Consider the following 57,671-nt stretch of genomic DNA (forward strand, 5'->3'; position numbering starts at 1 on the left):
TCGTCGTCGCCGTGGCCGGTGAGGAGGTCGTCGGCGGCCGCGGCGGTCGAGGGGGCGGCGAAGGCGTCCAGGCCGTCGGCGGGGAATCCGGTGGTGCGCAGGAGCGCGTCGGTCCACACCGACCAGCCGGTCTGGCCCAGGTTCATCTTCGTCACCGTGCACCGCCCGCGGGCCGGGGGTCGGTGATCTGCAGGCGGAGTTCGCTGAAGTAGCGGTTGCCGGCGTGGTCGGTGATCCAGGCCTGGTCGGGGGTGGGCAGGGCCTCGCTGATCGTGACGGACGTGTCGGGTCCGGCGGCACGCAGCATGGTGCACAGGGCATCGGTGTAGTGGGGGCTGGTGAGGTCGTAGTAGCAGGGTTTCACTTCGGTGCCGATCTTGAGGAAGATCTGGTCGGGAAGGTTGAGGTGGCCTTGCCAGGCGCGGGTGGCGAGGTAGCGTTCGCGCTCGGTGATGATGTCGGCGAGCCCGGTTCCGGCGACGGTGGTGCGCCAGGTCTCGCGGGCGATGACCAGCCGGTCGATGGTGATGCGGGGAGCGTGCGGGACGGGCATCGTGATTTTGAAAGCGTCGACGGCGAGCCCGTTGAGCATCCCGGCGAACATCTCGATCAGTGGCCAGCGGTGCCCGTCGGGTGCGGTGGCGACCAGTGTCCCGTCCTCGTCGGAGACGGTGACCGCGGTGGCCGGGAGCAGCTGGTCGGGGTCGGCGCCCGGCGCCGGCGCGAATCCCAGCAGTCTGTCGGTGACGCCGAGCAGGGACTCCGTGCCCCGTCCTCCCTGCCGGGGCCAGGTGGCGGGGTAGAGCAGCCGGACCCGGTGCTCGCCGGCGTCGGCGGACAGCTCGTCCCGCAGCCGGTCGACTTCGGGATGCCAGACGGTGAGGATGTTGCTGGCCAGTGTCGGCCAGGCGGCGTGCAGTTCGCCGAGGACCACCTGGTAGTCGCCGCGGTTGATCGCGTCGAGGTCGGTGGCGCAGATCTGCAGGTCGGGGCTGTGCAGCCGGGCGGTGGACCAGCCGGGCCGTTCGGCGGGGAAGAGCCGGGCGACCGGTTCGATCAGGTCGGCGGCGGACAGCTGGAGCCTGGTGTCTCCTTCCCGCAGGCCGAACAGGCTGGTCCAGCGCCGGGTGAACTCCTCGGCGACGTCGTCGGCGGGGCGCCGTCCGGTGCCCCAGAACAGGCCCTGGGCCAGGGACATCAGGTCGGCCAGCCGGACCGGGCCGTCGGTCTCCTCGCGTAGTTCGTCATGCAGTTCGCGCAGAGCCGTCCGGTAGGCCTCGGCGAGTTCCGCCGTCAGCCAGCGGGCGGTGGTGAGAGTGATGGCGAGGGGCGGGGCGAGATCGCTCAGGAGGGGGGCGCCGATGACCGCGTCGAGGTCGCGGGTGGTGTCCTCGTGACAGAGGGTGCGGCCGGCGTACATCTGTCCGTCGCGGCGGCGGGGTGGTGCTCCGGTGGTCGTGGTGAACTCCTGGTCGAGCGCGGCCAGGGCGGTTTTGAGCGCGGCCGGGTCGCCGGCGGCGGCGGCGACGGCGTCGCGGGCCGCGCACAGCCGGTCCAGTCCGGTCAGGGCATGCTGGTGGAGGTCGGGGTCGCCGATCGCGGTGATGCGGTCGCGGAGTGTTTCCTCAGTGGTGAGCGCGACGGGCAGGGCGGCGTCCCAGGTGAGGAGTTCACGTTCCACGAGTCGTTCCAGGAGCAGGTAGCCGTCTTCGGGGCGGGGCAGTCCGGCGACGATCTCGATGGCGGGGGTGCGGCCGTCACAGCGGGTCAGCAGCGCGGCTTCGGCCGGGGACAGCGGCAGCGGTGGTTGCAGGGGGCGCAGCAGGTGGCGTCCGTGCACGGTGAGGTGGGGTAGCAGCGCGGGCGGCCACCAGCGGCGGATCCGTGGGTCGGTGGCGAGGTGGTCGGCGTAGGCGTTGATCGCCCAGCCTTCGAAGAACACCCGGCGTTCGCGCAGCAGGTCTGGTCCGACGCGGATGTCGATGGTGCGGGGAGCGTGGGGGTCGAGGGTGATCCAGCAGACCGGTCCGAAGAAGCCGATGGTCTCGTTTTTGGCGCAGTAGCGCTGCCAGTAACGGACCACCGTCCGTTCCCGGGCGCGACGGCGCGCGTTGCGGTTGGCGCCGGGGCCCCCGGCGACCAGGCTGTCCAGGGCGACGAGTACGCCGGGGTTCTGCCAGGTGACGGCCTCGCGGAAGAGGGGATCGGCGGCGATGTCGCAGATCTTCCGGGCTCCGGCGGCGATCGCGTCGGCCAGTGCCTTGTCGAAGGTCTCGTCGTCGCCGTGGCCGGCGAGGAGGTCGTCGGCGGCCGCGGCGGCCGAGGGGGCGGCGAAGGCGTCCAGGCCGTCGGCGGGGAATCCGGTGGTCCGCAGGAGCGCGTCGGTCCACACCGACCAGCCGGTGTCGCCCAGGTTCATCTTCGTCACCGTGCACCGCCCACGGTCTGAAGGTCCGCTGCCAGGAGGGCGGTCAGCTCCGCCAGACGGTCCTGGAGGAAGAAGTGGCCGCCGTCCACGCGGTGCAGGACGAACCCGGCGGTGGTGTGCTGCTCCCAACCGGCCATCTGCTCCATTGAGACGGCCAGGTCGCGCGTGCCGGCGAAGGCTGTGATCGGTACCGGCAGCGGCGGTTCGGGCTGGTACACGTAATCGTCCAGCCAGGTGAAGTCCGCCCGCAGCGTCGGCAGCAGCAGCTCCAGCAGCTCCGGTTCGTCGGCGACCGCCTCGGGCACGCCGCCTCCGGCCACGATCCGGGCCACCAGCTCGTCGTCGGAGACGTGGGAGAGCCCGTCGAATGTGCTTGAACCTCCCAGGTGCGGCGCACGGGCGGCACCCACGTACAGCCGGGCCGGCGGGGGCGCACCGGTACGGCGCAGCAGCCGTGCCACCTCGAACGCGAGCCGCGCGCCCAGCGAGTGCCCGTACAGCGCGTAGGGGCGGCCGTCCTCGGCCGCGGCGTCGGCGACCGCGGTGGCCAGCTCGACCAGGTCGACCTCGGCCGGCTCGGCGATCCGGTTCTCCCGGCCCGGCAGCTGGACGCCCAGGACCTCCACGCCGGGAGCGAGAGCGGCCGGCCACGGATGGAACACACCCGCGCCCGCACCGGCGTACGGCAGGCAGAACAGTCGGGACGCCGCCCGAGGCAGGGGCCGCGGGCAACGGAACCAACGGGCCGTCAGGGTGGTCATCGGGTGCCTCCTGGCGGGTCGATCCAGTAGCGCTGTCGTTGGAAGGGATAGGTCGGCAGGGGTACCCGCCGACCCGGGACGGCGGAGCCGGAGGGCAGCTTCTCCGGCGCGCCGGTCTGGGACAACAGCCGGTCGGGGTCGAGCGCCGCGACGGCCTCGGCGAGGCTGCCGCACTCCACGACGGCTCGGTGGGCAAAGGAACGGCGTCCGGCCGTCAGGGTGTGCGCCACGTCGGCCGGTGACAGGTGCGGGTGGGCGGCGAGGTGGTCGCGCAGCCGTACGATCGCGGCGCGGAGAGCCTCGGGGGAGCGGGCGGAGACGGGGAGCAGGTACCGGCCTCCGGGGACAGGCGCCGTGGCCGGCGGCTCCGGCGCCTCGGCCACCAGCACGTGCGCGCCGGTGCCGCCGATGCCGATCGCGCTGACCCCGGCCACCCGCCGGCGGCCCTCGGGCCAGGGCGCCGTCTTGACGGGCAGATAGAACGGTCCACGCTCAAGGCCGAGCTGCGGGTTGGCGGAGTCGAGGTGCAGGTTGCCGGGGATCTGGCCGTGCCGTACGGACAGGACCGCCTTGATGAACCCCGCGATCCCGGAGGCGGCGTCCGTGTGGCCGATGTTGGTCTTGACCGCGCCCAGCGCGCAGTAGCCGGTGCCCCGCGCGCCGGCCGCCAGGAAGGCCCGGGTCAGCGCCTCCACCTCGATGGCGTCTCCCAGCGGCGTGCCGCTGCCGTGCGCCTCCACCAGGCCGACCTCGTCGGGGGAGATCCCCGCGTCGCCGAGGGACTCGGTCACCGCGGCCACCTGCCCGGCCAGGCCCGGTACGGCGAATCCGGCCCGGGCGGCACCGTCGTTGCCGATCGCCCAGCCGGGGATCACGGCGTACACGTGGTCGCCGTCGGCCAGGGCGTCGGCGAGCCGCTTCAGCGCCACCACGCCGCTCCCGCTGGAGAACCCCGAGCCGTTGGCCGCGGCGTCGAACGCGCGGCACCTGCCGTCGGGGGAGACCATCCCGCCGGGGGTGTGCCGGTACCGCGGCCACGTGACGTTGACACCGCCCGCCAGCGCGAGGTCGCAGCGGTGGTCGAGGAGGCTCTGGGCGGCCAGGCACACCGCGACCAGGGAGCTGGAACAGGCGGTCTGCACCGCGATCGCCGGGCCGGTCAGGCCGAGCCGGTAGGCGACCTGCCCCGGCAGGTGGTCGGAGCGCTGGTGGGGAAGGAGCCGGCCCTCCCAGTCGTCGGGGTCGTCCGGCGTTCCGGCCGCGGGGTTGCCGAACAGGTGGAAAAGGAAGTACCGGTTGGCCGAGGTGGAGGCGAACACACCGATCTGGCCGTCGAACCGGTCCGGGTCACATCCGGCGTCCTCCAGAGCCTCCCAGGCCGTCTCCAGGAACAGCCGGTGCTGTGGATCGGTGCGGGCGGCCTCGTCGGCGCCGAATCCGAAGAACTCCGCGTCGAAGTCCGTGACCCCGTTCAGCTTCCCACCGGCCTTCACGTGCGCGGGGTCGGCCAGCAACCTCGCGCCGATGCCCAGCTCGCGCAGTTCCGCGTCCGGGTAGTCCCAGATGGCGTCCACCCCGTCGGACAGCACGGACCAGAACGCGGCGGGGTCGGGCGCACCGGGGAACCGGCAGGCCAGGCCGACCACCGCGATGTGGTCGTCGTGGTCGTCGGGGTCGATGAGGTCGTGGTCGTCGGCGTCGGTGACCGCCGGGCCGACCGGCCGGAGGGGCGACGGGGTGGCCGTCGCGGACAGGGCCCGGGCCTGCGCGCGCACCGTGGTGTGCTCGAACAGCATCATCATCGGTACCGGCGTCCCGAACGTGTCGGACAGTCGCTGCTGGAGCCGTCCCAGGAGCAGAGAGTGGCCGCCGGCGTCGAAGAACGGCTCGGTCACGCCGATCCGGGCCAGGCCGAGTAAGTCGCACCAGGCGTCGTGCACCGTGGCCTCGGCGGGCGTGGCCGGCCGTTCACCGGCGCGGACGGGTCCCGGCGCGGGCAGGGCGTGGATGTCCACCTTGCCGGTCGGGGTGAGCGGCAGTGCGTCGAGCACCACGATCGCCGAGGGCACCAGGTAGTCCGGGAGGACCTCGGCCGCGGTCCGCCGCAGCGCGGCCGGATCCGGTACGGCGGCGCCGGAAGGCTGGACGTGGGCGACGAGCCTGTCGCCGGCGAGCGTGACCACGGCCCTGGCCACTCCCGGCTGTCCCGCCAGGTGGGCCTCCACCTCGGCCGGTTCGACCCGGAAACCGCGCACCTTGATCTGCCGGTCCAGCCTGCCCAGGCAGACCAGCGTGCCGTCGGGGAGTTCGCGTCCGAGATCTCCGGTGCGGTACAGCCGGCCGCCGTGGTCGGTGGTGAACCGTTCGGCGGTGCGCTCCGGATCCCGCCAGTACCCCAGCGCCAGGTACGGGCTGCGGATGGCGATCTCACCTTCGCCGGCGTCGGCGTCCAGCAGCACCACCTCGTAGCCCGGCAGTGCGCTCCCGATCGGCATCAGGGGACCGGCGTCCGGCCCGGCGTCGGGCCCCGCGTCCGGCTTGGGCTCCGGCGAGTCGAAGGAGATCTGGTAGTGGGCCACGAAGGTGGCCTCGGTGGCCCCGTAGCCGTTCACGAACCGGCAGGCGTCGGAGAAACGCCCCCGGCCCGCGGCCACGTCGGACCTGGTGACCCGCTCGCCGCCGAGCAGCACGGTGCGTACCGAGGGCAGCCGGCCGCCGGGCCCCAGTGCGTCGAGCACGTACCGGTAGAGCGTCGGGGTGGAGTGGTAGACGGTCACACCCGGGTCGGCCAGGCGGCGCACCAGCTCGTCCGGCCCGAGAGTGCGGACGTCGATCGGGACGACGGCCGCGCCGGTCAGCAGCGCGGGGTAGATGTCCGGGATGGCGGCGTCGAAGCTGACCGAGGCGAGCAGGCTGAGCCGGTCCGCGGAGGTGATCGACAGGCTTTCGATCTGGTTGCCGACGCAGTGCGCCAGGTTGCGGTGGCTCTGGGCCACCCCCTTGGGTGTGCCGGTGGATCCGGAGGTGTATCGCAGGTAGGCCAGGCTGTCGGGCTCGATCGTCCCGGCGGTCGTCGGCGTCGCCGGGGTCGCGTCTTCGACGAAGACCACCTCGCGGGACCGTTCCCCGAGGAGGGCCCGGGCGAGTGCCTCGTGCTTCCGTGAGGTGACCAGCACGGTCACATCGGCATCGTCAAGCATGTACGCCAGCCGCGGCGCCGGATACGACGGGTCCAGCGGGACGTAGACGCAGCCGGAGAGCAGGGTCCCCATGATCGCGGCGATGACCCCCGCGTCATGGCCGGCCAGCAGACCGACGCGTGCCCCCGGCCGGCATCCCGCCGCGGCGACGAGGTTCCTGATGCCACCGGCGGCGGCGGCCAGCTCGGCGTAGGTGACCGAGGAATCGGCCGAATGGATTGCGACGCGTCCGGGATTGCTTTTTACGACATTGAGGAATCGGCCGACTACCGTATGTTGCATTATCCGAATTCCTGCACGTTTCTCACTATCTGGATCCGCCGTTATCCGTGTTACGTCGGTATGCGTGATTTGCGGCTCGCTGACACATGGAACGGTAAAGGGCGGACATTGCTGATCATTGGCCGTACGATTGCTACGTCCGCAAACGTGGCTATTTATGGCTTAGATGTCGTTTCTCGCGCCGGATCAGCGAGGGACCCGGGCGGGGGACGAAAATGACCGTCGACAAGGCTGTTGCCGCGTACGATTTCCAGGTGCTCGGGCCGCTCCGGGTCTGCCAGGACGGGATCACTGTGGCGTTACCGGCACGCCATCCCCGCATGCTCCTCGCCGTACTGCTCCTGCACGACGGCGAGGTCGTCGCCGAGGGGCGGCTGCTGGAGCAGGTGTGGGGCCACAACGTCGGCAGCATGATCGCTCTGCGTACCGCCGTGTCGCGGTTGCGCTCCTGGCTGCGCGGCACGATCGGCGCGGCCGCCTCCCTTGAGCACGTCGACGGCGGCTACCGGCTGCGGCTACCGGACGGGTCCGTCGACGCCGCCCGGTTCCGCGCCGCCCTGGCCGCCGACTCCGACACCGCCGGCGTCGCCCCCCACAAGCGTCTGGCCGCCCTGATGAACGCGCTCGAACAGTGGCGTGGCCCTGTGCTGGAGGGTGCCCCCGACGGTGTGCGGGACGACTCCGCGGTACGGGCTCTGGACGACGATCACGCCATGTGCGTGCGGAGGCTGGCCACGCTCTCCATCTCGGTCCAGGCCCCCGAGCCGCTGTTGCCGAGAACCCGTGCCCTGGCCCGGGCCCGCCCGTTCGACGAGCCGTTGCACACGCGCCTGATCGAGCTGTACGCCGCCTGCGGCCGGCCCGCCGAGGCGCTCATGGAGTACGAGCGGCTGAGATCCCGGCTCGCCGACGAGCTGGGCGTCGCGCCCAGCGTGGAGGCGCAACGCGCCTACCTCACCGTGCTCGGCCAGGACCCTCCGATGCTCGGCGGGTTCGAGCGGACCTACGGCACGGGATGGGGGCGTCCGGTCGTGCCCCACCAGGTTCCCGCCGCCATCGCCGACTTCACGGGGCGGGACAAGGTGACCGCCGTACTCCTCGACCACCTGGGCGAGGGGTTGAACGATCCGACGCGGCCGGCCGCGATGATCGCGGGTGTCACCGGTCCCGCCGGGGTGGGCAAGTCCACCCTGGCCGTGCACGTGGCCCACCTGCTGATGTCGACGTACACCGACGGCCAGCTCTACGCCGACCTGGGCGGCACCGGGGCCGCCCCTGAATCCCCGGCCCACGTGCTCGGGCGGTTCCTGCGGGCGCTCGGAGTCGGACAGATCGCGGTCCCGGAGGACCTGGCCGAGCGCGCGGCCCTGTACCGCAGCCTCATGAACAGCCGTCGCATCCTGGTCGTGCTGGACGACGCCGTGGGGGAGGCACAGGTAAGGCCGCTGCTCCCCGGCTCCCCGGCGTGCTCGGTCCTCATCACCAGCCGGTCCCGGCTGGTGGGCTTCAGCGGTGCGAGGATCGTGGATCTCGACCGGTTCGACGTCGATCACGCCATCCACCTGCTGGCGACCATCATCGGCCCCGAACGGGTGGCCGCCGAACCCGAGGCCGCGGCCGAGCTGGTCCAGCTGTGCGGCAGGCTCCCGCTGGCGGTGCGCATCTGCGGCGCCCGGCTCGCCGCCCGCCCGCACTGGCCGCTCGCCGGCCTGACCACCGCGTTGCGTGACGAACATCGCCGCCTGGACGAGCTGAGCGTCGCGGACCTGGCTGTGCGGGACGGGCTGCGGCAGAGCTACTCACGGATAGGGGACGATGTCCGGCGGACTCTGGCCCAGCTGGCCCGGCTGGGGCCGGTCGAGTTCGAGCTCGGTACCGTCGCCGCCGTCTGCGGCCTGAACCACACCGCCGCCGAAGCCCATCTGGACGCCCTGGTCGAGGCCCGGTCCGTCTCGGTGGTCGACACCGGCCAGGCCGGGCGGTTCCACTACCGCCTCGACGACCTGGTCCGGCTGTTCGTCCTCGACCCGGGCGTGGCGCGGCCGTCAGGCTGACAGCGGCTCCCGGGCTCTCCGCCGTCCACGCTCGGCGGGGACCGGCCGGCCTACTTTTTGCAGATGTTCTGGGTCGCGGTCCTGGCCGTCGGGGTCGCCACCGGGACCGGCGTCGGGGAGGGGGACGGCTTGGCGGCCTCCTTGACGGTGACCTTCTTGGCGCCGGGGTACTGCCGGCCGACGACCACCTCGATCCGGTTGCCGAGGTTCTCCACCAGACGGACGTCGACCCCGGGCAGCGCGGCGGCCAGGGTCCGGGCCGAGTCCTCGCGGCCGGGGCCGTACTGGATGACCGTCCTGTCGTGGTTCCTCTCCAGGGTGTCGCCGGCGGCTTCGGGCACCAGGAACCCGGCCTTCAGCAGGTCGGCCCTGGTCCGCGCGCCGAGGCCGGTGATCGAGGTGCCGTTGAGCACCTTGACCGAGATCCGCGAGGGCGGCACGGTCAGCGCGGGGGCCGAGGGGGACGGTGTCACGGAAGGCGTCGGCGTCGGGGTGGGAGTGGGCTTGGCGGGCTTGACGAGCGGCTCGTCGGCGGCGATCCGGCGGAACAGCTCGCCGGCCGCCTGCTTGTCCCAGAGCACGGCGGACTCGCCGGTCGGCGTCCGGTAGTCGACGTTGGAGAGCGGGACCGTGGCGAAGGCCACGTCGTCGGTGGAGACGTCCCTGAGCTGGCCGGCCAGGCCGAGCAGGTCCTTGCGGAGCGCCTCGTCCACCCGGAGCGTGCCGAGGGCGGTGTTGACGAACGAGGTGAGCTTGACCGGGTTGGTCAGCGTGCCGCCGCTCAGCGCCTGGTGCAGCAGGGCTGAGATGACCTGCTGCTGGCGGTCGATGCGGTCGAGGTCGGAACGGGGGGTGGCCCGGGTGCGGGCGTAGGAGAGAGCCTTGACCCCGTCGAGGGAGTAGGTGCCGGGCTGGAGCTTGAGCCCCGTCTTCGAGTCGTCGATCGCGACCGGGGTGCACACCGAGACGCCTCCCAGCGCGTCGACCACCTCGATGAAGCCGAGCACGTTGACCTCGACATAGTGGTGGATGGGCAGCCCGGTGACGTTCTGCACCGTCCGTACGGCGAGCTTCGGGCCGCCGAACTGGTAGGCAGAGTTGATCTTGTGCTGGCCCTTGCCGGGGATCGTCGTCCAGGTGTCGCGGGGGAGGCTGACCACGGTGACCCTGGTGTGGTCCTCCGACAGGTGAAGCACCATCATGGTGTCGGTCCGCTCGCCGCTCTCCCGGCCCAGCTTGAGCTGGTTCTGCTGCCGGCGGGTGAGGTCGTCACGCCGGTCCAGGCCGACCACCAGGATGTTCATCGCACCGGTGGACTGCGATCCAGGCACGCCCGCGTCGACCGACTCGATCTTGCTGGCCGCGTAGTTCGGCAGTGCCCACGTCACGCCGGAACCGCCCAGCACCACGGTGGAGAGCGCGGCGGTGACCAGCAGGTTGCGACGCCGGGAGCGGGCTCCCCTGGCGGACCTGCGGTCACGCCTGGGATCCAACCGGACCTTGCCGTAGGCGTCACCGCCCACCTGCACCCCCGAGTCGGTCTCTTCCGGGTCGCGCATGCATGGCCCCCTAGGCTCTGCCGGGTCGATGAGGTACCCGTCCGTACAGTAGCGTGAGCGACGCCATGAAGCAGTTCCCCGACTCGCATGCGCCGGCGTCGTCTCCCGAGACACGTGTCTGGCCCCCCATCTCCATCGTCATCCCGGTGCTGAACGAGGAGCGCCATCTACGGGAGGCGGTGCGCCAGGTCCTGTCGCAGCAGTACGAGGGACCGATCGAGGTCGTGCTCGCGATCGGCCCCTCCCAGGACCGCACCCAGGAGGTCGCGGACGCGATCGCGGCCGAGGACCCACGGGTGACCGTGGTCCCGAACCCGACCGGACGCACTCCCAACGCCCTCAACGCCGCCATCGGCGCGTCCCGCAACGAGATCATCGCCCGCGTGGACGGCCATGCCATGCTCCCGGAGGACTACCTCCGGGTCGCCGTGGAGACGCTTGAGGAGACCGGTGCCGACAACGTCGGCGGCATCATGGCCGCCGAGGGGGTGACGCCGTTCGAGAAGGCCGTGGCCTGTGCCATGACCTCCAAGATCGGTGTCGGCGGCGCCCGCTTCCACACCGGCGGCACCGCGGGCCCGGCCGACACGGTCTACCTCGGCGTCTTCCGCCGCGCGGCACTGGAGCGGGTCGGCGGCTACGACGAGCACTTCCAGCGGGCGCAGGACTGGGAGATGAACCACCGCATCCGCGAGACGGGCGGTCTGGTCTGGTTCCAGCCCCGGATGCGGGTCTCCTACCGGCCGAGGCCCACCGTCAAGGCCCTCGCCAAGCAGTACTTCCACTACGGCCGCTGGCGCAGGGTGGTCGCCCGCACCCACGAGGGCACGATCAACCTGCGTTACCTGGCGCCCCCGGCGGCCGTGCTGGCCATCATCGCCGGCCTGGTCGTCTCCCCGTTCTTCTGGCCGGGCCTGCTCATCCCCGGCGCCTACCTGGCGGCGATCCTGGCCGGTTCGGCGGTCACCGGCGGCGGCCTGCCCGCGGCCTCCCTCGTCCGGCTGCCGCTGGTCTACGTCACCATGCACATGTCATGGGGGTGGGGCTTCCTCACGAGCCCGAAACGGCTCGCCAAGCCCGCCAGGAAGTGAGGCCGGCCGCGCGCGGGGGAGCGGCGTCACCTCAGCCGCCCCCGCGCGCGGCGCGCTCGTAGGCGCCGTTCACGGCGTCGTTGAGGCGGGCCATCGCGTCCGGGTCGGAGCCGAGCAGGTAGGTCCTGAGCTTGCGCCTGGCGGCCGCCAGCGGGTCCTCCCCGCCGCGTTCCAGGGCCGCCAGGACGGCGGGCAGCTCTTCCAGGTCCTCGGTGAGCAGGTAACCGGCCTCCGCGCTGGGATACCGTTCGCGGAAAGCCCGTTCCGGGAGCCCCGCCACGTTGGTCACCACGTACGGCTTGCCGCTGGCGATGAAGTCCGCCACCAGGCTGGAGATGTCGGTGATCAGCAGGTCGGCCTGGTTGAAGCAGTCGTAGAGGGACCGTTCGGGTCCGGTGACGGCCTCGTGCCTGATCGGCTCGGCCTGGGCCGTACCGGCGGGGTGGCGGGCGATGGACCGGGACAGCTCCGCCCTCTCCAGCATCGTGAGGATCTCCCGGTGGGCGTCGCGCGCGGCCGGGTTGCGGTAACCGGTCAGCGGGTGCGGCCGGTAGATCACCCGGAGCGCGGGGGAGCGGGCCAGCAGGGTGCGGACGATCGCCGTCCCCATCGTGATGATCGAGGTGTGGAACAGGTCGTCGGTCCACCCCTCCCAGGTGGGGGCGTAGAGAACGGTGCGGTACGGCAGGCCGGGGCCGGTGGTGTGAACCCCCGTGAGCTGAGGCCGTCCCACCTCGTGGATGTCCTCGTCGCGCACGCCCACCCGGGCGCGGAGGTAGCGGTCGCGACCGGCCTGCCCGGCCACCCAGACCTCGTCGTAGACCTTGGTGAACGGATTGAACGACGCCTCCTTGTCGCTGTCCCCGTGGCCCACGAAGACGCTGCGCAGCCCCCGGATGCGCAGCATGTGGATGTTCTTGCCGACATTGGACGGATAGAGGCACACCCGGGCGGAGCCCAGCGCTCCGAAGCTCATCAGGTCGGCCGCCGACGGGATGCAGACCACCGGGAGTGAGGTCTCCCCCAGCAGCCGGAGCATGCTCGTCTCCCGCAGGACCACCACGACCCGCCGGTCGATCCGCTCCAGCGGGCGCAGCCACATGGTGGCCTGGTAGGCCGAGTCGTCCGGTCCGGAGAAATAGAGGATCACCTCCGGCCGGTAGCCGTTGAGGCGTCTGCCGACCGTCTTCAACATGACGCGCCGGTTCCTGAGCGGCCCGATCCTGCGCAGGTGGGGCAGCATTCCGATCACGCCCCCGGTCCCGAGGCCGAGCGCGATCACCGCTCCGGCCGCGCCCTGGTAGCCGGTGCCGAGCAGCGCGTCCAGTGTCGCGCCGCCGACCGGCAGCATGTCGAGGTAGAGCATCCGCATGCTGCCGTAGCCGACCAGGATGTCCGGTGGAGGCGCCGGGGGTTCCACCGCGCCGTCGATGTTGCGGGTCAGCACTGGAATCCGGTTGAGGACGCGGGTGTGGGCGATCGCCAGCCCGGTCTGCAGGGCCCGCACGCCGTGGAACGTGAACAGCCCCAGGACCAGGGCCGTGAACCAGGGCGAGTCGGTGCCCGCCGTACGCGCGACCAGGAGGACTGCGGCCATCTCGCGGACCATGAACCGTAGTGTGACGCCCAGGTGCACGCTGCTCAGCAGGTCGATCAGCTTCCGGGCCCGCCGCCTGGCGACGATCTCCGCCCCGTAGGACAGCGTGCAGAACGCCAGGAAGAGCCACGGCCGGGGCCACAGTGCGGAGATGACGAGCGGCGGGTACGAGCCGAGCACGGCCGCGCACGCCATCGAGGCACGAGGGTCACGCTTCATCTTCCGACGCTAACCGCGCGCCGATGTCCGCCCTGGTAGGCGCGCTGTGTCAGCTCCCGTCGAGGCGGACGTCGATCACGTGCCCGGTGAGGTCGGAGATGAGCACGTCCATGGAGGTCTGGGCGACGGCGCGCGGTGAGAGCAGGGTATGGGCCGGTTCCTCGCCAAAGGCGCGGACCCGCATCGGGGTGCTGGTCCGCTCCGGGTTGACGCAGTTGACCCGCACGCCGTACTCGGCCCACTCGTCGGCGAGCGCCTGGGTCAGGTTCACCACGGCGGCCTTCGTCGAGGAGTAGAGGCTGTAGTCGGCCCGGCCCCTGGTGTAGGAGGAGGAGGTGTAGAGCAGCAGGTGGCCCCGGGTCTCGCGGAGGTGGCCGATGGCCGCCCTGGCGATGTTGACGGGGCCGAGGTAGTTCACGCCCACGGTCTCGGCGATCGTGGCGTCGTTCACGTCGCCCAGCTTGCCCATGTGCAGCACGCCGGCGGTGTTGACCACGTAGTCGATCCTGCCGGTCTCCTTGGCCGCGTGGGCGAGCGCGTCGCTCACCGCCCCGGCGTCCTCGATGCGCACCCCGTTCAGCGACCGGGAGAAGGAGAACACCTCGGCGCCGTGGTGCTCGGCCAGAGCGACCACGTCGGCGCCGATGCCGTAGCTGCCGCCGAAGACCACCATGGTCCTGCCCTCCATCGCCTCCCGGTAGGCGAGGGGGGAGGGGCGCGGGGCGCTGCCCGCGGCGAGCTGGAAGAGTTTGTCGGCGATGAAGACGTCCACCGGATGGGTGACCTTCATGTTGTGCTCGCTGCCCGGCACGATGTAGATCGGCACGTCGGGCAGGTAGCGCAGCACCACACCGCAGTCGTCGGTGGGCGGCCGGCTGCCGAAGTCGGGGTCGGCGAAGGCCCGCTCGTAGGCCTCGCGGATCACCGAGAGCCGGAAGCACTGCGGCGTCTGGCCGCGGCGCAGCCTGGAACGCTCGGGAATGTCGCGGATGATCTCCCCGCGCGGTCCGGGGGCGGCCACCACGACCGTGTCGGAGCTCGGGATCGCCACGTCGACGGCCGAGTAGACCTTCAGGGCCTCCACGCACTCGGTGATGATCCGGGGCTCCAGCAGCGGCCTCACGGCGTCGTGCAGGAGCACGTCGCACTCCTGCGTGCCCAGGGCCCGCAGCGCCCGCCAGGTGGTGTCGGTACGGCTCGCACCACCCTCCAGGATCTTGCTGACCTTCCTGAAGCCGTTGCGGGCGACGAGCCGCTCCACGTCCTCGGTGAAGCCCGGGGTCATCAGCACGATGATCTCGTCGATCTCCGGGGCGGAGTCGAACAGGGCGAGCGTGTGCTCCAGGATCGTCTTCCCGGCGATCTTCACGAGCTGTTTGGGGGTGTTCAGGCCGACACGCTGGCCGACTCCACCGGCAAGGATGACCCCGACGGTGCGGAGACGTGGTTCAAGAGCGGCCAAGATCTGCTTCCTTCAACGGTGCGGATACGGCGAGCGTAATGGGTGCTTACCCGATCGCAGGTCGCGCTCTCGTGCTATCCAGTCAAGATCTCGCTACGCTAAGTGCGCACTCCCCGGTTCGCACGGTGATCCCGTCGGATACGAAGGAGACCGGTTTGCATGATTCTCCCGTTCCCACGTCATCTGGAAACCTCCAGACGGCCGTCGTCGTGCTCGCCGCCACGGACGCGGCGAGCTCGCGCTGCGCCGACGGCACGCTGCTCGACCGGCTGACCGGCCAGCTCGTCCGGCTCCCCGTCGGTGACGTGCACGTGGTCGGCCGCTCCAGCGACATCATCCGCGCCCCCGGCGGCACCTACCTGATCGGTGCGGAGGGCTCCCGGGGGATCGCCGACGACCTGCGCAGGATCGCCGAGGTGGCCCGCACGGCCACCGGCCCGGTGGCCGTGATCGCGGGGGACCTGGTGGCCCACACCGAGGCGCTGGCCATGCTCCTCGCGCATCCCGCGCGCGACACGAGCGCCGTGGTGAACACGGACGGTAGGGACTCCGGGCCGTTGCGCCCGCCGGTCCGGATCGAGGGCGGCCGGGTGGCCGCCGCGGGCAGTACCTTCCACGGTGTCGCCGACGCCAACGGCACCTTCAAGGGGGTGCTCCAGGTGGGTGTGGCCGATCTCCCCCTTCTCGCCGAGACCGCCGAGACGCTGGCCGAGCCGGCTGAGACCGGAAGGTTCGGCCTCCTGGGCGGCGCCGAGGCCGGCGAGCTGCTCCTGGTCGGCCTGGTCCGCTCGGGTGTTCCGGTGCGCGCCTGCGCGGTCGGACGGTTGCGCTGCGACCGGGTGGCCGGGCAGGCGGACGCCGACTCGGCCATGTCGCGGCTGGACGAGGTGGACGAGGACCGCGCCCGGCTGGACGCCACGGTCAAGCCGGACGACGGCTTCTTCACCACCCACTTCGTGAGCTCCTGGTCCACCCACCTGGTCAAGACGGCGGCCGATCTGCGTCTGACGCCGAACGCGGTCACCGGGATCTCCGTCGGCCTGGCCGTGATCGCCGCGGTCTCGTTCACGGCGGGCACCCGCGAGGCGCAGATCACCGGGGCCGTCCTCCTCTACCTGTCCTTCGTGTTCGACTGCGTGGACGGCCAGCTCGCCCGCTACACCCGCGCGTTCTCCCCGCTCGGGGCCTGGCTGGACGCCACCTTCGACCGGGTCAAGGAGTACGCCGTCTACGTGGGCCTCGCTCTGGGCTACACGGCGGGGCTGGACGACTCCCGCGGCGGCCCGCACGGCATCTGGATGCTGGCGGTCGCGGCGATGATCCTGCAGATGCTCCGCCACACGATCGACTTCTCCTACGCGGGGTCCCGCGCCGACGCCGTCCGCGAGGAGGTCCGGGCCGGGACGGCCGCCTCGCCGGCCGTCCTGGCAGAGGCGTCCACGTGGCCGGTGCCACAGGAGACACCGCCGGAACGGCAGGCCGAGGTCGCCGGCGGCATCGCCGCCGCGGAGCAGTACCTCCGGGAACGGCGGGATTCCGGAGACGTCTCGGGCAACACGGTCGTGAGGCTCTCGCGCCGTCTGGAACGGGTCCCCCTCACCCGCTGGCTGAAAAAGATCATCGTGCTCCCCATCGGGGAGCGGATGGCTCTGATCGCGGTGACCGCCGCGGTGTTCAACGCGCGGGTGACCTTCGTCGCGCTGCTGACCTGGGGCGGCGTCGCCGCCCTCTACACGGTCGCGGGCCGGATCGGCAGGTCCCTCAACCGATGACGGGAAGCGTGGGTTCCCGGCCGGCGGCACGGGAGAAGAGCCCCGGCGGGCGTTCCGCGGAGCGAGTGAGGAGACGAATGCGATCATGGTTTCCGTGCACATGACGCCGGTGCCGCACAGCACCGTCACGGCATACCGGGACGACGGGACGCTGTCCCGGGCGATGGGCGCGCTGGTGGCAGGGCAGCTCCCGCCGCTGCCGCCCGCGATCGTCGGGATGTTCGTGACCGGGGTGCTGCTGCTGGTGGGCGTGGCCGGCGCCGAAGGGCTGTCGGTGTTCGCCCCGGCGGTGGCGCTGCTGCTGGCCGGTCCCGGCAGCTCCCATCCGCACGACGGCAGGCTCGACTGGCTGGTCCCGCCGATCCTGCGCCTGACCGAGTACGGGTTCGTGGCCTCGGTCGGGTTCGCGCACGACGTGCCGCCGCTGTTGATCTTCCTGCTGCTCGGCGCGATGGCCTTCCACCACTACGACGTCGTGTACCGCGTACGGCAGCGTGTCTACCCGCCGTCCTGGCTGGCCACGTCCGGCCTGGGCTGGGACGGACGCATGCTGCTGATCGCGCTGGGCGCCCTGGCCGGGCAGGTGACGCTGGTCTTCGGCCTTCTCGCGCTCTACCTGTGGTGCCTTTTCGGCTGGGAGAGCGTCACCTGCTGGCTGGCCGCGCCGCGCTCAGGGGTGGACGCCGCCGACCTGGGCGCCCACGATTGAGCCGCGGTCGAGGGCGGCCGGAAGAGCCTCGATTACACGATCTGGCCCCAAAGGGAACTAACCTTTGGGGCCAGGAGTGCCCGCTGAGGGGCTCACTTGGATGAGGAGCGCACGTTGCTGGGAATGGTGCTGGCTGCCGGGGCCGGACGACGCCTGCGGCCATACACGGACACGCTGCCCAAGGCGTTGGTTCCGGTCGACGGCGAGACCACGATCATGGACATCTCGCTGCGGAACCTCGCGGCCGCGGACCTCCGTGATGTCGTGATCATCGTCGGCTACCAGGCGCAGGCCGTACACGAGCGCAAGGCCGAGCTGGAGCGGCGGCACGGCGTGAAGCTCACCCTCGTGCACAACGACAAGGCCGAGGAGTGGAACAACGCCTACTCCCTGTGGTGCGCGCGCGACTACTTCGACCAGGGGGTGCTGCTGGTCAACGGCGACACCGTGCACCCGGTCTCCGTCGAGCACACGCTGCTGTCCGCGCCGGTGACCGGCGACATCCTGCTCGCGGTGGACGACGTGAAGAAGCTCGCCGACGAGGAGATGAAGGTCACCCTCGACGACGCGGGCCACCTCAAGCTGATCACCAAGCTGATGGACCCGGCCGACGCGGCGGGTGAGTACATCGGCGCGACGCTGATCCGCCCCGGCATCGGCGGGCGCCTCGCCGACGCCCTCCAGGCCACCTTCGAGCGCGACCCGCAGCTCTACTACGAGGACGGCTACCAGGAGCTCGTCGCACGCGGCGAGAAGATCGCGGTCGCCCCGATCGGCGAGGTCTCCTGGGTCGAGGTCGACAACCACGACGACCTGGCCAAGGCGCGGGAGATCGCGTGCCGATACTAGCCAGAATGCTCCCGGCCCCCCTGACCATGGAGGTCCGGCGGGGCGCCATCGCCCAGCTCGGCTCGCTGCTGGCCGACAGCCGGGTGGCGACCTCCGGCCGGGTGGCGGTGGCGGTGGGCGCGGGCCAGGGCGACCGGATCTCCTCGGTGATCGCCTCCTCGCTCGGTGAGGCCCAGATCTTCCGGGTGCCCGACGGCTCGGTGGACGCGGCGGTCTCGCTGGGCGCCGACCTGCGCAAGGGCGCCTATGAGGCGCTCGTCGGTATCGGCGGCGGCAAGACCATCGACGTGACCAAGTATGCCGCGTCGCTCGCCGGGATCCCGATGGTGGCGGTGGCCACCAACCTGTCGCACGACGGCATCTGCTCGCCGGTGGCGTCGCTGACGCACGACGGGGGCAAGGGCTCCTTCGGGGTCCCCATGCCGCTGGCCATCATGGTGGATCTCGATTTCGTCCACGACGCGCCCCCGTCACTGGTCCGTTCCGGGGTCGGCGATGTGGTGAGCAACCTGTCGGCGATCGAGGACTGGCAGCTCGGCAACGCCGAGCGCGGTGAGCCGATCGACGGCCTGGCCTGCGCGATGGCCCGCACCGCGGCGGAGGCGGTGGTCGGCAGGTCGGACTCGATCGAGTCCGACGCCTTTCTCACCGTGCTGGCCGAGGCGCTCATCCTCTCGGGGATGGCGATGGTGGTCGCCGGGTCGTCCCGTCCCTCCAGTGGCGGAGACCATGAGATCCTGCATGCCGTGGATCAGCTTTTTCCCGGCACCTCCAACCACGGCGAGATCGCCGGGATCGGTGCCGCCTTCTGTTTCTTTCTCAGGGAGGACTCCCGCAGGCTCGGCCAGGTCGTCGACTGCCTGCGCGGGCACCGGCTACCGGTCACCCCCGGTGACGTGGGCCTGACCGTCGAACAGTTCACCGAGGCGGTCGCGCTGGCGCCGTCGACCCGCCCCGGGCGTTACACGATCCTGGAGCACCTGCGCCTGTCGGAATCGGAGATCAGAGATCGGGTGGAGGACTATGTCCGGGCCGTCGGTCGCTGAGTTCCGTGCGGTCGCCCAGCCGCACTCGACCATGGGCCGCAACAGCGGGGAGCACTGGGCCGGTGCTCTCTACATGCGCAAGCTGTCGATCTACGTCACCTGGTTCCTCGCCAAGACGCCGATCACCCCCAACCAGACCACCTGGCTGATGATCCTGTCCGGGCTGCTGGCGGGGGCGGTCCTCGCCCTCCCCGGCCTCTGGGCAGCCATCGGCGCCGCCCTGCTGATCCAGCTCTACCTGCTGCTCGACTGCTCTGACGGCGAGCTGGCGCGGTGGAAAGGGCGGACCTCCATCACGGGCGTCTACCTGGACCGGGTAGGCCACTACTTCGCCGAGGCCGCCCTGCTCATCGGGCTGGGCTTCCGGGCGTCGGAGATCCTGCCGGACTGGTACACCGTGATGGGTTTCGCCGCGGCGCTCGGCGCGATCCTGATCAAGGCGGAGACCGACCTGGTCGACGTGGCCCGTGCCCGGTCCGGTCTGGTCGCGGCGGCCGAGAGCTCGGCCGAGCAATTCCGGTCGCGCGGCCTGGGCATGGCACGCAAGGCCGCCGCCGCACTGAAGTTCCACCGGGTCGTCCAGGCCGTCGAGCTGTCCCTCCTCGTGGTGATCGCCGCGGTGTGGGACCTGGTCAGTGGCGGTCTGGCCGCCACCCGGGTGCTCATGGTCGCCTGCGTCGTGATCGCCGTGCTGCAGATGGCACTGCACCTGGTCAGCATTCTGGCCTCCAGGCGGCTCTCGTGAGGAACCGGAAAGACTCCGAGCGCGTCGTAGGTGCTGACACCTCTCGGTTTGGTGGGTGTTCGCAGACGGTTCCGATACGCTTGGTTTCCGGTAAATCAGAAATGTTTGGCCCTGTCAGAATTGCCCGACACAGCAGACTCGGTGATCATGAAAGTATGCTTCGCACGTGCTCTCGACGCGTCAGGGCGATGACCCGTTGAAGATCTCGTGTGTCATCCTCACCATGGGTAACCGGATCCCCGAGCTGGACCGGGCCGTGGAGTCCGTGCTGAACCAGGTCGACGGTGACGTCGAGGTGGTCATCGTCGGCAACGGCGCGGACGTCCCCGAGCTGTCGGTCGGCGTGCCGGCCGGTTCGTCCGCCTCGATCAAGATCGTGCGGCTCAGCCACAACGCGGGCATCCCGGCGGGCCGCAACCGCGGCGTCGAGGAGTGCTCGGGTGACGTGGTGCTCTTCCTGGACGACGACGGCTGGTACGGCGCGACGGACCTCGTCTCTCACCTGCGTGAGCGCTTCTCCACCGAGCACGATCTCGCCGTCGTCTCCTTCCGGGTGATGGACCCCGACGGCGGCATCGGTCAGCGCCGTCACGTCCCCCGCCTGCGGGCGGGGGACCCCGGCCGGTCCTCGCCGGTCACCACCTTCCTGGGCGGCGCCTGCGCCATCCGCCGCTCCGCCTTCCTCCAGGTCGGCGGCCTCCCCGAGCGTTTCTTCTACGCCCACGAGGAGAGCGACCTGGCCTGGCGGCTGCTCGGCGAGGGCTACCGCATCGAATACGACGCCCAGACCGTCATGTACCACCCGCAGGTCCCGCCGACCCGCCACGCCGACTTCTACCGCCTCAACGCCCGCAACCGCGTCTGGCTGGCCCGCCGCAACCTCCCCTGGCTCCTGGCCGTGCTCTACCTCCTCAACTGGGTCGTCCTCACCCTGGTCCGGGAACGCTCCGGCTCCGCCCTGCGCGCCTGGTTCACCGGTTTCACCGAGGGACTCCGCGAGCCCGCCGGCGAACGCCGCCCCATGGGCTGGAAGACCGCCTGGCGCATGCTCCGCCTGGGCCGCCCGCCGATCGTCTGATCCCGTACGGCCCGGCCGGGCTGGAGGCAGTTGATGACCGATGCCATGACCCGGCGGGCCCACGAGCTCGCCGCCGCCGGGCGGCTGCCCGCCTTCGTCTACGACCTGCCCGCGCTGGACGCGCACGCCGCGGCCGTACGGGCGGCGCTGGGCGACGTCGAGCTGCACTACGCGGTCAAGGCCAACCCCGACCCGGAGCTTCTACGGGTGCTGGCCCGGCACGTGGACGGCTTCGAGGTGTCCTCGGGCGGTGAGCTGGCGCATGTGCGGGCGCTGTTCCCCGGCATGCCGATCGCGCTGGGCGGCCCCGGCAAGACCGACGCCGAGCTGACCTCGGACGTCTACCGGCTGCATGTGGAGAGTCCCGGAGAGCTGGAGCGACTGCTCGCCTCCGGGTGCGACGCCGACATCCTGCTCCGCGTCAACCTGGATATCCCCATCCGGGGAGCCTCGCTGGCGATGGGCGGCGGTGCGACCCCGTTCGGCATGGACCCCGCCGGTGTCGCCGAGTGCGTCGCCCGGCTGGCGGGACAGGACCGGGTCCGGCTGCGCGGCGTCCACGCCCACCTGGCCAGCGGCCTGCACGCGCAACAGCTCCTGGACCTCGCGGCGGCCGTGCTGGAGTACGCCCGAGGCCTGGGCCTGTCCGAGATCAACCTCGGTGGCGGCATGGCCGTCTCCTACGCCGAGCCGGACGCCCTGTTCGACTGGGCCGCCTACGGTGAGGGCCTGGCGGAGCTACGCCGGGAGGGCGAGGTGCTGCGGGTTGAGCCGGGCCGTTCCCTGACCGTCTACTGCGGGCGCTACGCCACCCAGGTGATCGACGTCAAGCGCGTCCACGGCCGGCTGTTCGCGATCGTCGCCGGAGGCACCCACCACATCCGCACCCCCGCGACGAAAGGCCACGACCAGCCGGTCGTCCCCGGTGAGGCAGGAGAGCTGATCACCATCGTCGGCCAGCTGTGCACGCCGAAGGACCAGCTGTCCGCCGACGTGCCGATCGCGCTGAAGCCCGGGGACGTCGTGGAGCTGGCAATGGCCGGGGCATATGCCTGGAACATCTCGCACCACGACTTCCTGATGCACCGGCACCCGGTGTTCTCCTACCTGGGGAAGTGATCCATATGGACGTCTACACCCTCGGCGAGGCCTTCGCCATCGTCACCAGTGGCCGGGTCCGTCACGAGCACGAGGCCAGGCTGGACGTGGCCGGGGCCGAGTTCACCGTCGCGGTCGGGCTGGCCAGGCTCGGCCACGAGGCCGCCTGGCTGGGCAAGGTGGGGGGCGACGAGCTCGGCGTGCGGGTTCTGACGGCGCTGCGCGGGGAGGGCGTGGACATCTCGGACGCGCGGGTGGACGAGGCGTTCCCGACCGGATTGCTGCTCAAGGAGTCCAGACCCGGGCAGGTGGCTCGGGTCACCTACTACCGCACGGGGACCCGGCTCACGCAGGGGAACGTTCCCATAGACCGGATCGCGTCCTCCCGGGTCCTGCATGTCAGCGGGATCACCGCGGCGCTGAACTCCCGCGACGCCATGCACACCGCGGTGCGGGTCGCGCGGTCCTCGGGGGTCACCGTCTCGGTGGCCGTCAACTACCGTGACCAGCTCTGGCCGGACCTCCGGGAGGCCGAGGAGGTGCTCAGCGCGCTGGCCTGCTCGGCCGACGTGCTGTTCGTCCGGCAGAGCGAGCTGGATCTGGTCAAGCCCGCGCTCACCGGAGACCGGGAGGTCATCGTGCTCCGGGGTCCCCGGGGGGCGAGCGTCCGGGTGGACGGCGTCCGCCATGACGCCCCGAGTCTCTCCGGCCCCGTGGTCGATCCCACAGGTTCGGGAGACGCCTTCGTCGCGGGCTATCTCAGCGCGCTGCTGGAGCGGCTGCACCCGGCCGACCGGCTGCGCCGGGGTGCCCTGCTGGCGGCCTTCGCGGTCTCCAGCACCAGCGAGTGGCAGGGGCTACCCACCAGGGCGGAACTGCCGCTGCTGAACCTCGAAGCCTGAGTGCCTAGACCTCTTTCGCCTCGTCGAAGGTCATGGCGAGGTGGGAGACCGTGGTGGTCATCAGGGCACGTCTGGGCAGGCCGAGCTCGCTCAGCTCCTTGGCGACGGGGTGGTTGCCCAGCCGGATCAGTGCGCCGCCGGGGCGGGTGCGGACCCCTTGGGGAGACACCGACCAGGGGATGCGGCGGGTGACGCCGTCCAGGTGGCTGTAGGCGTCGAGGGCCGCCCTCGTGCCGACCGAGGGCACCGGGACACCGGATTTGACCAGCAGGTCCAGTACCAGGCGGCCGTCCTTGCGCAGGATGCACCGCTTGTAGGGGGAGGCCAGGCGCAGGTCGATGTCGGCCAGCTCCTTGGGGAAGCCCCAGATCGCGCGGCCCGCCTCCAGGGTGAAGCCCTGGTCGACGGGGAGCCAGTGGACGAACACCCCGGCCCCGCGCAGTTCGGACAGGCCCGCGCGCAGGCCCCGGTGGGGCGGTGGTCCTCCGCCGGGGGGCCGGACCAGGAAGACCATGCCGAACTCCCGGTAGGCGTCCAGGTCGCCGTCGGTGTAGTCGACGAACGCGAGCGTGCAGAGCGCCTTACCGGGCAGCACCTCGGTGACGTCCATCCCCGAGTAGGCGATCACCGCCCGGGCCGCGTCGGCCCGGACCAGGTAGGAGGCGCCGCAGGCCGTGGCGTCCCGGATCCGCACCGGCATGGCGATCTCGCGGCCCTGGATCAGATGGCGTGCCATGCCTCCAGTACACCAATTCCCCGTCCCGGCGTCACGGGCCTGCCTGCCCATTCCTCTAGTAGCCCCACGAAATCGCCCGCATGGTCGGGCCAGTTGTAGTGGCGCAGTGCCTCCTCGTGACCACGCGCGCCCATCGCCGCGGCCCCTTCCGGGTCCTCCCGCAGCGTCAGTACGGCATGCAGCACCGTGTCCACGTCCCCGAACGGGGTGACGACGCCGCAGCCGGTCCGGTCGACCAGCGAGGCGGTGGCCGGGAGGGGAGTGGTGATCACCGGGATTCCCCGGGACATGTACTCGCCCACCTTGGCCGGCACCGACCGTCGGTAGGCGGCCACGTCGTGCGGGAGCGACAGCCCGGCGATCGCTCCCTCGGCCATCCGAAGGGCGTGCTGGTTGGGCACGTAGCCGTACCAGTCGAGCAGGCCCTTCCGCTGCGCGTCCCGCAGCAGGGGCCTGATCTCGGCGTCGGCGGCGCCCACCAGGTCCATCCTGATCCCGTGGGGGAACAGCCGCCGGGCCAGCTCGACCAGTTCCACCGCGCCCCTGGCCCGGGACAGGTGACCCACGTGGATCACCCGGCTGTGGCCGGGCGGCGCGGGCGGCCGCGGCGGCACGTAGGTGGTGTTGGGCACCACCGGATGAGGCAGGGAGAGTCGTTCCCGGTAGGACTCCTCGGCCAGGATGAGATGCAGGCGGCTCTCCGCCCGGGCCTCGATCCGGCGGATCAGCGACGGCAGGGTCCGGCGCAGGCGCTCCGGCAGGTACGACCTCGCCTCCGGCGCGGCGGCCGGGTTCTCGCGGACGTCCCAGACGGTGACGGGACGGCGCCGGGGCAGCCGGAACAGCAGCTCGACGTCGTGGATGATCAGCAGGTCGGCGTCCTCGGCTCCACGCCGCAGGGCACCCCGGGCGGCCTTCAGTGCGCGTCTACGGTGGCCGCCCAGCGCACGGGGAACGTCGATCACCCGGATCCGCGGATCCGGCGTGACGTTGCAGTCGGTGAAGGGCGCGACATAGGTGATCTCGTGTCCGGCGTCGAGGAGCGCCCGGATCTGCCGATGCATGATCCGGGCGTCTTCGGGGTGATGGACAATTGTTCCGACACATACCCGCATGTTCCGATAGTGGGGGTCGGTTCTGTCGTCACCAGGTGTGTTGGATTAATTACCGGGAAATCGCCGCTGAACTCTCCTTGCCGGGGGTCTCCGCCGGGTTGCCGGGGGAGGCCGCCTGCGGCCGGCGGTAGAGCCAGACCAGGCGGGGCTCCAGCAGCCACTTGAACAGCTTGCGGGTCTCCGGCAGGCACAGGACGATGGCCAGCGCCAGCGCGCTCGACATGATCGCCATCACGCCCAGCGGGCCGTACAGCCAGGGGAAGCTCAGCCACTTCTGGTCCTTGGCGATGAGCACCACGACGCCGTGCAGCAGGTAGGCGTAGAGCGTCCGGGTGCCGAGGTCGGAGAACCAGGTCTCGCGCCGGGGCACCAGCGCCAGGACCGCGACGGACAGGGCCAGCGCCGCGACCAGCATCGCGCCGCGCAGGCCGAGCCCGGGCAGCCAGTCCAGGCCCATGGCCTTGAAGCTGGAGCGGAAGTAGATCGGTTTGAGACTGGCGTGCGGGGCGATGAAGATCGCCACCGCTGCGCCTCCGGCGAGCGTGATCCCGGCCAGGATCTTGACCCAGAGGGGTTTGAGCAGGTCGAAGTGCTCGGGCTTGAGTATCAGGCCGAGCACGTAGAAGGGGAGCAGGCCGAAGAAGCGGTCCATGCTGAAGTCGCCGGAGATCTCCGAGAAACCGGCGACCATGTAGATGATCACCGCGACCAGTAGCGGCTGCCGCATCCGGGTCCAGACGGGCGTGGAGATCCGCCAGAGCACCAGGGCGACCAGGTACCAGTTCAGCCAGGCCGGGTCGATGATCGTCAGACTCCACTTCTGGCCCAGCGAGTAGCGGAGCAGCGCGTAGCCGACCTCCACGACCACGTAGGGGACCAGCATGGTGTCGACCAGCTTGTTGATCTTCGCGTTGGAGTTCCAGAAGTTCCGGCCGAGATACCCGCTGATCAGCACGAACGCGGGCATGTGGAACGTGTAGATGAACAGGTAGGCCGCCTTGGCCGAGTGCGCGGCCAGGGTGGGCACCAGCGAGTGCCCGGTCACGACCAGAACGATCAGGATGAACTTGACGTTGTCGAGGTACGGTTCGCGCTTCTTCCGGGCGGGCGGGGCGGCGGGATCCTCCTCCGGGCGCGGCTCCCGCTCCGCCTCCGGAGCCGGGCTCCAGGGGGAGGGCTCGGGATCCCGGCTGGAGTTCTCCCAGTAGGAGAACGGCCGTTCGGTGCGGGCCGGAGCCTCCTGGGGTTCTGCCCGGTGGGAGGACGGCGCGGGCGCCCACGGCGCGGCCCCCGCCGGGGCCTGGGCGGTGCCCTGCCCCGACGACCACGCGGGATCCAGCGGGTCCAGAAGGTTCCCGGCGGGTGCGGGGGCGAACGTCATGTCCAGGGGGTTCCTGCGCGCGTCCGGATACGGCGTCCGTACGTCCCGCTCGGAAGAGGGCCGGCTGTCCCGGTGCGGTGCCCGCTCCTGTTCCCCGGGAGGTGTCTGGGTGTCCCAGTTCGCCCACGCGTCCTGCTCGGCGGCGGCGGAGGGGGGCTCCTGGTAGGCCGGGTAACCCCAGACGGTGACCTCGCCGGGGCCCTCGTCCGGGCCGGGTCCGTCCTGGAGGCCACCCCGTGTGGAGGCGGGGCCATGGTCCGGCGGATCCGGCCAGGAGGCCGGAGACGGCTGCGCGTGCTCGGGCATCGGCCACGGGGCGGGTGTCCGGCCCTGTCCGTCGGCGGCCCTGCCGGTGCCGGCGCCGGGGGCGCCGTCGTCCCAGGGGGTCGGTACCGAGAAGGGGGATCGGGTGTCGCTCACGGGGAAAACGCTCAGCTATCTGTCGGGGACTGGGAGGTAGTCGGACACGCTTGTGAAGACGCCCAGGGACCGCCGGAGGGGTGCGGCCAAGTGGGGATCGCCTCGCCGACCCGGCCAGCCTAGACCGATGACGCGCCCTCTGTCGCACGAGCGCTCGGCGTTTGCAGGGGTTCGCGGCGAATCGTGATCGTTCAAAATCCCCGGCCCGCGATGTTTCCGGAGCCCGGGCGTCTCCGGAGGGGGCCGCCGCGTCGCCGGGCGGAAGGGGCCGCGGGTCTACGGCCCCCTCCGCGCCGCCCGGCCGGGGCTAGAGGCAGGGGTTGGTCTTGCTGTCGATGATGTCGCCCTTGAGGGAGTCGGGAATCTTGGTGGGGACACGGACGCCCTTCCAGTCGTCACCGATGATCAACTGGATGATCGGGCCGTCCGGAGGCTCCGTGACCGGGATGGTCGACACGTAGTTCTCCACCGAGGCGGGCTTCATCTTGCCCGCGATGGGAGTGAGCTTGTCGCCGGAGAGCCGGGCGGCCACCGCGTCGGCGTAGTCGGCGCCCTCGGCGTCCTTCTTGCCGTAGCGCAGCGCGGTGGTGGGCACGTTGCCGGTGGCCGGCCGAGCGTTGCCGACCTGGGTCACCCTGAAGCCCTGGGCGGCCAGTTTCGCGGCCACCTCCTTGGCCAGGCCGTACTTGTCGGTGCCGTTGAACACCTGGACCTGGACCTGCTCGTGCTTGATGGTCGGCTTGGCGGAGGCGTTGGGGGCCGGGCTGGCGGTCACCTCGGTGTCGTTGCGGATCGTCTCGAACAGCTCGTTGGCGGCGGGCTGCCGCCAGATGACCCGGTTCGTGTCGGTGGGGTCCAGCATCCATGGGATGGTGACGCCCTGCAGGCCCTTGGCGGTGAGGGACTTCGCGCTCTGGGCGATCTCCACCATGCGCGCGACGTCGAGCTTGCTGTCCACCGTCATCGAGGAGGTGACGGCCTCCAGGAAGCCGGACAGCTTGCCGATGTCGGTCAGCAGGCCGGAGCTGGTGGCCTTCTGCACCACCTGGTTGATGAAGACCTGCTGGCGCTTGATCCGGTCGAGGTCACTGCCGTCACCGAGCGAGTAGCGGGCGCGGACGTAGGCGAGGGCGGTCTCACCCTTCACGAGGTGTTTGCCCTTGGTCAGCTCCAGCTTGGCCTTCTTGTCCGACACATCCTTGGGCAGGCAGATCTCGATGCCTCCCAGCGCGTCGACGATGCCCTTGAACCCGGAGAAGTCGACCTTGACGAAGTGGTTGATGTGGATCTGGGTCAGCTCTTCGATCGTCTTCCACGTGCAGGCGATGCCGCCGTCGTTGAAGGTCGAGTTGATCATCCTGATGCCGGAGGGGATGGTCGCCTTCGTCTTGAGGTTCTCGCACTCGGGCACCTGGACCATGGAGTCGCGGGGGAAGCTCAGCAGGGTCGCCTTGTCGCGGTCCGGAGCGATGTGGAGCAGCATGATCGTGTCGGTCCGCTCACCCTGGCCCTGCATGTGCTGGCCGTACTTCTTGTTATCGGCGCCCTCGCGGCTGTCGGAGCCCACGATGAGCACGTTGAGCGCTCCGGTCTCCGGGGGGCGGTCCGCGCCGAGCTTCTCCTCGACGTTCTGGCGGGTGATGTTGCCGTCGATGTCGCGGTAGACCTTGTAGGCGCCGAGGGTGCCGGCGACCAGGACGCAGGTCATCGCGACACTCACCCAGCCGCCCGTGCTCAGCCCTCCGGGCCTGCGGCCCGGGCCGCGGGACGGCCCGTCGTCATAGGCCGGGTCATTGGGAGGCTGCCCGCCGTCCCCGCCCGCCCGCCGGGACCCCCGGCGCCCGTGACCGGCCGGTTCGGTCCGGCGGTCCTTCACGGTGACATGCCGATGATCGCTCATGCGATCTCCTCGCCTGGCGGCAACATCAGGTGCTGCTTCAGCTCGCTCATTGCGCCCAAAGAGTAGGTCAGGAGGTAAGCAGGGGGCGTCACGATGACGTGAACTTGGTCATGACCGCCCCTTTACAGGTCCAGTGATGATCTGGGCGCCCAGCATACTCAAATACGGACATTTCTTGGAATGTTACGGAAAGAAGGTTTAGCCGCCGTAAACGCAGCAGCCAGACACGCGGCGGGTACGGCGGGCAGGACGTAGCGGTAGTCGAACTCCGCCACCGCCGGAGGTATGACGAGCAGCCCCACCGCCGTCGTCCACGGCAGCACCCACGTCATCGAGTCCGGACGGAACCGCCGGCCGCCCACCGCCACCGGGCGGAACCGCCGGATGGCCGCCGTGACCGGAGGGACGAGCAGGATCACCAGCACCGCCACGCCGGGCAGCCGGACGGCGCCCTGGTAGGCCCGCATCCAGCCCGCGTACGGCTCGACGACCCGGGTGGTGATCGATCCCCGCTCGTAGCGCTCGGCGAACCCGGCGCCCACCGTGGCCGGGTAGCGGCCCGGCGGCGCCGGCGACGTGGCCGGGAACTCGTAGTAGTCGTAGACCTCCTGGTCCGGGTAGACCGGGCGGCTCAGGGTGAACGAGCGCGCCAGCTCGGAGAACACCGAGCCCAGGTAGGCGAGCGGCTGGCTCTGGACGGCCAGCGTCGCGAACCGCCCGGCCAGCGTGTCGTTCTCCTCATTGAAGGTGATACCGGGCAACCTGACCAGGGGGGAATCCTGGCTCCAGACGTATTCCTGCGCGGGGGGCCGTCGCTCCGGCGGACGGGGGTCGCAGAGCACGGCCAGGTCCGCGGGCGGCCTCATCACCGCGCAGTCGGCGAACGTCATCGTCTTGGCGTAGAGGAAGACGCCGTTGGCGCCCACGATGCCGACCCGGCCGTAGGTGGCGTGGAACCAGAGCCCATACCCCAGGATCGGCAGCGCCGCCGCGGTCAGCATCACCCCGGCCGTGAGCACCCGGCCCCGCGCCCGGTAGACCAGCCAGCAGGCGAAGATCACGACCAGCGGCAGCCCGACGGTCCTGGTCAGCGTCGCGGCCGCGACCAGCAACCCGATCCCGCAGGCCGTACGCCAGTCGGCGGTCCGGGAGAGGGCGAGGCAGACCGCCGACATCACCAGCGCGGCGAACAGGGTGTCGGAGACCAGCAGGTGCTCCAACTCGATCTGGTAGGCGTCCAGAAGGGAGGGAACGGACGCGAGCACCGCGGCCCAGCCGGGGGCACGCAGCCGTCGGGCGGTGAGGTAGACGAGCACGCCGACCAGGAGTCCCAGCAGATGCTGGACCAGCGCGACAAGGGCGAAGCTGTGAAACGGTTCGAGCAGTCGCAGGAACATCGCGTATCCGGCCGGCCGGACCAGGTCGGGCCGGGGCCTCAACGCCGTGACGACGTAGGTGTAGGAGTCGGGAAACCAGAGCGCGGGCCGGTAGCCGAGCAGGGTGACCACCCGCAGGGCGACCCCGAGACCCAGAACCCCCAGGAACCATCGGTGCCCCCGAGCCCAGCCGACCACGTGCCGCCCCCTTCGCGCGCTGCGCGTACGCTACCGGCTTTCCCCAGGCAGGTGCGCGTGCCCATCGCCCTCACCGGAAGCTGCCACTACGCTCGGGACGGACTATGAGGATCACCTGGCTGGATCACGCGCGGAGGCCCACGGCGGGCAGAGTGCTCGCCGTGCTGTCGGTCGTGCCCGCGCTCCTGCTGGCGGCCTGGTTACTGGCCGGGCTGTCACTGCTGCTACTCGGCTGGTTCCGGCCGCTCGCCGCCCTGCCACTGGGTCTGGTGATCGCCGCGGTCCTGTGCCGGTACGGCCTGCGCCGCCTGCCCGAGACCGTCGAGGCGACCGCCTGGCAGACGACCGGGGTCGTCGCCGTGACCCTGGCCTCCGGGATCTTCAACAGCCTGCTCCACACCGAGCAGCTCGCCGTCCGCCGCGACCCCGCCACCTACGCGCAGTACGCCGTCTGGCTGGCCGGGCATGGCTCCCTGCCGGTCCCGTTCCAGCAGGCGGCCTTCGGCGGGCCGGATCCCGCCCTGCGCTTCGACAGCGCGGGTTTCTACAGCTCCGGCGGCGCGGTCGTGCCGCAGTTCATGCCGGGCGCGCCGCTGGTCGACGCGCTGGGCCACTGGGTGGGCGGCCTCTCCGGCCTGCTGCTGGTGCCGCCGGTGCTGGGAGCGCTGGCGGTGCTCGTCCTGTCGGGGGTCGTGGCACGGCTGGTCGGCGCCCGATGGGCCCCGCTCGCCGGACTGGTGTTCGCGGTCAGCCTCCCGATCCTCTACACCTCGCGCACCACCTTCAGCGAGATCCTCTCCATGATCCTGATCTTCGGTGGTCTCGCCCTGCTCCATGACGCCCGGGTCAGGCTCCGCTCCGGGATCACGGGCCTCGGCTACCTGCCGGCCGTACCCTCCGCCGAGCAGCCGGGGCGGATCCGCCGGGCCCAGTCGAACGGCGCCGTGATCGGGGCGGAGCTGGCCGGTCTGGTGTTCGGGCTGGCCGTCCTGGTCAGGATCGACGGCCTGCGCGACGTGCTGCCCGTGCTCGTCTACGCCGGGCTGCTGATCGCCCTGCGCCAGGTCGGCACCCGCGACGAGGGACGGCTCGGCGTTCCGCTGCTCTTCGGGCTGGCGGCGGGGGCGGGGATGGGGGTCGCGGCCGGATACATCCTGTCGAGGCCCTACCTGGACTATCTCTCCGGCTCGTTCACGCCGCTGCTGGCCATCTGCGGTGTGGTGCTGGTCCTCACCCTGATCGTCGCGCTCCTGGCCACGCGGCTCGCGGCCCTCGCCCGGTGGGTCAGGAGGATCCGGCGGCTCCCCGAGATCGCCGCCGGCCTGGTGGTGCTGGTCACGGTGGCCTTCGCGGCCCGGCCGTGGCTGCAGGTCGTGACCCGGTGGCCGACCACACAGGACGACCGGCTGAACTACGAGTTCATCGAGAGGACCCAGCAGGCCAACGGGCTGGCGGGCGACGGTTCCCGGCTCTACTACGAGGACTCGCTGTACTGGGTGATCTGGTACGTCGGAGTCCCCGTGGTGGTGCTGGCCACGCTGGCCGCGGCGCTGCTCACCCGCAGGATGGTCCGGGGCAGGGGGTTCGGCTGGCTGCTGCCGCTGGCCGTCATCGGCTGGACCACGGTCACCACGCTCTACCGCCCGGGCATCACCCCCGACCATCCGTGGGCGGCCCGGCGGCTGGTCCCCGTCGTCATCCCCGGCCTCGTCCTGCTCGCCGTCTGGGGCCTGCGCTGGGTACGGGAGAAGGCCCGCAGGATGGGGTACGGCCGGGCCGTCCAGAACGGCCTCGCCGTCGGTGGCGCGGTGCTCCTGCTGGTCCCCCCGGTGATCACTTCCGCGGGGACGGCCTTCACCCCCATCGGGCGCGGCGAACGCGCGGCGGTCGAGGCGCTCTGCGCGGCCCTGCCGGAACGGGCCTCTGTGCTGATCGTGGAGCGGGTCACCGGCGACCGGTTCACCCAGCTCGTCCGGGGCACCTGCGGTGTCCCCACCGCCCGGGTCGCCTTCCGTAGGGGCGCCGACGTCCCCGCCCAGCCCGACGTCATCCGCCTGGTCGGCCGCACCCGCGCGGCAGGCCGCGTCCCGGTCCTGCTCGCCGCCAAGGCCGGCCAGCTCTCCCCGTACGGCGAGGCGGTCCAGGTGATGGGACTCCACACCCGCCAGGACGAGAGATCGCTCATCGACCCCCCCAACGGCACCTGGTCCCTGTCCATGGACGTCTGGATGGCCGTCCCACCCGCGAACACGGGTCTTTAAAGGACGGCATCACCGGCCGCTGATCGGCCCACGTGACTATCCGGGTGGGAACGCGAGTTCGGTGTCAATCTGGGCGATCATCCTCGCTGGCACGCCGGAGGAGACGTCCTCGGGGGACTGTGAAGAGAACCTCGGTCCGGACCTGGGCTGGATCGGATACTTATGCCTTACGGCATTCATCTGTCGATGTGGTCACATGAAGGACGGAGTTTCCACATGAGCGAGCCGTTGCCCAGTGATCACACCGTGGGTGTGCGTGACCTCACCCATGGGACCAGTCAGATTCTCGCGCGTGTCAAGGCGGGAGAGAGGCTGACCATCACCGAGAGAGGGGAGCCCATTGCCATGGTGGTTCCGCTCCGTCAGTTGAAGATGGTCATGCCTGCCGTGGGTTACGCGATGAGCGGAGATCCCACGTGGGCGTCCCGTGCCGATGGCAACCTCGACGGATTCGGCGAATGATCATTGCGGACACCGGTGCGATCCTGGCCACGATCGATTCGACCGCCGCCGAGCATCCCGCCTGCGTCTGGAATTCCGGCTGGTCAGGGGGTGGAGGCAGGGCCGCGTGGCCGTCCGGAGGGGGTGATGTGGGTCCGGTCCTTGACTGGGCAGAGTATCCTCGCCGGACGTGAGCACGCCCGAGATATCCGAGAGTGGACCACCCGTGGACGCAACGCCGTACGTCACGATCGTTCTGCCCTGTTACAACGAGCAGGACCATGTCATCGACGAGGTCGAGCGCATCTCCGAGGCCATGGACCGCAGCGGTTACACCTACGAGCTCGTGGCCGTCGACGACTGCTCCACCGACCAGACGCTGGCCAGGCTGCAGGAGGCCGCCCCGCGTTTCCCGCACATGCGGATCAGGGCCTTCCACCGCAACGGCGGGTCGGGCACGGTGCGCAGGATCGGCACGCAGGAGGCGCGCGGCGAGATCGTCGTGTGGACCGACGCGGACATGACGTATCCCAACGAGCGCATCCCCGAGCTCGTCGGGATCCTGGAGAAGGACCCCACGATCGACCAGGTCGTGGGCGCGCGGACCACCGAGGAGGGTTCGCACAAGGTCCTGCGGGTGCCGGCGAAGTGGTTCATCCGCAAGGTGGCCGAGCGGCTGGCGGGGCAGAAGATCCCCGACCTCAACAGCGGGCTGCGGGCGTTCCGCAAGTCGGTCGCCAGGCCGTATCTGCGGCTGCTGCCGCCCGGGTTCTCCTGCGTCACCACGATCACGCTGTCGTTCCTGTCGAACCAGCATGACGTCTACTACCTGCCGATCGAGTACAGCAAGCGGGCGGGCAAGTCGAAGTTCAGCTTCGTCTCCGACGCCTACCGCTACATCCTGCAGGTGCTGCGGATGGTCATGTACTTCAACCCGCTCAAGGTCCTCATGCCGCCGGCCATCTGGCTGGTCTGCATCGGCATGGCCAAGGGGGTCTACGACAACGTCAAGTCGCCCTTCTACCTGGCCAGTAACACTGTTGTGATCTTCATCTCCGGCCTGCTCATCGGGTCGCTGGCGCTGCTCGCCGACCTCATCGTGCGCTCCCGGAGCGAGTAGGCGATGCGGATCGCGATCGTCGGGCCGACCCACCCCTACAAGGGCGGCGGGGCCGCGCACACCACCGAGCTGGCCCACCGGCTGCGCGCCGCCGGGCACGACGTGGTGATCGAGTCGTGGAGGGCGCAGTACCCGTCCTTCCTCTACCCCGGTCAGCAGACCGTGGACACCCCCGACGGTGCCCCGTTCCCCGACGTCAACCGCGCCCTCGACTGGCGCCGCCCGGACGGCTGGGTCCGCCGCGGCCGGTGGCTCGCGGGTGTCGACCTGGTGATCCTCACGGTGCTCAGCCCGGTGCAGGTCCCGCCCTACCTGGGTATCCTCGCCGGCCTGCGCCGCCGGGCCCGGGTCGTCGCGCTCTGCCACAACGTGCTGCCCCACGAGCGCAAGCCCTACGACACCCCGCTGATGAAGGCGCTGCTGCGCCGGGTGGAGGGGGTGCTGGTCCACTCCGAGCCGCAGGCCGCGCTGGCCCGAGAGCTCGGGCCCGCCCCGGTGACGGTGGCCGAGATGGCGCCGCACCTCCCGGTCAGGTCCCAGGGGTGCGGCCAGGCCGACGGCGTGCGGGACCGGCTGCTGTTCTTCGGCCTGGTCCGGCCGTACAAGGGACTGGACCTGCTGATCCGCGCGCTGCCCGAGGGCGTCTCGCTCCGGGTCGCGGGGGAGTTCTGGGGCGGTCTGGAGGAGACCAGGGCGCTGATCGCCGAGCTGGGCCTGACCGAGCGGGTGGAGCTGCGGCCGGGCTACGTGGCCGACGACGACGTGCCGGGGCTGTTCGCCGACGTGGACGCGCTGGTCCTGCCGTACCGGAGCGGGACGGCCAGCCAGCAGGTGTGGTTAGGTCACGAGCACGGGGTGCCGGTGATCGCCACCCGGGTGGGGACACTCGGCGACCACGTCACCGACGGGGTGGACGGGCTGCTCGTCGAGCCCGGCTCGGTGGAGAGCCTCCGCGCCGCGCTGACCGCGTTCTACCGGCCGGGCGAGCCCGAGCGGCTCCGCGCCGGGGTCAAGGCCGTCGACCCCGATCCCTACTGGTCCACCTATATCCAGGCGCTGCTCGCGGGCTGAACCCCCGTCCTGGCCCGGGCCGCCTACGTCCGGGTGCCGGTCTCGGGCCGAGCTCCGTCCTGGCCGGTACGCTTGGGCGGCGTGCCAAGGGGAGTCCGGTGGCCTCCCGGGCGCGCCTTCGGCACGGCGGACCGAGAGGGACGGGCGGTCCGCGCAGCGAACGAGGAGTGGCAGGCGAGGCGATGGGCACGAAACGGGTGGCGCAGCTGGCGTACTCCGAGTTCCAGGCGGCGATGCTCGACGAGGAGAAGCGCCGCCGCAAGGCCGCGAAGATCGTGGCGGTGCTCGGTCACTTCCTCGGCCGTGACAAGGACGTCCTCGACGGCCTGACGGTCGCCGACATCGGCTGCTCGGCCGGGTTCATCGCCGACGAGCTCGCCGCCGCGGGCGCGAGACGGACCTTCGGCGTGGACATCGACGTGCCCGGCCTGCGCAAGGCGGCCGAGCGGTTCGGCGAGCGGGTCGAGTTCGTGTGCGCCGACGGCACCGCGCTGCCCTTCCCCGACGGCTCCATCGACGTGCTGGTCTTCAACCACATCTACGAGCACGTGGTGGACCCCGACGCGATCATGGCCGAGATGCGCCGGGTGCTCGCCGACGACGGCGTGCTCTACCTCGGGCTGGGCAACCGGCTCGGGGTGATGGAGCCGCACTACAAGCTGCCGTTCCTGTCCTACCTGCCACCCGCGCTGGCCGACCGCTACGTCCGGCTGTCCGGCCGTGCCGACAGCTACTACGAGCGTTACCGGACCCGGCGCGGCCTGCGGAGGATGGTGCGGGGCCTGCGCGTGTGGGACTACACCTTCCCGGTGCTCGCCACCCCGGCGGCGTTCGCCGGCTCCGAGCTGTTCCCCGGCGTGGCCGGTCGGGTGGCCGGGGGTGTGCTGGCCCGGCTGCCCCGCGCCGTCCTGCGGGGGCTGCTGCCGGTGGTGCCGACCTACCTGTGGGTGGCCACCAAGAGCACCCGCCACCCGGCCGGGGTCTCTCTGCCCCAGCCGCCCGAGCCGGTCAGCCCCCGGTGAGACGGCTGGTCCGCGTCGCCTTCCTGCTCGTGGCGCTGGGGTTCGGCACGTGGGTGGTGGTGGGCCAGTGGGAGGGGATCGTCGCCGGGTTCGCCCGGCTGTCGGTGCAGGCGCTGGTGCTGTCGCTGGTCGCCGTGGTCGCCGCGCTGTGCGGCGGGATGATGACGTGGCGGGCGCTGCTGGCCGATCTCGGCTCGCCGCTGCCGTTCCGCACGGCGGCGAAGGTCTTCTTCGTCGGCCAGCTCGGAAAGTACATTCCGGGCTCGCTGTGGCCGGTGCTCGCCCAGATGGAGATGGGCCGCGAGCTGGGTGTGCCCCGGTCGCGGAGCGCGGCGGCCTTCTTCCTGACGATGCCGGTGCAGCTCGGCAGCGGGCTGGTGATCTCGGGGGTGACGCTGCTGGCCGCCCTGCCGGGGTCGGTCGCGCCGTATGCCTGGGTGTTCCTGCTGCTCCCGGCGCTCGTGGTGGTGTTCGAGCCGAAGGTGATCAACGCGGTCCTCGGGTTCGGGCTGCGGAAGCTGAGGCGCGAGCCGCTGGAGCGTCCGCTCACCCGGAGGGGCATCCTCACCGCGATGGGCTGGGCGCTGCTCGGCTGGACCGCGTACGGCCTGAACCTGGCGGCGATCATCCATGAGTTCGGGCTTTCGGGCGTCTCGATGGTCCTTTTCTCCATCGGGGCCTTCGCCCTGTCCTGGTGCCTGGGGATCATGACGTTCGTGGTACCCGCCGGGGCCGGGGTCCGTGAGGCCGCCATGGTGGCCGTGCTGGTGCCGGTCCTGGACCGGGGATCGGCGATCGTCGTGGCGCTCTGCTCCAGGATCGTGATCATCCTTGGCGATCTCGTCTGCGCCGGTGCCGCGGGACTGTCCGCGCGACGCGCCGTCGCTGCCCGGCGTGACCCCGACCCGCGAAAAGCCGCGTGATTCGCCCCGCGTTTCCGGAGGCTCTGGCAATAGAGTGAACAGGAGAAAGGGACGATCGTCCCACGTGGATCCTGAGGGGAGCGATCCTTCTTGACGCCCCGAGTTCTCGTCGACGCGGCCGCGGTTCCGGCTGATCGCGGTGCGTTGATCAGGTATGTCGACGGACTGGTCGCCGCGCTGGACAGGGGCGGCGCCGACCTGGCGGTCGTCTGCCAGCGGGCCGATGCCCAGCGGTACGCCGCGCTGGCGCCCTCCGCCCGCATCCTGGCAGGGCCGCCCGGGATCACCAACCGGGCTGCCCGGCTCACCTGGGAGCAGACCGGGCTCCCGCTCCTCGCGCAGCAGGTCGGCGCAGAGGTGATCCACGCCCCCTACTACTCGATGCCGCTCCGCTCCGGCCTGCCGACCGTGGTGACCGTGCACGACGTCACCTGGTTCACCGAGACCTCGCAGCACAGCGCGGTGAAGGCCTCCTTCTTCCGCTCGGCGACCCGGACGGCCGTCCGGCGCGCGGCCAGGGTGATCGTGCCGTCCAAGGCGACCAGGGACGAGCTGATCCGGGTGCTCGCCGCCGATCCCACCCGCATCGACGTCGCCTATCACGGCGTGGATCCCGCGCTGTTCCACCTGCCGTCCGAGCGGGAGGTCAGGCACGCCGCCAGCAGGCTCGGCCTGCACGGCACCCCCTATGTCGCCTTCCTCGGCCCGCTGGAGCCGCGCAAGAACGTCCCCAATCTGATCCGGGGTTTCGTACGGGCCGTTCAGAACCTCCCCGATCCGCCCGCCCTGGTGCTGGCCGGGGGCCTCCGTGACGCCGACGTGGACGCAGCGGTCGGAGAGGTGCCCTCCACCGTGAAGGTGCTCCGTCCCGGCTACCTGTCATTCGCCGACCTGTCCGGATTCCTCGGCGGCGCGGTCGTGGCGGCCTTCCCCTCGCGCGGCGAGGGTTTCGGACTGCCGGTGCTGGAGGCCATGGCCTGCGGTGCGCCGGTGCTCACCACACACCGCACCTCGCTGCCCGAGGTGGGGGGTGACGCCGTCGCCTACACCGAGCCCGACGACGCCAGCATCGCCGACGCGTTGCGGGCGCTGCTGACGTCGCAGGAGCGCCGTGAGGCCCTGTCGGCGGCCGGGCTGGCCCGTTCCAGGGACTTCACCTGGGAGGCCTCGGCTGAGGCCCACCTGCTCTCTTATCAACGTGCTGTCGAATAGTGAGCTAATCTCGCGGGATGATGGAGACCTCTTTGCCGGAACTTGAGGCGATCCTTCTTGTCGGGGGACAGGGAACGCGCCTACGTCCGCTGACGCTCGGCACGCCCAAGCCACTGCTGCCCACAGCGGGGGTTCCCTTCCTTGCCCACCAGTTGGCACGGGCCCGCTCGTTCGGTGTCCGGCGCATCGTGTTCGCCACGTCCTACCGGGCGGAGATGTTCTCCGACGCGTTCGGTGACGGCTCGGCGTTCGGGCTCTCGCTCGAATACGTGACCGAGGAGACCCCGCTCGGCACCGGCGGTGCCATCCGCAACGCCGCCGAGGCGCTGACCAGCGGCCCCGACGCGCCGGTGCTGGTGCTCAACGGCGACATCCTGTCCGGCCACGACATCGGCGACCAGGTGGTCCGGCACGTCGACCGGGGGGCCGCCGTCACCCTGCACCTGACCGAGGTGGATGACCCCACGCGCTTCGGCTGCGTGCCGACCGACGACGAGGGGCGGGTCACCGCCTTCCTGGAGAAGACTCCGAACCCGGTCACCAACCGGATCAACGCCGGCTGCTACGTCTTCACCCGTTCGGTGATCGACCTGATCCCGGCCGGCGAGGTCGTCTCCGTCGAGCGCGAGACCTTCCCCGGTCTGATCGACTCCGGTGCCCTGGTACTCGGCTACGCCGACGCCTCCTACTGGCTCGACGTCGGCACGCCCGCGGCCTTCATCAAGGGCTCCCGCGACCTGGTCCTCGGCCGCCTGGCCTCGCCCGCTCTGCCCGGCCCCACCGGTGAGTTCCTCGCGCTGTCCGGCGCCAGGGTCTCGGCCGAGGCCAAGATCGACGGGGGTTCGGTGGTCGGCGCCCGTGCGGTCGTGGAGTCCGGCGCCCAGGTGTCCGGCAGTGTGCTCGGCGATGACTGCGTGATCCACTCGGGGGCGACCGTGATCGACTCGGTGATCGGCATCGGTGCCCGCGTCGCTTCCGGAGCGATCCTGCGCGACGCCGTCATCGGCGACGGCGCGATCGTGGGGCCCGGGAACGAGCTGGTGGCGGGCAGCCGCATCTGGCCCGGCGTGGTGCTCCCGGAGTGCTCCGTCCGCTTCTCCAGCGACATCTGACTCCCCTGCGGCCTGCACAGATGCGGTGAGAACGTGACCGTGGCGAAAGAGCGGCAGTGGCGTCCGGAGGGGCCGCTCGACCTTGAGCTGACCCTCGCCCCGCACCGGCGCGGGAGTGGAGACCCGACCTGGCGGAAGACGCCCGACGGGGCGATCTGGCGGACCTCGCGGACCCCGGACGGCGCCGGGACACTGAGGACGGTCGCCCTGCGCGGGCAGGTCGCCGGTACCGCCTGGGGGCCGGGGGCCGGCTGGCTGCTGGAGACGCTTCCCGCGATGCTCGGCGTCGACGATGACATCTCGGGGTTCGTCCCCGGGCACGATGTGCTCAGAGACGCGGCCAGGCGCTACGAGGGGCTCCGGGTCGGGCGGACCTTCCGGGTGCTGGAGGCGCTGGTGCCGGCCGTGCTGGAACAGAAGGTCGTGACCGGTGAGGCCTGGCGGGCGTGGCGGTGGCTGCTCGGCCGGTACGGCGAGCCCGCCCCGGGACCGGCACCCGAGGGCATGAGGGTCTTCCCCGAGCCCGAGGTGTGGCGGTCGATCCCGTCATGGGACTGGCACCGGGCGGGAACGGAGGCCGTACGGGCGCGGACGATCGCGAACGTCGCCTGGCACGCGGGGAAACTGGAGGCGGCCGGGGACAGCGCCGACGTGGATCGGCTGCTGCGGGCGCTGCCCGGGATCGGGGCGTGGACGTCCGCCGAGGTGCGCCAGCGGTCGCACGGCGACGCCGACGCGGTCTCGGTGGGCGACTATCACCTGCCCTCGCTGGTCGGCTGGTCGCTGACCGGTCAGAAGACCGACGACGTGGGGATGTTGCGGCTGCTCGCGCCCTATCGGGGACACCGGCACCGGGTCAGCAGACTGCTGGAGCTGGGCGGTAAGCGGCCGCCCGCTCGGGGGCCACGGATGCCGGCACGCGACTATCGCCGGTTCTGACCCGGCCGGGGCCGGCGAAGGGCTCGGCGAGGGGTTCGACGGGCCGCCAGTCGCGGCTGTCGCGCGTGTCGGCTCCGATCAGCGGGGCGAGGACGGCGAGCGCGGCGAGGGCGAGGAGAAACCAGATCATTTTCGGCTCCTGAGGTCCTGAGTGGGTCCGGGTGGGATGCCTCCAATGTATGCGTATGCACATATTTACGTCTACTGAGATTTTCTTGACGGTATTATTTAGGGAATCTGAAGAGTCTGTCCGTAGCCCGTACCCGCGTCCGGTTTCCTCGGTGCTGCGCCGTACTGTGCCGTCATGAGCGTGAACCCCACCGATACCGCGATGCGCCGGGCACTGGCCCGTGCCCGTGATGGAAAAGCTCTCGACGTGACCGAGGCCACCGTTCTGCTGCACGCCCGAGACGCCCACCTCGACGCCCTCCTCGACCACGCCGGACGGGTCAGGGACGCGGGTCTGGAGGCGGTCGGGCGACAGGGGGTCATCACCTACAGTCGCAAGGTCTTCATCCCGTTGACCCGGCTCTGTCGCGACCGATGTGGGTACTGCACGTTCGCCACCGCCCCGCACAAGCTGGAGAGCATGTACCTCGGCCCCGACGAGGTGCTCCAGATAGCCAGGCAGGGCGCGGCGATGGGATGCAAGGAGGCGCTGTTCACCCTGGGCGACCGGCCGGAGGACCGCTGGCCCCAGGCCCGCGAGTGGCTGCACGCGCACGGCTACGACGACACCCTGTCCTATGTCCGCGCGATGTCCATCCGGGTACTGGAGGAGACCGGGCTGCTGCCGCACCTGAACCCCGGAGTCATGACCTGGCAGGACCTGCAGCGGCTCAAGCCGGTCGCACCGTCGATGGGCATGATGCTGGAGACGACCTCGCGGCGGCTGTTCGAGGAGAAGGGGCAGCCGCACTACGGCTCGCCGGACAAGGACCCCGCGGTACGGCTACGCGTGCTGGAGGACGCGGGACGGACGAACGTGCCGTTCACCAGCGGCATCCTCATCGGCATCGGCGAGACGGCCGAGGAGCGGGCCGGATCGCTGTTCGCACTGCGCAGGGTGGCGCGCGAGTACGGCGGGCTCCAGGAGATCATCGTCCAGAACTTCCGCGCCAAGCCGGACACCGCCATGCGCGGCATGCCGGACGCCGACCTGCAGGAGCTGGCCGCCACGATCGCGGTGACCCGGCTGGTGCTGGGGCCCAGGATGAGGGTGCAGGCGCCACCCAACCTGGTCGACTCCGAGTACGAGCTGATGATCAGGGCGGGTATCGACGACTGGGGTGGGATCTCCCCGCTGACGCCCGACCACGTCAACCCCGAGCGCCCCTGGCCGCAGATCGACGACCTCGCCGCCCGCACGGCCGCCGCCGGGTTCGCCCTCAGGGAGCGGCTGACCATCTATCCCGAGTACGTGCTGGCCGGGGAGCCCTGGCTCGACCCCCGGCTCAACGCGCACGTGGCCGCCCTGGCGGACCCGGAGACCGGCCTCGCCCGCGAGGGCGCGCTCCCGGCAGGCCTGCCCTGGCAGGAGCCGGACGGTGGTTTCGTCTCCCTCGGCCGCACCGATCTGCACACCGCCGTCGACACCGAGGGCCGCACCGGTGACCGCCGCGACGACTTCGACCACGTCTACGGCGACTGGGATGCCCTCAGGGAGCGGCTCCCGGCCCCCGCCGTGCTTCTCGGGGAGGCGGGGGCGGCCCTGCGGCAGGCCGCGGACGATCCGGCGCGGCTGACCGACGCGCAGGCGCTCGCCCTCCTCGATGCCGCCGGTGACCCCGACGGTGCGGGGGCGGACGACGCGGCGCTGGAGGAGCTGTGCCGGATCGCCGACGACCTCCGCCGGGAGGTGTCCGGCGACGACGTGACCTACGTGGTGAACCGGAACATCAACTTCACCAACGTCTGCTACACCGGCTGCCGCTTCTGCGCCTTCGCGCAGCGCCGTACCGACGCCGACGCCTACACCCTCTCGCTGGAGCAGGTCGCCGACCGGGCCTGGGAGGGGTGGCAGGCGGGGGCGACCGAGGTGTGCATGCAGGGCGGTATCCATCCGGACCTGCCCGGCAGCGCCTACTTCGACATCGCCCGCGCGGTCAAAGCCCGGGTGCCGGAGATGCACGTCCACGCCTTCTCCCCGATGGAGGTCATCAACGGTGCCAGCCGTACGGATCTGTCCATCGAGGACTGGCTGATCGCGGCCAGGGAGGCGGGCGTCGACTCGCTGCCGGGGACCGCGGCCGAGATCCTCGACGACGACGTGCGCTGGGTGCTGACCAAGGGCAAACTGCCCACCGCCGAGTGGGTCGAGGTCGTCTCCACCGCCCACCGGGTCGGCATCCCGACGACCTCCACGATGATGTACGGCCATGTCGACAACCACGCCCACTGGGTGCGGCACATCCGGCTGATCCGCCGGATCCAGGAGGAGACCGGCGGGTTCTCCGAGTTCGTGCTGCTGCCGTTCGTCCATCACAGCGCGCCCATCTACCTGGCCGGGATCGCCAGGCCGGGGCCGACGGCGCGGGAGAACCGGGCCGTGCACGCGCTGGCCCGCATCCTCCTGCACGGCGCGATCGGCAACATCCAGTGCTCCTGGGTGAAGCTCCGGGACGACCTGTGCCGTCAGGTGCTCCAGGGCGGGGTCAACGACCTCGGCGGCACGCTGATGGAGGAGACGATCAGCCGGATGGCGGGGTCGGAGAACGGCTCCTTCAAGACGATCACCGACATCGCGGCCATGGTCGCCCCCACCGGCCGGCCGGTCCGGCAGCGGACCACCTCCTACGGCGTTCCGGACACCGGCCGGCTCGCCGCCGCGGCGGCCAGCGACGGCGTCTGCCAGAGCGTTCGGAGGCTCCTGCCACTCGAACAGGTGTGACGGGTTCCATCGACGGTTTCCCGTCCCTCCGGTGTCGCCTGCGCGATCCCGTCCCCCCGTGTTCCCGCCGCGTTCTGAACCTGTGGCCGCCTGGCGGGGCGGCGTCCATCCATTGGACGGTTCCAATCCGCGCGGCTTAAGGAAACAGTTCCTGGCATATCCGTAGTCATTCGCATACTCTTAGTGATGGAATCCTGCTTCCTTCCAGGTAGGAGTACGCGATGGATAGCTCGGCCGGTCGGATCCTGGCGCTCATCGTGATCGCGATGATCGTGTTCGCCATCTCGCGGCTCTGATGGCCGCTGACATACCCGCAGTAACGAGAATCCTGCTTCCCCCCGGGTAGGAGTGCAACGTTGGACAGCTCGAACGGCCGCGTCCTGATCTTCATCGTGATCGCGACGATCGTCTTCTCCGTCGGACGACGTTTCCAGCGGACGGTGGACACCTGGGCGGGCTGGGGCAAGGCGGTCCAGGCGGTGACCGAGGCGGCCGCGAAGGTTCCGGGCGCGAAGGCGGCGGCGTGGGGGGCGGTCCGGAAGATGATCGTGGTCGGCGGAGGGGCACTGATCCTGGTCGCGATAGTTGTGAACGCGCTCCGGTACGGATGAAGGTACGAAGCCGAGCTCCGCAGAGATGGGATCGGCTTACCTCACGAGGGTAAGCCGATCCCACCTTCACGATTTCTCCCGTGTGTCGTCCCCCGGACGGTCAGCGGACGACGATGAAGTCGGTGGCCTGTCTGGGGGCGCGGTCGCGGGGCGGGGCGGCGGGGTGGCCGATGGCGACGGCGCCCATCGGGTCCCAGCCCGGGGGCAGGTCGAGCACCTCGCGGACCACGTCGCGGCAGAACATCGTGGACGACACCCAGGCCGAGCCGAGTCCCTCCACCGCGAGCTGGACGAGGAAGTTCTGCACTCCGGCGCCGGTGGCGACCACGAACATCTCCCGCTCGGCGGCGTTGCGCCGGTCGTCGCGGTAGGTGTGTGAGCCGTCCATGATCAGGCAGGGCACCGCGAGGTACGGCGCGGCGCGCAGTACGTCGCCGCGCCGGACCCGCCGGGCGATCGACTCCTCGGAGAGGCCGTCGCCGCGCAGGTCGGCGATCCACGCCTCACGCATGGCGTCGAGCAGCTTCTCCCGGATCTCGGCCGACTCCAGCAGGACGAACCGCCACGGGGTCGTGTGGTGCGGGGCAGGCGCGGAGATCGCGGCGTCCACCGCCCGGCGGACCTTGGCCCCGTCCACCGGCTCGGCGGAGAACTCGCGGATGGTCCGGCGGGCGAAGACCACGTCGCGCGAGCCGTACCGGAACATGTCGTCCTCGGACTGGCGGACCAGTTCGCGGACGCCCGGGCCGTCCTCGTCAGTGGTGTATTCCGCTATGCCCCGGATCACCGCCACCGGGGTCTGTGCGACCTTGCCCTTGACCAGGTCACCGGCCGCGGCCAACTCGTCGGCGATGGCGGTCAGGGTGACCTCCAGCGCGTTGCCGTGGTCGTCGGACATGCCCCGGTAGTCGAGCGCGGGGGTCACTCCGGCCACACCGACGGCGAGATCGGTCTGGCCGTTGCGCCAGGCGCGGCCGAAGGTGTCGGAGATGATCACGCCGACCGACACGCCGAGCCGCTCCCGGACGCGCGTCCGGACGGCCACGGCGGAGGCGTCCGGATCGACGGGCAGCAGCACGACGGTGCCGGACTCGGTGTTGGAGGCGTCCACCCCGGCGGCGGCCATGACGAAACCGTGCGCGGTCTCCGCGATCACCGTCTCGCCCCGGCGGGCGACGACCCGCCTGGTCTCGGTGGCGACTGCCTCGTTACGGCTGACGCCCCGGCGGACCCGGCCCTCGGCCTTGCTGGCGATCTTGGAGGTGACCACCAGGATGTCGCCGTCGCGCAGGTCGGGCATGGCCGCGACGATCAGTTCACCGATGTCGTCGCCCTCCCGCACCTCGGGGATCCCCGGGATGGGGAAGAGCTCCAGCCTGACGTCGGGCTGGCTGTGCCGCCTGCGGCGGGTTCTGTTCATTGGACGTCCTCGCTCCGAGCTCCGGCGGACGCGGCCGGCTCCTCCCGGGAGGCCGACAGTTCCATGGCCAGGTCGAGGGCCGCCCGGGCGATGGCGGCGGCGGACTCGACGTCATGCATGATCAGGGGACGGGACTGGACGTGGACGCCGTCGAGGCTGACCCCGTCGTCCTCCTCGGCGACCAGCCAGCCGTCCACCAGCGGCGAGCCGTACAGTTCCAGGACGGCCTGGGCGGTGGTGTCCACGCCGATCGCGGTCAGGCAGGCGTCCGCCATGCCGCGGACCGGGGCGCCGCCGATGATGGGGGAGACGCCGACGACCGTCTTGGGGGTAAGGGCCTCGCGGATGCCCTTGATCTGCAGGATCGTGCCGATGCTGACCACCGGGTTGGACGGCGGCAGGATCACCACGTCGGCCTCGGCGATGGCCTCCAGCACGCCGGGGGCGGGGCGGGCCTGGTCCGCGCCGACCAGGATGATCTGCTCGGCGGGGACGGAGGCGCGCAGCCGTACCCACCACTCCTGGAAGTGGACGGCCCGGCGCCCCTGCTCGTCGGAGATGACCACGTGGGTCTCGGTCCGGTCGTCGCTCATCGGGATCAGCCGCACGCCCGGCTTCCAGCGCGCGCACAGCGCCTCGGTGACAGCCGACAGGGGGTATCCGGCGCGGAGCATCTGGGTGCGCACGATGTGGGTGGCGAAGTCGCGGTCACCCAGGCCGAACCACTGCGGTTCGACGCCGTAGGCGGCCAGCTCCTCCTTGACGACGTGGGTCTCCTTCTGGCGGCCCCAGCCCTGCTCCTCGTCGATGCCACCACCCAGGGTGTACATCACGGTGTCCAGATCGGGGCAGACCTGCAGGCCGTAGAGGGTGATGTCGTCACCGGTGTTGCCGATGACGGTGATCTCCGAGTCGGGGGACGAGGCGAGCAGGCCGCGTAGGAACCGGGCGCCGCCGATTCCACCGGCGAGGGAAACGATGCGCATGTCATCCAGTCTTCCACTGCCTCGGGCAGGTCGGCTCGAAGGGGCTTCCCCCAGGGTGAGGGCCACCTTGTCATGATCGTTACGAGGAGCGTCTTCGCTGGCAGGGCCGCTTGGATGGTCTGTAAATATACGACAATAAGGTGCAATGAAGCACATATGGGATTCGTGGGGTTCACTGGTCTACCGACACCGAAGTCAGCCATGTGCAAAACTGAGCCGGGTTTACCTAAAGACCCGATGGGGGTAGTTGTGATCAATGTTGAAGCCGGCCGGCTCCGAGAGCCGGCCGCGTGGCTCATGATCGCCATCGCGTCCACGAGCGTTCTCGTCGGCATCGAGCGGCTGCTCTTCGGAGCCTCGGGCGGAAAGTCGTCCTTCGGCCTCCGCGCGGCCGGATACGTGGACGACTTCACCTCACCGGTGATCGTGGCGCTGCTCGTCGGCGCCGTGCTGCTGGCCGGCAACCTCGGCCCGGTGGTCGAGCGGCTGAAGTTGATGGCCCGCATCGCCGTGGCCATGCTCGGGCTCGCCGCGCTGTTCGGCGTGGTCGGGCTGTTCGGCGGGCTGTTCAGCGGAGATGTGGACTTCGGACGGAAGGTCGAGTTCCTTCTCGTCGTCCTGCCCGGCCTCGCGCTGGTCGTGGTCGGGCTGCTTTACCTGCTGCCGAAGGCGGCCTCGGCCGCTCCCCAGGTGACCGGCTTCCGCGTCGAGGGTGGCTCCGGCTACTCCCAGGAGCCGTACGCCCAGGAACAGCACGTCTATCCGCAGGGTGGTCCTGCCCCGCAGGCCCCGCCCGCCACGCAGGTCTACCAGCCCCAGGAGCAGGCCCCGCAGGGCGGTCAGGGGTATCCGCAGGGCTACCAGGCGCAGGGTTTCGCGCCTCAGGAGCAGGCTCCGCAGCAGGGTCACCCCTCCCAGGAGCAGGCTCCGCAGCAGGGTTACCCGCCTGCGGGGCAGGCCCCGCAGGAACAGCACGTCTATCCGCAGGGTGGTCCTGCCCCGCAGGCCCAGCCCATGCCCGCGCCGCAGGGCTACCAGCCCCAGGAGCAGGCCCCGCAGGGCGGTCAGGGGTATCCGCAGGGCTACCAGGCGCAGGGTTTCGCGCCCCAGGAGCAGGCCCAGCCCGTGCCCGCGCCGCAGGGCTACCAGCCTCAGGAGCAGGCTCCGCAGCAGGGTTACCCGCCTCAGGGGGGGAACGCCTATCCGCAGGCCCAGCCCGCGCCCGCCCCGCAGCCTTCCTACGGCCAGCCGGCACTCCCGCCCGCCCGCAGTTCCGCCGCGGCCTCCGACGGGTACGGCCAGCAGAACGCGTCCGGCTACACCCCGCCGGTCGGCGACGGCTACTCCCAGGCCCCCTTCGCGCCGCCGGTGGAGAACCAGCCGCACGGGAACCAGGCCGTCTCCTACGCTCCGGCGCAGCCCGCCCCGCAGGCTCCGCCCGCTCCCGCCGTCCCGGCCGAGACCTACACGCCGAGCCCGTACGTCGCCGCCGACGTTCAGCCTCCGGCGCCGGCCACGCCGTACGAACCGCCGGTCTACGCCGCAGCCGCGGAGCAGCCGCAGCAGCAGGTTCCGGGCTACCCGCCGTCCGGCGCCGCGCAGCTTCCGGGCTACGCCCCGCAGCCCGAGCAGCAGCAGGCCTCCTTCTACCAGGCCGAGGCGCCCGCACCTTACGGGGCGGCGGACGGCCAGCAGCGCGTGTCCTTCGACGGCCAGGAGCAGTCGTCCTTCCCGCAGCCGCCGGAGAACTACGGTCAGCCGTTCGCCGGCTACTCCGGCACGGATTTCGCGCGGCCGACCGAGCCGAACCTGCACTACCCGGCGCCCGACCCGGCCGACGCCCGTTCACAGCAGATGGCCCAGGCCTACCAGCAGGCGGAGAGCTACCAGCAGCAGTCCCAGGGAGCCGATCCGCAGTTCCGGGTCCCCGAGTACGGTGCCGCACAGCCGGGAGGGACCTACGACGATCCGTTCGGCCACCCGCAGACGCCGGCCGCCGCGCAGCCGTACCAGCAACAGGGCGGTCACCAGTGGGAGTCGCCGGCCGAGTCGACGCTCCGGTTCGACCCGAACGCCTACCAGGGTGACTCGCCCGGCGGGAACTCCTGGGACTCGCACCCGACCATAGACCCCACCGCGATTTACCGGCCGGAACGCTCGGCTCAGGTCACGGGTGAGGAAACCTCCGATAGAGAAAGGGTGGGCCCCGGTCAGGAGCAGAACATGTCCTGGTACGGTTCCGACCGCCGAGAGCACTGAACGGCCAGGCGGTCGTCATGATCGCTTGGCTCGTTACCGTCGTGGCCGGCACACGACTCAGAACCGGGGAGAGCAGGTCTTTCCCCGGATACCGGCATGCCGCTTGACGCCACACCGGGCACGCGCGTGTAATTACACACGTGTTGTTACGCCTTCCTCTGGGTGGGTAAGAGGGAGGCGTTCATAGGGGGGCTCCATTTGCGGGCGGCAGGGAGGTGTGCAGTGGCCGACCTGGTCATCGCACAGGACAGCATTGCTGAAGAGCAGCTTGGCTGGCAGGAACGCGCCTTGTGTGCGCAGACCGACCCGGAGGCGTTCTTCCCGGAGAAGGGCGGATCCACACGGGAGGCCAAGAAGGTTTGCCGCTCCTGTGAGGTGCGTGCCGAGTGCCTTGAGTACGCGCTTGAGCATGACGAGCGGTTTGGCATCTGGGGTGGGCTTTCCGAGCGGGAACGTCGCCGGATCAAGCGTGAGGCAGTTTAAGAGGCAGTCCTTGACGCTTGCCGGGGACGCTTGACGATATTTCGACGGGTCACGTGGCCGCAGGTCACGTGACCCGTTTTTGATGCAGGTGGCCTGACCGTACATAGTGTGTCGTATCGTTATCGCGCCACCGCCCCCTCCTGAACCACGGGACGTATGTCCATCACCGACTCCCCCCGTCTCCACCACAGCGTCACCGCGATCGTCGTCTCCCACGACGGCGCCCGCTGGCTGGGGGAGACCCTCGACGCGCTGCTCGGGCAGACCCGGCCGGTGGACCGTGCCGTCGGGGTCGACAACGGCAGCAGGGACGGCAGTGCCGCCCTGCTGACCGGCGTTCTCGGCCCGAACGCCGTGCTCACCCTCCCGCGCTCGACGAGCTTCGGCCAGGCCGTCGCCGAGGTGCTCGGCCGGCTGGAGCCCGCCGATGGACAGGAATGGATCTGGCTGCTACACGACGACTGCGCGCCGGATGCCAACGCGCTGCGGAACCTGCTCCGGGCCGCCGACGCCGATCCCAAGGCCGGAGTGCTCGGCCCCAAGCTCCGGGACTGGCTGGATCGGCGGATCCTGCTGGAGATCGGCGTCACCGTCGACCGGACGGGCCGCCGGGACACCGGGCTGGAGCCCCGCGAGTTCGACCAGGGGCAGTACGACGGTGTCAGGGATGTGCTCTCGGTCTCCAGCGCGGGAATGCTGATCCGCCGGGACGTCTGGGACGAGGTGGGCGGGCTCGACCCCTTCCTGCCGCTGTTCCGCGACGACCTCGACCTGTGCTGGCGGGTCAGAGCCGCCGGGTACCGGGTGCAGAACGTCACCCAGGCGGTCGCCTGGCACGCCGAGGCAGCCACCCGCCGCCGGCGCCGTATCACCGTCAGCGGCGACCACCCCCGACGTCTGGACCGCCGCAACGCGATCTTCGTGGTCATGGCGAACCTGCCGTTCTGGCCACTGCTGTGGGCGCTGGTCCGCAACATCTTCGGCTCGGCCTTCCGCACGCTGCTGTTCCTGGTGGCCAAGCGGCCCGCCGACGCGCTGGACGAGATCGTCGCGCTCGGCTCGGTGCTCGGCCATCCATGGCGGATGATCAAGGCTCGCCGGGCCCGCGCCAAGGGCCGCAGACAGAACCACGCGGCGGTCAGACGGCTGCTCACCCCGCCGGGCGCGGGCTACCGGCGCCTCTCGGACCGGATCCAGAGCTACCTGGCGGGGACCGGCTTCGTGGAGTCGGCGGGACGGCACCACGCCGTGGCCTCCTCGCAGGAGGACGGTGAGGAACTGCTCACCGACGCCGGGGCGATGCAGCGGATCTTCAGCAATCCGGGCGTGCTGCTCTTCCTCGCGCTCACCGCGGTCACGCTGATCGCCGAGCGCGGCCTGATCGGCGGTGCCCGGCTGGGTGGCGGCGCGCTCGTCCCCGTGATCGGTGGATCCGCCGACCTGTGGGGCCTCTACCTGGAGGGATACCACCAGGCGGGCCTGGGAAGCGACGAGTGGGCGCCGCCGTACGTCGGGGTGCTGGCCGTGCTGTCCACGGTGCTGCTCGGCAAGACCTGGCTCGCGGTCTCGGTGCTGTTGCTGGGCTCCGTACCGTTGGCCGGGCTCTCCGCCTACGCGGCCACCCGGTCGATGATCCCGAGCCGGTGGACCCGTGTCTGGCTGGCCTCCTCCTACGCGCTTCTCCCGGTGGCCACCGGTGCGGTCGCCGCCGGGCGGCTGGGCACCGCCGTGGTCTCCGTGCTGCTGCCCGTCTACGCGGCGCTGGCCACCACCCTGCTCGCGGGCGAGGGTCGCCGGGCCCGCCGGGCCGCGTGGGGCCTGGGCCTCCTCCTCGCCGTCGGTACGGCTTTCGCCCCGCTGGTCTACCCCCTCACGCTGGTCCTCGGCGCGCTGGCCGCACTGGCCTTCCCCCGCAGGGGCGTCGCGCTCTCGGTGGTCATCGCGTTCGGCGTCCCGGTGGCGCTGCTGTTCCCCTGGCTGGCCCAGGTGCTCGGGAACCCGGGACGGCTCCTGCTGGAGGCCGGGCTGCACCAGCTCTCCCTGGTCGACGCCGTGCTGCCCGCGCAGTCACTGCTGATGCTCAGCCCCGGCGGCCCCGGTATGCCGCCGCTCTGGGTGACCGGCGGCCTCGTCTCCGCCTGCCTGGCCGCGCTGCTGATGCGCCGTAACCGGATGGTCATCGCGATCGGCTGGGGCGTCGCGCTCTTCGGCGTGCTGGTGGCGATCCTGGTCAGCCGGACCCCGGTCGTCTCCCTGAACGGAGACGCCGTGGCCCCGGCCTGGCCCGGCGTGCCGCTGGCCTTCGCCGCCACCGGCATGCTCGTGGTGGCCGCCCTCACGGCCGACCGGATCGTCGAGTTCCGGGCGGCGGGCGGGTTACGCAGGGTCACCGCGCTCGCCGTCGTGGTGGTCGCCTTCTCCACACCGCTGCTCGCGGCGGGCATGTGGGTCGCCAAGGGGGTGGGCGGCCCGATCAGTGGGAACGTGCCCGACGCGATGCCCGCCCTGGCCGCGGTCAACTCGGGCAACGGCGAGCGGACCCTGCTCCTGCGCACCAGGGAGAACGGCCTGACCTTCACCGTGCTGAGCGGCCGTACCCCGCTGATCGGTGAGTCCGACATCCCCATGCGGCAGGCGGCACGCGAGCGCGTCGGCGTCGCCGCCGCCGGGCTGGTCTCCGGCAGGGGCGCGGACGACGCCGGCGTGCTGGCCGCCCACGGTGTGCAGTTCGTCGTGGTGGCCCCGCCGGTCAGCCCGGAGATCAGCCAGGCGCTGGACTCCCAGCCCGCCCTGGCCAGGATGAGCCTGTCCCGGGAGCTCGGCGTGTGGCGGCTGACCCAGCCGGCCGTCATGCCGCCGGCTCCGGAGGGCGATCCCTGGCATGGCCGCTGGCTCTGGATCCAGGCCGCGATCCTGCTGGTCGTCTCGGCCCTGGCGGCACCCGGCTCGCGATCCGGCACCGCCGACGATCACGCTTCCCAGAATCCGCCCGAGTCCGCAAGAGAGCTGGCCTCCCGGTGAAATTCCTGATCGAGAACCGGTTCAGTCTGCTCGGCCTGGTCCTGGTGGCCCTGCTCGCCCTGTACGGCGTCGCCTCCGTGACCCAGCCAGAGTCCGTCGGCCAGGTCGAAGCCTTTCCCCAGAAGGTGCCCGTCTCCTCCGTGACGGCCGTCTGCCCCGATCCCGGCGAGACCACCGTCGGCGTCGTCACCCCGCCGGGCGCCCGGGGACAGGGCGCCACGATGATCGTCACCGGGGACACTGCCCTGGACCGGCTGGAAACCCCCGGCAACCTCTGGCACGAGAAGGTCCCCGCAGCGTCAGGGCCGCTGGTGGTCACGGCCACCGGGAGCATGGCCGCCGGCCTGGAGTCGGAGCAGACCCGGAGGGAGACCTCGGGCCGGCACCGGGGACTGGCGGGGGTGCGGTGCGTGGAGCCGGTGGCCAGCACCTGGCTGGTCGGACCCGGCCCGGCCGCGGCCGACGTCACGCTCCACCTCACCAACGCCGACCTCGCCCCGGCCCTCGCGGAGGTCATGGTCTACTCCGGCGAGGGCCCGGTGGTCGGTGACTCCGGTGGCGTGTTCACGCTCAAGCCGGGCGAGAGCCGTACGGTCAAAGTCAGGGACCTGGCATCTTCGCCGCTCGTCATGGCGCTCGAGGTGCGCACCAGCTCCGGCCGGGTCGCCGCCGCAGCTCGGGCGATCATGAACGGTGGCCGGGGCGTCGACTGGCTGCCGGTCTCCGCCGCGCCGGCCACCCGCGTCGTGGTTCCGGGCGTCCCCGGCGGCGGAGGCCGGCGGGAGCTGCTGGTCGCCGCCATCGGCGAGTCCGACACCCTGGTCGAGGTCAAGGCGCTCACCCCCGAGGGGACCTACGCGCTCAAGGACCGCGAGCTGGTCGAGGTGCCCGCGGGGTCCGTCGCCACCCTTGACCTGTCGACCGGCATCGGCGCCCAGCCCTCGGCACTCCTGCTCACCTCCGACACCCCGATCGTGGCCGGGCTGACCGTCACCGGGACCGGCGCGAAGGGCGACGTGGCCTTCACCGCCGGGGCGGCCCCGATCGACCTGGGCAGCGTGGTCGCCGACAACCGCACGGGTAAGCAGAAGAGCTCCCGGCTGCTGCTGACCGCACCGGACACGGCCGGGAAGGTGAGCGTGCAGGTGCTGCCGCGCAAGGGCGAGGCGCAGGAGCCCTTCGAGGTGACCATCGCCGCCTCGCGCACCAAGGAGGTCAGGCTGCCCAAGATGGACGGCGCCTTCGCGGTGGTCGTGCTGCCCCTGCCGGGTTCCGGTCCGGTGTACGGCGGGCGGGTGATGGACGAGCGCCTCAAGGACGGGTTGCTGCTGACCACCCAGCCGCTGGCGCCCGCGCGCCTGTGGGCGCTGGTACCGCCGATCACCGAGTCCGTGTCGGCCGTGCTGCCCTGACTCAGTCGCTGTCGTAGCCGGGGTCGACCGTCTCGGGTGACAGGCCGAGGAGCTCGGCGACCTGCTCCACCACGGCGTCGTGCACCATCGCGTCGAGCTGGTCGCGGTCGCGGGCCCGGGCCTCCAGGGGGCGCCGGTAGATGATCACGACGGCCGGGTGCTTCCCCACGGCGGGCTCGGCCCGGCCGAACGGGATCGGCTCGCCGGTGAGCAGTCCGGGACCGTCGCTCAGCTCGCTGAGCGGCGGCACCTCCTCGACCGCGAACTCCACCGCGGCCAGTTGCTTGCTCCAGCGGGGCTTGAGCCGGTCCACGGCGTCCAGGACGAAGTCGTCAAAACGCTCGCTGCGCGACTTGGCGATCGGCACGTGGGAGGGCGCCAGCGGGCCGCGCATGCCACGGCCGTGCCGGTCGCGTCTGCGGGGAGGGCGGGGTCCACCGGGTGCCGAGCTCACGGGCCAAGCTTAGACGTGCCCGGAGTAAGGCAGGGAAGAGGCCGTGAGACGAGGGGCAAGCCGTACAGGCGGGTGGAAGGTGGGACACGTGTCCGAATTGTGGCGACACGCTCGTTAAGAGCGCTCAGATAGTGGCGCCTCGGACGCTTACCGGATACGGTCCCACCGTGAGCCCCGTCCGCCGCTGTTCCCGCACCGCGTGCAGTCAGCCTGCCGTATTCACGCTCACGTACGTCTACGCCGATTCGACCGCCGTTCTCGGGCCCTTGGCGACGTACGCCGAGCCGCACTGTTATGACCTGTGTGCCGAGCATGCCGAGCGGTTGACCGCACCTCGAGGCTGGGAGGTCGTCCGCCTTCCCACCGACGGTGCGCCGCCGAGCACCGATGACCTGGAGGCTCTCGCCAACGCGGTCCGCGAGGCCGCCCGGCCCTCCCCGGCGGGCGGCACCGAGCCCGTCGGCCAGGGAGTCGAGGTCGGGCGCCGCGGCCACCTGCGGGTGCTCCGTTCCGCTCAGCCCCAGCGTGACCGCTGACCCGGCTAGGCTGGTCTCAGCAGACACGGCATAAAAGGGCGGAGCTGGAGTGGGTGACCTCGCCAAGATCTTCAAGGCGTACGACGTTCGGGGCGTCGTGCCGGACGAGTTCGACGAGGAGATCGCAGAGGCGGTCGGTGCGGCCTTCGCGGAGGTGACCGGCGCCGAGACCGTCGTGGTCGCCCATGACATGCGTGCCTCCTCCGGGCCGCTGGCCGCGGCCTTCGCCCGCGGGGTGACCTCGCGCGGAGCCGACGTCGTCCACGCCGGGCTGGGCTCCACAGACCTTCTCTACTACGCGAGCGGCAGTCTCGCGCTGCCCGGCGTGATGTTCACCGCCAGCCACAACCCCGCCCAGTACAACGGCATGAAGATGTGCCGGGCCGGCGCCGTGCCGATCGGCGGTGACAGCGGCCTGGCCGAGATCCGTGACCGGGCGGCCGAGCTCCTGAAGTCCGGGGTCGGCGGTGACGGCGGCGGGACCGTCTCCGAGCGGGACCTGCTGCAGGGCTATGCCGACCACCTGCGCACGCTGGTCGACCTGTCCGGCATCCGGCCGTTGAAGGTCGTGGTGGACGCGGGCAACGGCATGGGCGGTCACACCGTCCCGGTGGTGTTCGCGGGGCTCCCGCTGGAGACGACCGAACTCTACTTCGAGCTTGACGGCGGCTTCCCCAACCACGAGGCCAACCCGATCGAGCCGGAGAACCTGCGCGACCTGCAGAAAGCCGTTCTCGACGTCGGCGCCGACATCGGCCTGGCCTTCGACGGCGACGCCGACCGCTGCTGGGTCGTCGATGAGCGCGGCGAGTCGGTCTCCCCCTCCTCGATCACCGCGCTGGTCGCGGGGCGCGAGCTGGCCAAGCACCCCGGCGCCACGATCATCCACAATCTGATCACCTCGCGGAGCGTCCCGGAGATCGTCGCCGAGCACGGTGGCGAGCCGGTCCGCACCCGGGTGGGCCACTCGTTCATCAAGGCCGAGATGGCCAGGACCGGCGCGGTCTTCGGCGGCGAGCACTCGGCTCACTACTACTTCAGGGATTTCTGGTCCGCCGACTCCGGCATGCTGGCCGCGCTCCATGTGCTGGCCGCGCTGGGCGGGCAGGACCGGCCGCTGTCGGACATCCTCGCGGACCACGCCCGTTACGCGGCCTCCGGGGAGATCAACAGCACGGTCGCCGACCAGGCGGCCGCCATGGCGCGGGTGCGCGAGACGTTCGCCGGCCGCGACGACGTCACCTTCGACGGGCTGGACGGCATGACCGTGTCCGGCCCCGGATGGTGGTTCAATCTTCGTCCGTCCAACACCGAGCCGCTGCTCAGGCTGAACGCCGAGGCGGCCGACGAGATTCAGATGGCAGCGATCAGGGACGAAGTGCTTGCTGTCGTGAGGAGCTGACCGAGTGAAGATCGACGACTGGCTGCTGGAGATCCTGGCCTGTCCCAACTGCAAGTCCCCCCTGCGCGCCGATCCCGAGGTGGACGAGCTGCGCTGCACCTCCGCCTCCTGCGGCCTGGTGTATCCGGTCCGGGACGACATCCCGGTACTGCTGGTTGACGAGGCGCGGAAGCCGTGAACTGGGAGCCCGATCGGCTCGACGATCAGAGGCGGCTGACCGACGGCGACCCGTCGGGCATGCTGCGTGTGGTGGCCGCCTCCGCGGCGCAGGTCCGCACCTCTCACCGCGTCACCCGTGAGACGGACCTGTCCGCGCTGGTCGACGGTGGCCGCCCCCGGGCCCTTGTGGTCGTGGGCATGGGCGGTTCGGGCATCGCCGGTGACATCCTCAACGCGGTGTGCGGCCACGGCACTCCGCTGCCGGTCGTGACCGTACGGTCCTACCGACTGCCCGGCTGGGTCGGCGCGACCGACGTGGTCGTCGCGGTGTCGTGCTCGGGCCGGACCGAGGAGACGCTCGCGGTGGCGATGGAGGCCGTCCGCCGGGGGTGCCGTCTGGCCGCCGTGGGCGCGCCCGGCTCGCCGCTGGAGGCGATCGCCAGGCAGGCGGCCGCGCCGTTCGTGCCCGTCACCGGGGAAGGGCCGCCGCGCACCGCCGTCTGGGCACTGTCGATCCCGCTGGTCGTCATCGCCGCCGAGCTCGGCCTGGTCCAGCTGGACGACGAGGTGCTGGAGAACGTGGCCAAGCGCCTGGAGGAGATCGCCCACCGGTGCCGCCCGGCGAGCGAGTCGTTCATCAACCCGGGTAAGTCGCTGGCCATGGAGATGGCCGAGACCGTGCCGATGATCTGGGGATCCTCGCCGCTGGCCGCGGTCGCCGCCTACCGGTGGGCCTGCCAGCTCAACGAGAACGGCAAATACCCGGCCGTCTGGGGTGAGATCCCCGAGGTCAACCACAACCAGGTGATGGCGCTGGAGGGCCCGCTGGCCACGCGCGACATCTTCGCCGACGAGAGCGGGCGGTCCCTGCGGCTGTTCCTGCTGAGCGACGTGGAGGAACATCCGCAGGTGACGCGGCGGCGCGAGGTGTCGGCACGGCTGGCGGAGGACAGGGGCGTGCCGGTCAGCCAGATCGCCGCCGAGGGGCCGCACCCGCTGGAGCGGCTCGCGACACTGATCGGACTGGGCGACTACGCGAGCACGTACCTCGCTCTGGGATACGGGATCGACCCGACCCCCGTGTCGGCGATCACAGAACTGAAGACGAGAATCTCCTCATAGGATCTCGTCTCGTCCTTTCGGATAAATGAGCGGAGGCTGCCGTGAGCGCGGGCGGCGGTACCAAGGCGATCATCGCGGCGTTGTCGGCCAACCTCGCGATCGCGGTGGCCAAGTTCATAGCCTTCCTGATCACGACGTCCTCGTCGATGCTCGCCGAGTCGATCCACTCCCTCGCCGACTCGGGCAACCAGGTGCTGTTGCTGGTCGGCGGGAAACGGGCGGCGCGGAAGCGGACCCCCGAGCATCCGTTCGGTTACGGCCGGGAGCGCTACTTCTACGCCTTCGTCGTGGCGGTGGTGCTGTTCACGATCGGTGCGCTGTTCTCCCTCTACGAGGGCTGGCACAAGATCAGTGATCCGCATCCGGTGGAGACGCCCCTGGTGGCCTTCGGCGTGCTGATCTTCGCGATCATCGCCGAGGGGTTCTCCTTCCGGACCGCGATCAAGGAGTCCAGGGCGGCCCGTGGCAACCAGTCCTGGGTGCAGTTCATCCGCCGGTCCAAGTCGCCGGAGCTGCCGGTCATCGTGCTGGAGGACCTGGGCGCCCTGGTCGGCCTGGTCCTCGCGCTGGCCGGTGTGACGATGGCCGTGGTCACCGGCGACGGTGTCTGGGACGGCGTCGGCACGATGGCGATCGGCGCCCTGCTCGCCGTCATCGCGGTCATCCTCGCCGTCGAGACCAAGTCACTGCTGATCGGCGAGGGCGCGGGTCCGGAGGTCGAAAAGCAGATCTGCGCCGCCCTGGAGAGCACACCCGAGGTCACCCGGGTCATCCATATGCGCACGCTCCACCTGGGGCCGGAGGAGATCCTGGTCGCCGCGAAGATCGCGGTGGACC

The 57,671-nt window shown here is 71.0% G+C and carries 44 protein-coding genes (1 of these 44 running past the window's edge); 30 read left to right on the plus strand and 14 right to left on the minus strand.

The genetic code is table 11. The features are described from left to right. Positions 1–151: 151 nt before the first annotated feature. The 3 genes from ACIN94_RS22130 to ACIN94_RS22140 are packed head-to-tail and all read right to left on the minus strand — an operon-like array spanning position 152 to position 6,671. Positions 152–2,419, minus strand: coding sequence for a lantibiotic dehydratase (locus tag ACIN94_RS22130; RefSeq protein ID WP_400708854.1), 2,268 nt, complete (start codon positions 2,417–2,419; stop codon positions 152–154). Positions 2,420–2,424: 5 nt separating this feature from the next. Beyond that, positions 2,425–3,189 (minus strand): thioesterase II family protein, encoded by a 765-nt coding sequence (locus ACIN94_RS22135; RefSeq protein ID WP_400708856.1) that lies wholly within the window; start codon positions 3,187–3,189, stop codon positions 2,425–2,427. Beyond that, positions 3,186–6,671 carry an amino acid adenylation domain-containing protein gene (locus ACIN94_RS22140; RefSeq protein WP_400708858.1) on the minus strand — a complete coding sequence of 1,162 codons (3,486 nt, stop codon included), beginning with the start codon at positions 6,669–6,671 and terminating at the stop codon, positions 3,186–3,188. Before ACIN94_RS22140 ends, ACIN94_RS22135 begins: the two co-directional genes overlap by 4 nt. 215 nt (positions 6,672–6,886) lie before the next feature. Between ACIN94_RS22140 and ACIN94_RS22145 the strand changes: the two genes are divergently transcribed. Then, positions 6,887–8,725, plus strand: a complete 1,839-nt coding sequence (locus tag ACIN94_RS22145; protein WP_400708860.1) for a BTAD domain-containing putative transcriptional regulator — start codon at positions 6,887–6,889, stop codon at positions 8,723–8,725. A 50-nt stretch (positions 8,726–8,775) separates the two neighbouring features. Here ACIN94_RS22145 and ACIN94_RS22150 read toward each other — a convergent pair whose 3' ends face one another. Further along, the gene (locus tag ACIN94_RS22150; protein WP_400708862.1) at positions 8,776–10,284 is read right to left on the minus strand and encodes an LCP family protein; all 1,509 of its coding nucleotides are present in this window, start codon (positions 10,282–10,284) and stop codon (positions 8,776–8,778) included. Between the two features lie 65 nt (positions 10,285–10,349). Between ACIN94_RS22150 and ACIN94_RS22155 the strand changes: the two genes are divergently transcribed. Next, positions 10,350–11,375, plus strand: coding sequence for a glycosyltransferase family 2 protein (locus ACIN94_RS22155; RefSeq protein ID WP_400709222.1), 1,026 nt, complete (start codon positions 10,350–10,352; stop codon positions 11,373–11,375). A gap of 31 nt (positions 11,376–11,406) precedes the next feature. Here ACIN94_RS22155 and ACIN94_RS22160 read toward each other — a convergent pair whose 3' ends face one another. Together ACIN94_RS22160 and ACIN94_RS22165 are read right to left on the minus strand one after the other, a co-directional pair. Next, positions 11,407–13,191: a CDP-glycerol glycerophosphotransferase family protein gene (locus ACIN94_RS22160; protein ID WP_400708864.1), complete on the minus strand. Its 1,785-nt coding sequence runs from the start codon at positions 13,189–13,191 to the stop codon at positions 11,407–11,409. A 49-nt stretch (positions 13,192–13,240) separates the two neighbouring features. Next, a complete protein-coding gene (locus ACIN94_RS22165; RefSeq protein ID WP_400708868.1) occupies positions 13,241–14,653 on the minus strand; it encodes an SDR family NAD(P)-dependent oxidoreductase in 1,413 nt (470 codons plus the stop codon). A gap of 155 nt (positions 14,654–14,808) precedes the next feature. Between ACIN94_RS22165 and ACIN94_RS22170 the strand changes: the two genes are divergently transcribed. The 8 genes from ACIN94_RS22170 (at position 14,809) to ACIN94_RS22205 (ending at position 22,852) form a co-directional block, all read left to right on the plus strand. Continuing rightward, positions 14,809–16,425 (plus strand): CDP-alcohol phosphatidyltransferase family protein, encoded by a 1,617-nt coding sequence (locus ACIN94_RS22170; protein WP_400708870.1) that lies wholly within the window; start codon positions 14,809–14,811, stop codon positions 16,423–16,425. Between the two features lie 85 nt (positions 16,426–16,510). Continuing rightward, positions 16,511–17,134 (plus strand): DUF5941 domain-containing protein, encoded by a 624-nt coding sequence (locus ACIN94_RS22175; RefSeq protein WP_400708872.1) that lies wholly within the window; start codon positions 16,511–16,513, stop codon positions 17,132–17,134. A 114-nt stretch (positions 17,135–17,248) separates the two neighbouring features. Next, positions 17,249–17,983, plus strand: coding sequence for a sugar phosphate nucleotidyltransferase (locus tag ACIN94_RS22180; RefSeq protein WP_400709225.1), 735 nt, complete (start codon positions 17,249–17,251; stop codon positions 17,981–17,983). 5 nt (positions 17,984–17,988) lie between these two features. Next, entirely contained in the window at positions 17,989–19,029 is a 1,041-nt protein-coding gene (locus tag ACIN94_RS22185; RefSeq protein ID WP_400708874.1) for an iron-containing alcohol dehydrogenase family protein, read from the plus strand. Further along, entirely contained in the window at positions 19,007–19,774 is a 768-nt protein-coding gene (locus tag ACIN94_RS22190) for a CDP-alcohol phosphatidyltransferase family protein (RefSeq protein WP_400708876.1), read from the plus strand. The genes ACIN94_RS22185 and ACIN94_RS22190 overlap by 23 nt, the downstream gene beginning before the upstream one ends. A 196-nt stretch (positions 19,775–19,970) precedes the next feature. Next, complete coding sequence (locus ACIN94_RS22195) at positions 19,971–20,852, plus strand: glycosyltransferase family 2 protein (RefSeq protein WP_400709228.1); 882 nt, start codon at positions 19,971–19,973, stop codon at positions 20,850–20,852. 33 nt (positions 20,853–20,885) lie between these two features. Further along, positions 20,886–21,971, plus strand: a complete 1,086-nt coding sequence (locus ACIN94_RS22200; protein ID WP_400708878.1) for an alanine racemase — start codon at positions 20,886–20,888, stop codon at positions 21,969–21,971. A 5-nt stretch (positions 21,972–21,976) separates the two neighbouring features. Continuing rightward, positions 21,977–22,852: a sugar kinase gene (locus ACIN94_RS22205; protein WP_400708880.1), complete on the plus strand. Its 876-nt coding sequence runs from the start codon at positions 21,977–21,979 to the stop codon at positions 22,850–22,852. Positions 22,853–22,856: 4 nt separating this feature from the next. Here the strand turns inward: ACIN94_RS22205 and ACIN94_RS22210 are convergent, their stop codons facing one another. The 5 genes from ACIN94_RS22210 to ACIN94_RS22230 all read right to left on the minus strand — a co-directional run bounded on the left by ACIN94_RS22210 (position 22,857) and on the right by ACIN94_RS22230 (position 29,978). Continuing rightward, entirely contained in the window at positions 22,857–23,588 is a 732-nt protein-coding gene (locus tag ACIN94_RS22210; protein WP_400708882.1) for an acetoacetate decarboxylase family protein, read from the minus strand. After that, the gene (locus ACIN94_RS22215) at positions 23,573–24,652 is read right to left on the minus strand and encodes a glycosyltransferase (RefSeq protein WP_400708884.1); all 1,080 of its coding nucleotides are present in this window, start codon (positions 24,650–24,652) and stop codon (positions 23,573–23,575) included. Before ACIN94_RS22215 ends, ACIN94_RS22210 begins: the two co-directional genes overlap by 16 nt. A 100-nt stretch (positions 24,653–24,752) precedes the next feature. After that, positions 24,753–26,504 (minus strand): acyltransferase family protein, encoded by a 1,752-nt coding sequence (locus tag ACIN94_RS22220; protein ID WP_400708886.1) that lies wholly within the window; start codon positions 26,502–26,504, stop codon positions 24,753–24,755. Positions 26,505–26,811: 307 nt separating this feature from the next. Further along, the gene (locus ACIN94_RS22225) at positions 26,812–28,404 is read right to left on the minus strand and encodes an LCP family protein (RefSeq protein WP_400708888.1); all 1,593 of its coding nucleotides are present in this window, start codon (positions 28,402–28,404) and stop codon (positions 26,812–26,814) included. Positions 28,405–28,562: 158 nt separating this feature from the next. Beyond that, on the minus strand, positions 28,563–29,978 hold the full coding sequence (locus ACIN94_RS22230; RefSeq protein ID WP_400708890.1) for a hypothetical protein: 1,416 nt from the start codon (positions 29,976–29,978) through the stop codon (positions 28,563–28,565). Positions 29,979–30,082: 104 nt separating this feature from the next. Between ACIN94_RS22230 and ACIN94_RS22235 the strand changes: the two genes are divergently transcribed. The 11 genes from ACIN94_RS22235 (at position 30,083) to ACIN94_RS22285 (ending at position 43,580) form a co-directional block, all read left to right on the plus strand. Beyond that, positions 30,083–32,239: a hypothetical protein gene (locus ACIN94_RS22235; RefSeq protein WP_400708892.1), complete on the plus strand. Its 2,157-nt coding sequence runs from the start codon at positions 30,083–30,085 to the stop codon at positions 32,237–32,239. 216 nt (positions 32,240–32,455) lie between these two features. Beyond that, the gene (locus ACIN94_RS22240; RefSeq protein WP_400708894.1) at positions 32,456–32,701 is read left to right on the plus strand and encodes a type II toxin-antitoxin system Phd/YefM family antitoxin; all 246 of its coding nucleotides are present in this window, start codon (positions 32,456–32,458) and stop codon (positions 32,699–32,701) included. Positions 32,702–32,906: 205 nt separating this feature from the next. Beyond that, a complete protein-coding gene (locus ACIN94_RS22245) occupies positions 32,907–33,800 on the plus strand; it encodes a glycosyltransferase family 2 protein (RefSeq protein ID WP_400708896.1) in 894 nt (297 codons plus the stop codon). Between the two features lie 3 nt (positions 33,801–33,803). Continuing rightward, positions 33,804–34,871 carry a glycosyltransferase family 4 protein gene (locus ACIN94_RS22250; protein ID WP_400708898.1) on the plus strand — a complete coding sequence of 356 codons (1,068 nt, stop codon included), beginning with the start codon at positions 33,804–33,806 and terminating at the stop codon, positions 34,869–34,871. Positions 34,872–35,053: 182 nt separating this feature from the next. Continuing rightward, positions 35,054–35,893 carry a class I SAM-dependent methyltransferase gene (locus ACIN94_RS22255; protein WP_400708900.1) on the plus strand — a complete coding sequence of 280 codons (840 nt, stop codon included), beginning with the start codon at positions 35,054–35,056 and terminating at the stop codon, positions 35,891–35,893. Beyond that, a complete protein-coding gene (locus tag ACIN94_RS22260; RefSeq protein ID WP_400708902.1) occupies positions 35,890–36,816 on the plus strand; it encodes a lysylphosphatidylglycerol synthase domain-containing protein in 927 nt (308 codons plus the stop codon). The genes ACIN94_RS22255 and ACIN94_RS22260 overlap by 4 nt, the downstream gene beginning before the upstream one ends. A 90-nt stretch (positions 36,817–36,906) precedes the next feature. Further along, entirely contained in the window at positions 36,907–38,028 is a 1,122-nt protein-coding gene (locus ACIN94_RS22265) for a glycosyltransferase family 4 protein (RefSeq protein ID WP_400708904.1), read from the plus strand. A 17-nt stretch (positions 38,029–38,045) separates the two neighbouring features. After that, entirely contained in the window at positions 38,046–39,140 is a 1,095-nt protein-coding gene (locus ACIN94_RS22270; RefSeq protein WP_400708906.1) for a sugar phosphate nucleotidyltransferase, read from the plus strand. Positions 39,141–39,173: 33 nt separating this feature from the next. Continuing rightward, the gene (locus tag ACIN94_RS22275; protein ID WP_400708908.1) at positions 39,174–40,079 is read left to right on the plus strand and encodes a DNA-3-methyladenine glycosylase family protein; all 906 of its coding nucleotides are present in this window, start codon (positions 39,174–39,176) and stop codon (positions 40,077–40,079) included. Positions 40,080–40,383: 304 nt separating this feature from the next. Then, complete coding sequence (locus ACIN94_RS22280) at positions 40,384–42,969, plus strand: bifunctional FO biosynthesis protein CofGH (RefSeq protein ID WP_400708910.1); 2,586 nt, start codon at positions 40,384–40,386, stop codon at positions 42,967–42,969. Between the two features lie 356 nt (positions 42,970–43,325). Beyond that, complete coding sequence (locus tag ACIN94_RS22285) at positions 43,326–43,580, plus strand: hypothetical protein (RefSeq protein ID WP_400708912.1); 255 nt, start codon at positions 43,326–43,328, stop codon at positions 43,578–43,580. A 100-nt stretch (positions 43,581–43,680) separates the two neighbouring features. On the opposite strand, the gene ACIN94_RS22290 is transcribed toward ACIN94_RS22285, so the two are convergent. Both ACIN94_RS22290 and cofD read right to left on the minus strand, forming a co-directional pair. Next, the gene (locus ACIN94_RS22290; RefSeq protein WP_400708914.1) at positions 43,681–45,000 is read right to left on the minus strand and encodes a coenzyme F420-0:L-glutamate ligase; all 1,320 of its coding nucleotides are present in this window, start codon (positions 44,998–45,000) and stop codon (positions 43,681–43,683) included. Beyond that, on the minus strand, positions 44,997–45,986 hold the full coding sequence (gene cofD, locus ACIN94_RS22295; RefSeq protein WP_400708916.1) for a 2-phospho-L-lactate transferase: 990 nt from the start codon (positions 45,984–45,986) through the stop codon (positions 44,997–44,999). Before cofD ends, ACIN94_RS22290 begins: the two co-directional genes overlap by 4 nt. A 249-nt stretch (positions 45,987–46,235) precedes the next feature. Here cofD and ACIN94_RS22300 point away from each other — a divergent pair, with 249 nt between their 5' ends. The 4 genes from ACIN94_RS22300 (at position 46,236) to ACIN94_RS22315 (ending at position 53,161) form a co-directional block, all read left to right on the plus strand. Then, positions 46,236–48,245, plus strand: coding sequence for a hypothetical protein (locus ACIN94_RS22300; RefSeq protein WP_400708918.1), 2,010 nt, complete (start codon positions 46,236–46,238; stop codon positions 48,243–48,245). Between the two features lie 222 nt (positions 48,246–48,467). Then, on the plus strand, positions 48,468–48,728 hold the full coding sequence (locus ACIN94_RS22305) for a WhiB family transcriptional regulator (RefSeq protein WP_012888122.1): 261 nt from the start codon (positions 48,468–48,470) through the stop codon (positions 48,726–48,728). A 156-nt stretch (positions 48,729–48,884) separates the two neighbouring features. Next, on the plus strand, positions 48,885–51,749 hold the full coding sequence (locus ACIN94_RS22310; protein WP_400708921.1) for a glycosyltransferase: 2,865 nt from the start codon (positions 48,885–48,887) through the stop codon (positions 51,747–51,749). Beyond that, positions 51,746–53,161, plus strand: a complete 1,416-nt coding sequence (locus tag ACIN94_RS22315) for a DUF5719 family protein (RefSeq protein WP_400708923.1) — start codon at positions 51,746–51,748, stop codon at positions 53,159–53,161. The genes ACIN94_RS22310 and ACIN94_RS22315 overlap by 4 nt, the downstream gene beginning before the upstream one ends. 1 nt (position 53,162) lies before the next feature. On the opposite strand, the gene ACIN94_RS22320 is transcribed toward ACIN94_RS22315, so the two are convergent. Beyond that, positions 53,163–53,615 carry a metallopeptidase family protein gene (locus ACIN94_RS22320; RefSeq protein WP_400708925.1) on the minus strand — a complete coding sequence of 151 codons (453 nt, stop codon included), beginning with the start codon at positions 53,613–53,615 and terminating at the stop codon, positions 53,163–53,165. A gap of 167 nt (positions 53,616–53,782) precedes the next feature. Here ACIN94_RS22320 and ACIN94_RS22325 point away from each other — a divergent pair, with 167 nt between their 5' ends. The 5 genes in view from ACIN94_RS22325 to ACIN94_RS22345 are tightly spaced (at most 49 nt apart) and all read left to right on the plus strand, a layout consistent with a single transcriptional unit that may run on beyond the window. Beyond that, positions 53,783–54,151 carry a DUF3499 domain-containing protein gene (locus ACIN94_RS22325; protein WP_400708927.1) on the plus strand — a complete coding sequence of 123 codons (369 nt, stop codon included), beginning with the start codon at positions 53,783–53,785 and terminating at the stop codon, positions 54,149–54,151. A 49-nt stretch (positions 54,152–54,200) separates the two neighbouring features. After that, positions 54,201–55,553, plus strand: a complete 1,353-nt coding sequence (locus tag ACIN94_RS22330; protein ID WP_400708929.1) for a phosphomannomutase/phosphoglucomutase — start codon at positions 54,201–54,203, stop codon at positions 55,551–55,553. Positions 55,554–55,557: 4 nt separating this feature from the next. Next, the gene (locus tag ACIN94_RS22335) at positions 55,558–55,731 is read left to right on the plus strand and encodes a Trm112 family protein (RefSeq protein ID WP_400708931.1); all 174 of its coding nucleotides are present in this window, start codon (positions 55,558–55,560) and stop codon (positions 55,729–55,731) included. Beyond that, positions 55,728–56,834 (plus strand): bifunctional phosphoglucose/phosphomannose isomerase, encoded by a 1,107-nt coding sequence (locus tag ACIN94_RS22340; protein ID WP_400708933.1) that lies wholly within the window; start codon positions 55,728–55,730, stop codon positions 56,832–56,834. Before ACIN94_RS22335 ends, ACIN94_RS22340 begins: the two co-directional genes overlap by 4 nt. Positions 56,835–56,875: 41 nt before the next feature. Continuing rightward, positions 56,876–57,671, plus strand: the 5' portion of a protein-coding gene (locus ACIN94_RS22345; protein WP_400708935.1) for a cation diffusion facilitator family transporter. 134 nt of this gene lie beyond the right edge of the window; only the first 796 of its 930 coding nucleotides appear in the window; its start codon is at positions 56,876–56,878; its stop codon lies off the right edge, out of view.

Origin of the sequence: Streptosporangium sp. NPDC087985, assembly GCF_044741965.1 — a bacterium.
In the GTDB taxonomy this organism is placed as follows: domain Bacteria; phylum Actinomycetota; class Actinomycetes; order Streptosporangiales; family Streptosporangiaceae; genus Streptosporangium.

What these genes read in the sequence shown, in the direction of transcription:
- ACIN94_RS22190 (WP_400708876.1), top strand. Translation starts at nt 19,007, where the DNA reads ATGTCCGGGCCGTCGGTCGCTGAGTTCCGTGCGGTCGCCCAGCCGCAC.
- ACIN94_RS22225 (WP_400708888.1), bottom strand. Translation starts at nt 28,404, where the DNA reads ATGAGCGATCATCGGCATGTCACCGTGAAGGACCGCCGGACCGAACCG.
- ACIN94_RS22235 (WP_400708892.1), top strand. Translation starts at nt 30,083, where the DNA reads ATGAGGATCACCTGGCTGGATCACGCGCGGAGGCCCACGGCGGGCAGA.
- ACIN94_RS22240 (WP_400708894.1), top strand. Translation starts at nt 32,456, where the DNA reads ATGAGCGAGCCGTTGCCCAGTGATCACACCGTGGGTGTGCGTGACCTC.
- ACIN94_RS22130 (WP_400708854.1), bottom strand. Translation starts at nt 2,419, where the DNA reads ATGAACCTGGGCGACACCGGCTGGTCGGTGTGGACCGACGCGCTCCTG.
- cofD (WP_400708916.1), bottom strand. Translation starts at nt 45,986, where the DNA reads ATGCGCATCGTTTCCCTCGCCGGTGGAATCGGCGGCGCCCGGTTCCTA.
- ACIN94_RS22175 (WP_400708872.1), top strand. Translation starts at nt 16,511, where the DNA reads ATGGTTTCCGTGCACATGACGCCGGTGCCGCACAGCACCGTCACGGCA.
- ACIN94_RS22210 (WP_400708882.1), bottom strand. Translation starts at nt 23,588, where the DNA reads ATGGCACGCCATCTGATCCAGGGCCGCGAGATCGCCATGCCGGTGCGG.
- ACIN94_RS22200 (WP_400708878.1), top strand. Translation starts at nt 20,886, where the DNA reads ATGACCGATGCCATGACCCGGCGGGCCCACGAGCTCGCCGCCGCCGGG.
- ACIN94_RS22145 (WP_400708860.1), top strand. Translation starts at nt 6,887, where the DNA reads ATGACCGTCGACAAGGCTGTTGCCGCGTACGATTTCCAGGTGCTCGGG.
- ACIN94_RS22150 (WP_400708862.1), bottom strand. Translation starts at nt 10,284, where the DNA reads ATGCGCGACCCGGAAGAGACCGACTCGGGGGTGCAGGTGGGCGGTGAC.
- ACIN94_RS22135 (WP_400708856.1), bottom strand. Translation starts at nt 3,189, where the DNA reads ATGACCACCCTGACGGCCCGTTGGTTCCGTTGCCCGCGGCCCCTGCCT.
- ACIN94_RS22215 (WP_400708884.1), bottom strand. Translation starts at nt 24,652, where the DNA reads ATGCATCGGCAGATCCGGGCGCTCCTCGACGCCGGACACGAGATCACC.
- ACIN94_RS22250 (WP_400708898.1), top strand. Translation starts at nt 33,804, where the DNA reads ATGCGGATCGCGATCGTCGGGCCGACCCACCCCTACAAGGGCGGCGGG.
- ACIN94_RS22185 (WP_400708874.1), top strand. Translation starts at nt 17,989, where the DNA reads ATGCTCCCGGCCCCCCTGACCATGGAGGTCCGGCGGGGCGCCATCGCC.
- ACIN94_RS22255 (WP_400708900.1), top strand. Translation starts at nt 35,054, where the DNA reads ATGGGCACGAAACGGGTGGCGCAGCTGGCGTACTCCGAGTTCCAGGCG.
- ACIN94_RS22205 (WP_400708880.1), top strand. Translation starts at nt 21,977, where the DNA reads ATGGACGTCTACACCCTCGGCGAGGCCTTCGCCATCGTCACCAGTGGC.
- ACIN94_RS22160 (WP_400708864.1), bottom strand. Translation starts at nt 13,191, where the DNA reads ATGAAGCGTGACCCTCGTGCCTCGATGGCGTGCGCGGCCGTGCTCGGC.
- ACIN94_RS22270 (WP_400708906.1), top strand. Translation starts at nt 38,046, where the DNA reads ATGATGGAGACCTCTTTGCCGGAACTTGAGGCGATCCTTCTTGTCGGG.
- ACIN94_RS22155 (WP_400709222.1), top strand. Translation starts at nt 10,350, where the DNA reads ATGAAGCAGTTCCCCGACTCGCATGCGCCGGCGTCGTCTCCCGAGACA.
- ACIN94_RS22140 (WP_400708858.1), bottom strand. Translation starts at nt 6,671, where the DNA reads ATGCAACATACGGTAGTCGGCCGATTCCTCAATGTCGTAAAAAGCAAT.
- ACIN94_RS22290 (WP_400708914.1), bottom strand. Translation starts at nt 45,000, where the DNA reads ATGAACAGAACCCGCCGCAGGCGGCACAGCCAGCCCGACGTCAGGCTG.
- ACIN94_RS22280 (WP_400708910.1), top strand. Translation starts at nt 40,384, where the DNA reads ATGAGCGTGAACCCCACCGATACCGCGATGCGCCGGGCACTGGCCCGT.
- ACIN94_RS22310 (WP_400708921.1), top strand. Translation starts at nt 48,885, where the DNA reads ATGTCCATCACCGACTCCCCCCGTCTCCACCACAGCGTCACCGCGATC.